We start from the raw sequence: 42,832 nt of genomic DNA, 5'->3' as shown, positions 1-42,832 counted from the left end.
ATGTGCAGGGAACGTACCGCTTAACTTTAGAGTTGATAAGTAGGGGATTTTTCTTGATAAAAACCGGAAGGATCATTGAAATGTTGATAACTACAATAGAAAAGCCCCGGGGTAAACCGGGGACTTTGTCTACAGTCTGAGCTGACGCATAATATGCGTCAGCTCTTTTCGTGTGTCCTGTCCCAGAAGTAATCGTCCAGGGCGTTCAGGTTTTCGTCCGAGTGCTCGATCTCCCTGGCATAGCGGCGGGACATGCGGATCAGCGCCTCTATGTCAGCAGTGGTTCCCTGGACATACCACTCCATCATCACAAGCTCCTGTATCCACCGGGTGGAAAAGAAGGCCAGGCATACCTTAGCGTGGACCGCGTCGTCGTACACAGCTCCGCAGAAGTAGGTGTAGACGAAGAACAGCGCCAGCTTCTCCAGCCTTCGGTCCCAGGCCTCTCTGCCCGGCCCGCTGCTTTCCAGGCTCTCCCGGAAGGAGGCCCGTATCTTCTCATACTTCTCTTCCCCCGCCTGGCGAAGGAACGCCTCCTCCTCTCTCAGCAGCGCCTCCCAGGCAGGCTCCAGTCTCTCCAGACCTTCCAGCACCCGCAGCTCCTCCAGCAGCCTGTCATAGCAGGACAGTCGGGCAGGATTCACCCACCTTTCCTCCTCCGGCAAGCCAGGTTCCTGCTTTCCCCCGGTCTGGATCCACTCCTCCATACCGGGATAGTCTCCCTCCTCCAGCAGGAGCTGCACACCGCCCGCAAAGGCCAGACAGGCCCTCTCCTTCTCTTCAAAGGGCAGATCCCTCCTCTGCAGAAGGGCATACAGGGCTTCCCTTGCGTCTACTAGATTGGTATAGAGAAGAAAGTCAAAGCCCTCCTCAAAGGTCTCCTCCTCCGGGGTGTCCTCTGTCACAAAGGACAGCTCCCTGTCCTCCTCCAGCATGATCCGGGCCGCCTCGGGGCAGGACAGGGAGAGGGAGTACTCCCGCACATTTTCAAACTCCTCCACATGTCTGGGATACCGGGTGCATGTCTCGCAGAGAGCCTCCTCCCCCTTCTCGATGTAGAGGTCACAGAGCCCCTCCCGGTTCAGCATGGCGCACCTTCCCTCATACTGGCGGAAGGTGCCGTCCTCCCAGGAGACGGACCTGGCCATCCTCCTCCCGAAATCCCCCTGGTAGCCTCTGTATTTTTCCAGGGATGCCTCGTCGATAACGATCTGCCATCCCTCACAGCAGGAGGAGGGGCACCTGTCTGCCAGACATCTGAACGTATCATAATAATCAGGTCTTATATACCGCATGTCACTCTCCTACAGGAAAATATATTTCAGGATGAACAGAACCGCCAGCACATACATGAGGGCACTCAGCTTTTTCTCCCTGAATTTGCCGCTCAGCAGGTTGAGGGCCACATAGGAGATCACTCCCATGGAAATGCCCTCAGATATGCTGTAGAAAAACGGCATGGCTCCGATGCAGATGTAGCAGGGAATGGCCTCGCTCATATCGTTGAAATCAATGTTGACCACGTTGGTCAACATATAGAAGCCCACGATCACCAGCGCCGGCGCGGTGGCAAAGGAGGGGATGGCGAGGAAGATGGGCGAGAAAAACAGCGCCGCGCCGAACAGGATCGCTGTCGTCAGGGCCGTGAGCCCGGTCCTTCCCCCCTCTGTCACGCCGGATGCGCTCTCCACAAATGTGGTGGTCGTGGATGTGCCCAGCACAGCTCCCGCGGCGGTGGCCACCGCGTCGGCCAGAAGCGCGCCCTTGATGTGGGGCAGCCGCCCATCCTCGTCCAGCATGCCGGCCTTGGAGGACACACCGATGAGTGTCCCGATGGTGTCAAACATGTCCACAAAGAGGAAGGCGAATATGACAACGAGGAAATTCAAAGAGAAGATCCCGCTGAACTCCATCTTGCAGAAGATGGGAGACAGGCTGGGAATGGACAGCCCGTTGCTGAAATCCGGCAGGAGCCCGTAAAATCCGGCCTCCGGGTTGGGCACATAGATGCCCGCCAGCTGACAGATGATCCCCAGCACCCAGGTGATCAGTATACCCCAGAGTATATTGCCCTTGACATTGCGCAGCACCAGCACTCCGGTGATGATCACGCCGGCCAGCGCCAGGATCACCGTGATCCCCACGTCGTTGAAGGTGGCCTCCACACCGTTTGCCGCATTGTACCCGTCCAGAGAGTAGAGCTCCAGCAAAGTGGAGCCTCCCACCACGATATTGGCGTTCTGCAATCCGATAAACGCGATGAAAAGGCCGATTCCCACGCTGACCGCCGCCTTCAGATTCTGTGGGATAGCGTTAAATATAGCCTCCCGTACGCTGGTCAGGGAGAGGATGATAAAAATAATACCCTCCACAAAAACCGCTGTCAGAGCCACCTGCCAGGTGTATCCCATGCTCAGCACCACCGTGTAGGCAAAGTAGGCGTTCAGCCCCATGCCCGGCGCCAGGGCAAAGGGATAGTTGGCAAAAACAGCCATCAAAAGCGTCCCGATCAGGGCGGCCAGCGCCGTGGCGGTAAAGACAGCCCCCTGGTCCATTCCCGTGGCCGACAGGATGCTGGGGTTCACCGCCAGGATGTAGGCCATGGTCATAAAGGTGGTGACGCCTGCCAGGATCTCGGTCCTGACGTCAGTACCGTTCTGCTTCAGTTTAAATAATTTTTCTAACATCTTCTCCTCCTTTGTACTCTCTTCCACTGCTGTACTTTCCTTTAACAGTTTTAAGTATAGCAAAACGGATCTGCCAATTCAAACAGATCCGTCTTTCCGTATTCGTCTGATATCCATCCTATATCCGTCTTACATCATCTGTTTCTCCGGAAATCAGCGTATCTCTCGGATCTTCTTCCTGAGGGGCAGCACCTTTCCGGGAGCCACAGAGAGCTCGTCAATGCCCATCTGTATGAAGGTCTCGGTCATGCTGGTGTCCGCCGCCAGATCGCCGCAGATGCTGATATGCTTTCCCTCCAGGTGGACGTTGTTGGCCACGATCCGGATCATCTTGATCAGGGCCGGGTGATAGACATTGTAGTAGCCTGTCAGCTTCCGGTTGGTCCGGTCCATAGCCAGGGTGTGCTGGGTCAGATCGTTTGTCCCAATGCTGAAAAAGTCCACCTCCCTGGCCAGCTCCCCGCTGATCATGACGGCCGCCGGCGTCTCGATCATGACACCCACCCTGATGTTCTCGTCAAAGGCTGTCTTCTCTTCCTTCAGCTCAGCCTTGGCCTTCTCCAGCACCTTCTTTGCGGCTGTCACCTCCTCGATGGAGGTGATCATGGGAAACATAACCTGCAGATTTCCAAAGGCGGACGCCCGCAGGATGGCCCGCAGCTGGGTCTTGAACATCTCCTCCTTGTCCAGGGAGATGCGAATTCCCCTGTAGCCCATCATGGGATTGCTCTCCCCGGAAAGATCCATGCTCTCCGGCAGCTTATCCCCGCCCAGATCAGCGGTGCGGATGACTACCTTCTTGGTCCCCATGGCCTCCGCCGCCAGCTTGTACACCTGGAACTGCTGATCCTCTGTGGGCAGCTTCCCGGGGGACTCCATGTAGAGAAACTCGCTGCGGAACAGGCCGATGCCGCCCGCATCATTGCGCAGCACTCTCTCGATATCCTCCCGGCTTCCTATGTTGGCGCACACATCGATCCTCTGGCCGCTCTGGGTGACATTTTCCTTTCCCTTCAGCCGCTCCAGAGTCTCCACCTTCTGGAGATTTTGCTGCTTTTTCTGCTTCATCTTCTCCATGGTCGTCTGATCCGGCTCAATGTACAGCTTGCCGTCAAAGCCGTCTATGATGACCATCTTGCCCTCGTAGTCCTTCTTGAGAGCCTCTCCGATGCCAATGACCGAGGGAATCCCCTTTGTCCTGGCCAGCACGGCGGTGTGGGAATTGATGGATCCGTACATGGTGACAAAGCCAAGCACCTTTGTCTTGTCCAGCTTGACAGCCTCGCTTGGATAGAGATCCCTGGCCGCCATGATAAACGGCTCGTCCATGAACATCCGGTCCTTCCGGCTCCTGGAGAGGATGCGCAGGATGCGGGACGCCACGTCCTGCACGTCCGCCTCATGTCCCCGCACATAGCTCTCCGGCCTGCCTGAGAAGACCTTCAGAAAGCGTTCCACCGACTCCTTCACCGCGTATTCCGCATTCAGCTTCTGCTCGGTAATGATGCGCACCACCTGGTTGACGAACTCCTCGTCCTCCAGGACAGTCTGCTGCATCTCAAAGATAGTAGCGTTGGCCTCCCCCAGCTCGCTGGCGGACTCATCGTACAGCTCCTGGAGCTCCGCCGCCGTCTTCTTTCTGGCCTTCTGAAATCTGATCAGCTCCTTCTCCGGATCCTCCACATAAATCTTGCGGATCTCCCGCTCTCCCCTGTTAAAAAACACAAGCCGGCCAATCACGATTCCTTCCGATACTTTTTTTCCTGTCAACGTTATCATATGATACTTCCCTGTCCTTTATTTGTTCTGTATGCCTTTTACTTTACACGCTGGCGCAGGTACAGTCAAGTGCGGGCTTGTCCGTCTTACTCCTCAAACAGGGGCGTGGAGAGATATCTCTCCCCTGTGTCCGGGAGCAAGGCAACAATAGTCTTTCCCGCAAATCTGTCCTCTTTTGCAAGCTTCAGCGCGGCGTGAAGAGCTGCGCCGGAGGTGATGCCTGCCAGCACGCCCTGTTTTCTTGCCAGCAGTCTGGCCGCCTCATAGGCATCCCGGGTCTCCATCCGGATGACCTCGTCGTACACCTCGGTGTCCAGGATCTCCGGTACAAACCCGGCTCCGATCCCCTGCAGTCCGTGCGGGCCCGGCTTTCCGCCGGATAGCACCGGGGAGTCGGCAGGCTCCACAGCCACCACATGGATAGCCGGATTTTTTTCCTTCAGAAATCTGCCGGTGCCCGTGATGGTTCCTCCTGTGCCCACGCCGGCCACAAACACATCCACCTTCCCTTCTGTGTCCTCCCAGATCTCCGGGCCGGTTGTCTCCATGTGGGCTCTGGGGTTGGCGGAATTGACAAACTGTCCAAGGACAATGGCTCCCTCTGTCTGCCGGGCCAGCTCATCGGCCTTTGCAATGGCTCCGGACATTCCCTTGGCTCCCTCTGTCAGCACAATCTGAGCCCCGTAGCTTGCAAGCAGCTTTCTCCTCTCCACGCTCATGGTCTCCGGCATGGTGAAGACGACCTTATAGCCCCGGGAGGCCCCTACAGAGGCCAGGCCAATGCCGGTATTTCCGCTTGTGGGCTCTATGATGGTGTCCCCCGGATGGAGGAGTCCTCTCTCCTCCGCGTCCAGGATCATAAAGAGGGCGGCCCTGTCCTTCACACTCCCGGCCGGGTTAAAAAGCTCCAGCTTCACAAGCACCCTGGCCTTCAGGCCCTCCTCCCTCTCAATCTTTTCCAGCTCCAGGAGGGGGGTCCCTCCGATCATTTCCTCAACCTTCTTATAAATATGTCCCATGATGTTCTCCTCTCGTCTTGTTGTTTTTGCTATGATGTTTTCTCAGATCGGAACTATTCTTTTCCGTTAAAGCAGTAGGTACATACCTTACACGGCTCTATGCCGATGGAGACCAACAGATCGTCCAGGCGGTGGTACCGCAGGGTGGTGAAGTTCTGCTCCTTCCGGATCGCCTCGATCATCTGCGCGTAGCGGCAGGAATCCGGATCGGTGTACTCCTCCAGTACCTCCTCCGGACAGTTCTCCCCCTCCTTCTCGCGGATGACTCTCCTGGTGATCAGCTCCAGCTCTGATTTGGTCCGGGAGAAATTCAGATATTTGCAGCCGTACACAAGGGGCGGGCAGGCGGGACGCACATGCACCTCCTTTGCGCCGCTCTTGTACAGGAATTCCGTTGTCTCCCGAAGCTGGGTCCCCCTGACGATGGAGTCATCTATAAGGAGCAGCTTCTTGTCCTCGATCAGCTCCCGCACCGGTATAAGCTTCATCCGTGCGATGAGATTTCTCTGGCTCTGGTTCTGAGGCATAAAGGACCGGGGCCATGTGGGCGTGTACTTGATAAAAGGACGGGCGTAGGGGATGCCGGACTCATTGGAGTAGCCGATGGCGTGGGCCACGCCGGAGTCGGGCACGCCGGCCACAATATCCGGCTGGACAGAGCCGTTGTCCCGCTTTGCCAGCATGCTTCCGCATCTGTATCTCATAGCCTCCACATTGACTCCCTCGTAGGAGGATGTGGGGTATCCATAGTATACCCACAAAAAGGAGCAGATTTTCATCTTATCCCCCGGAGGCAGGACTGTCTCCACTCCCTCCGGCGTGATGTAGGCGATCTCCCCGGGGCCCAGCTCCCTGCAGTCGGTGTATCCCAGGTTGATGTAGGCAAAGCTCTCAAAGGAGACGCAGTAGGCCCCCTCCTTCTGCCCGATCACAAGGGGCGTCCTCCCCATGATATCCCTCGCCGCGTAGATGCCCTCCTTTGTCATGACCAGCATGGTCAGAGAGCCGTCTATGGTCTCCTGAGCATAGCGGATCCCCTCCGTGAAGGATCCCTTTCTGCAGATCAGGGACGCCACCAGCTCCGTGGCGTTGATGAGGCCGCCGCTCATCTCCTGGAAATGGGAATGCCCCTCGTTGTAAGCCTTCTCCAGGATCGCGTCCAGGTTGTTGATCTTGCCCACCGTGGCGATGGCAAAGCTGCCCAGATGGGACTGTATGAGCAGAGGCTGCGGCTCGTAGTCCGAGATGCAGCCAATGCCCAGATTTCCCTTCATCTCCTCCACATCCCGCTCAAACTTTGTGCGAAACGGAGCGTTCTCTATATTGTGGATGGCCCGGCAGAAGCCGTCCTCCCCGTGGGCGGCCATGCCGCCTCTCCTTGTCCCCAGATGGGAGTGGTAATCCACCCCGTAAAAAAGTTCCAGCATACAGTCCTTCCTGGACGCCACACCGAAAAGTCCTCCCATGTACTTTTCCTCCTGTTCAACAATAGTTTATCCAATACAGTTACTTTAATAGATACTTTTCCATTATAAATGATTTGCCCTCTATATACAAGCTGAATTGTACAGCTGAATATCTATTTTATTAGAATTTTCTGTATATTTCTGTCATATCGATTGACTTTTTTCATGATTTATGCTACGCTGTCAGAGTAAATTTACAGACAATTCTGTAGATTTATGAAACTTTTATTTTTTATTTCATTTATATGGAGGTAGCATATGAACAAAGGTACTGTAAAGTGGTTCAACAATCAGAAGGGCTATGGCTTCATCTCTGACGAAGAGGGCAACGACATCTTCGTCCACTACTCCGGACTTCTGATGGATGGTTTCAAATCCCTCGAAGAAGGCCAGGCCGTAGAATTTGAGGTGACGGAAGGCACAAAAGGACCGCAGGCTGTCAATGTTGTCAAGCTGTAACAGAAAAAGCATTAATCGGAATAAGATGTACCTTTTATTTATATAAACGGCAATTTCATTTAGATATTTAAAAGCAATACATGCGAATGCGATTAGACACACTGCGCCAGGCGCAAAAGCAAAACGCTGCCCGGGCCGCCGGATTTCCTATCCGGCCTGCCCGGGCAGCGTTTTGCTGTCTGTCATCCTCTGCCTACTCGTCCGTGTCCTCCTCCTCGATCAGGCGGAGGCCCGCTGTGTCTGTCACCGGGAGGGAGAACACGATGGCCTTTGCCTTTGTCTCCATTCCCGCCTTCTCCATGACAGCCCGCATAATAGCATTTTTATTCTCCGTCTTTGTGACGATCAGCACCAGCTCCTTCTCAGAGACAATGGATACGCCCAGAAACTTTTCAGCCCTCTTCATGCCGGTTCCCTTTGCGTGAAGGACCGTGCCTCCCGCCGCCCCGGCGCTCCTGGCTGCGTCCATCACCATCTCATTGTAGCCCTGATTTGCGATCACAACTAAAAGTTCATGCGCTGTATCCTTCAATGTCGTCTCCTCACCTTTCTCAAAATTCTGGTTTTCCAGTAAAAACAGCAGCTCTCTCTTGCCTCCGATGCTGCTCACAGGCACGATAAAGGCGATGCCTGTCCCCGGCACATCGATCTGGAACTTCTGTCTGAGTCCTCTTTTCAGCGTTCTCCAGACTGTGTCCGTGACAACGCAAAGAGAAACCGTCTTCTCCGCGTCCTCAAGCCCCAGGTAGTCCAGCACCTCGCTGTTTGCCGTGCCTCTGCCCAGGGTAACGATCTGGGCGTCCGCGTTCTTCTCCTTATAGAACTCCAGAAAGGACGCGGCGTCTTTCCTGTCGGTGATGGTCACCATCATATATACTTCGCTCATACTTCCATCCTTCCCTATAATTCAATGATCGCGTCATCCGCATAGGCATCCAGGGATACGACCTGGCCGGCTGCCGCGGCGGCATCGGCGCGTTTTTCCTGCAGTTTGTAGATCAGCCCAATCACCTGTATGGTGATGAGGGGAGTCATGGCCACCATAGCCACCACGCCAAAGGCATCCGCCACAATGTCTCCCCCCACGGAGAGGCAGGCCCCGGTGGCAAAGGGCAGAAGGAAGGTGGCTGTCATAGGGCCGGAGGCCACTCCGCCCGAGTCAAAGGCAACCGCCGTAAAGATCTTCGGCACAAAGAAGGACAGAAGAATCGCCGCCACATAGCCGGGCACCAGCAAATAGAAAATTGAAATGCCCGTCAGCACCCGCAGCATGGCAAGTCCCACGGATACAGCCACACTGATGGAAAGTCCGGTCTTCATGACCTTTCCCTCGATAGCCCCGTCTGTCAGCTCCTCCACCTGCTTTGTCAGCACGTACACAGCGGGCTCTGCCATGACGATAAAGTAGCCGATCACCATGCCGATGGGAATGATGATCCACCGGTAGGGCAGCGCCGCGATCATCTGGCCCAGATAATTTCCCGCAGGCATAAATCCCACGTTCACGCCTGTCAAAAACAGCACCAGGCCAATGTACGTATAGAAAAGTCCCACTAAGATCTTGATCAGGGGACGCTTCTTCAGTTTCAGTGAAAAAAACTGGAATAATCCGAAAAATACAACGATCGGCAGAAGTGAAACCGCGATCTCTCCAAAATATTCCGGAAGCGCGTGTAAAAACAGCTGTCCCAGCTCTACAGAGTTCTCCACCTCCGTGATGGAAGACATGCTGTAGGCTCCGCCGTCTGTCTCAAAGATCAGCCCCAGGATGAGCACAGCCAGAATGGGCCCGATGGAACAGAGGGCTACCAGTCCAAAGCTGTCGTCCGCCGCGTGCCGGTCGCTTCGGATGGCGGCAATACCGATACCGAGAGCCATGATAAAGGGTACGGTCATAGGTCCTGTGGTCACTCCCCCCGAGTCAAAGGCAACGGCCAGAAAGGATTTCGGCGTCAGCGCGGCCAGCGCAAACACGATCACGTAGAAGAATACAAGCATGCGCGACAGCGGAATGCCAAACAGCATACGCAGAAGCGCTACAACGAGGAAGATCCCCACCCCGGTGGCAACAGCCAGGATGATCACCATGTTGGGGACCGCCGGAACCTGTTCCGCCAGAACCTGCAGATCCGGTTCCGACACGGTGATGATAAAGCCAAGGACAAAGCCAAGGATAACCATCACCCACAGCTTCCTGGAGCGGGTCATGCTGCTTCCCACCCGCTCTCCCATGGGAGTCATGGCCATCTCAGCTCCCAGGGTAAAAAACATCATTCCGATCACCAGCATCACGGCTCCGATGATATATTCCAGCATAATGCCAGGCGAGATGGGAACGATGGTAAAACACAGCGCCAGCACGATAATGATGATCGGGAGTACTGCGCTGACAGCCTCTTTCAGCTTTTCCTTCAGTCTTTCTTTCAATTCGATTTTATAGTGTCCTGTTTCTGTGTAAGATGTACTGCCTCTGCTCAAAAATCGTCTCCTTTCTTTTGCTGTGTCAAATTGCTAACTTTATTAGTAATTATACATGGAAAAGGCAGCCCTGTCAAATCCAACCGGGCTGCCCGCAGCGCTCCCGCGCCTTTTTACGCTGACTATACAGTATTTTCTATACTCTCTTTTGTCCGCTCAGGGTTTCCGCCGCCCGGACTACATGCTGGGCCAGCACGGAAGTGGTGACGCTCCCCACGCCCCTGGGCACGGGACTGGTAAAGGATGCCTTGGGCTCTACCGCCTCAAAGTCCACGTCCCCGCACAGGTTTCCCTCCGGGTCCATGTTGATGCCCACATCCACTACGACGGCGCCCTCCCCTGCCATGGAAGCGCCCACCATTTTCGCCTTTCCCGCAGCGGCCACCAGTATCTCCGCATCCCGGCACGTCGCGGCAAGGTCTGCTGTCCTGGTGTGACAGATGGTGACTGTGGCATGCCGACCAAGGAGCAGCATAGCCAGAGGCTTGCCCACCACCATGCTCCTTCCGATGACAGTCACCTTCTTCCCCTTCGGGTCAATGCCGTAATGGTCCAGCATCTCCATCACCGCCTCCGGCGTGCAGGGCGCATAGCCGCTGGCATCCCCGGAAAAGATCTTCGCTATGTTGACAGGGCTCATACAGTCCACGTCCTTGACCGGATCGATGATCCGCGTCAGAGGCTCCTCGTCCAGGTGTCTGGGAAGAGGCCGCAGCACAAGAATTCCGTGCACGGATGAGTCCCTGTTCAGCGACTTTAGCGACTCCTCCAGCTCTCTCTGGGAGACATCCTCCGGAAGCTCCACCACCTGGCAGCCGATGCCTGTCAGCTCCATTCTCTTTTTGGCTCCCCTCTCATAGGAGAGGTCGTCCGGCCTTGCCCCTACCCGCAGGATCGCCAGCTTCGGCTCTGTTCCTCTCTCCTTCAGCGCTTCTGTCCTCTGTATCAGGCGCTCCTTCATGGCCTTGGCCACTTCGGTTCCCAGCATCACTGTTCCCATCTTTTTGTCCCTCCTGTGTTGTAATCTGCATGTTGTATTACCGCTTTATTTTACACTCTGAAGCACCTGGCTGTAAATACGCTCTTTCTTCTCCCGCCCCTCTGCGATCATCCGGTCAGCCCGGGCGTTCAGCTCCTCCGCCTGGCTTCGGTCCTTCATAAGGCGGGTGTTGATAAAGACATTTAAGGAGGCACCCTCCAGGGCCGCCTGGGCGAAGAGGATGCCCACCCCCACGTCGCTTAGGGCCAGCCTGCTGCCCTTCTCCCCCAGCGTCTCCAGCAGATCCATGGAGGAGAGCACGGTCTCCATGATCTCCATGGGGACCACGCTGGCCTCATAGAGGGCAGACTCCATGATCTTCTCCCTGGCCGCCTTCTCCTCCTCTGTGTTTTTCGGGAGACCGTAGGCCCTGGACAGGGGCTCAAAGGCCTGGGCATCCCGGTCTGTCAGTGTGACCAGCCTGTCCCGCAGCCTCTCCAGCTCCTCCCGGGCCGCCAGGATCTCCTCCTCCACTGCCGCGTATTTCTTTTTCCCCACAGTCAGGTTTGCCACCATCATGCCAAGGGCAGCCCCGAAGGCTCCCACAGCCGCGGAGGCTCCCCCTCCCCCGGGCACGGGGGCTTTGGAAGACAGCTCCTCAAGAAACTTTGTAGTCTTCATCTCCAGCATCATCATTATCCTTCTCCTTCTCTTTTTGTCTCTGTCTATCTCTTCTTTCTGGGCATCACATGGATGGCTCCGCCCTCCAGCTCCTCCAGGGCCTCCGCCACACCCTCGTTGTAGGTGGGATGGGGACGCATGGCCCTGAGCACCTGGGAGGCAGTCAGATGGTTGGAGATGGCACTGACAAACTCACCGATCATGTCAGTGGCCCGGCCGCACATCATCTGAGCGCCCAGTATCTCCTCTGTCTCTTCGTGAACGACCACCTTGATAAATCCTCTCTCCTCCTTTGAGATGAGGGATTTCCCGTTGGCGCTCATGATAAATTTTCCTGTCCGCACAGGAATTCCCTGCGCTTTGGCGGTCTCCTCGTCCAGCCCCGCCGAGGCGATCTCCGGCTCCGTGTACACGCAGCCCGGCACAACGGACAGATCCACGGAGGGTTCCTGCCCCGCCAGCAGCTCCGCCAGAACCATGCCCTGGGCGCTGGCAGCGTGGGCCAGCTGGGCACCCGGGATCATATCCCCGATGGCGTAGACGCCGGGAATGCTTGTGGCAAACTTCTCGTCCACAAGGATACGGCCCCGCTCCATGTCCGGAACCGCGCCCTCCCCGAAAAGTCCCTCTGAGGCGGGCCGCCTCCCCACGGCGCAGAGCACATACTGTCCGGAGACAGTCTGCTCCTTTTCCTTCTCCTCAAACCGGCAGACAAGCCCCCCTGGCTCCTCCTCCACAGACCGGACCGCCGCCCCGGTGTGGATATCCACTCCTCTCTTCTTCAGGACCATTTTTAAATTCTGGGAGATTTCCTTATCCATGTTCGGCACCAGCCGGGGCATGGCCTCCAGGATCGTCACCTTACATCCAAGAGAGGAGTAGATGGTGGCGAACTCCACGCTGATGACCCCTCCCCCGATGATGACCAGGCTCTCCGGCACCTCCCGTAGCCGGAAGAGCTCGTCGCTTGTCAGAACGCCCGGCAGATCCATGCCCGGGATAGGCAGGATAACAGGCCTGGAGCCGGCCGCCAGCACCACATGCTCCGCCTGGTACACCTGCCTTTCCCCGTCCTTCTCCACTTCCACCTGTCTTCCCGGCAGGAGCTTTCCTCTGCCCTCCAGACAGGTCACTGCGTTGGCCTTAAAGAGCTGCTCCACTCCCTGCACCAGCTGATCTGTAGTCTCCTCCTTGTAGGCCAGTATCCTGTCAAAGTCATAGCTGGCTTCCTCTGCCTTTATCCCGAACCGCTCAGCCTGGCGGATCTCCCGGTAGAGCCCGGAGGCGTGGAGCATGGCCTTGGCGGGAATACAGCCCCGGTTCAGGCAGGTGCCGCCTGCCCGGCTCTCCTCCACGACAGCCGTCTTAAGTCCCAGCTTGGCGGCCTTGATGGCGCACACATAGCCCCCCGGGCCTGCGCCTATGATGATCAGATCAAATCTTTCTTCCATTTTCCTGTTCTCCTCTTGTTTTCCTATATATCCGCCGAAGCGATCCACTGGATGACATCCCGCAGCATCTCTGTCTCAGCCGGGTCAGCCGGATGGAACAGGCCCAGCTGCCGGCAGAGCTCCTCCCTGCTGTACCTGGCATGCTTCAGACAGGCGGGCAGAGCCAGGATAAAATCCGGCCTGAGTGCGTCGGAATAGACCGCCGCGTCTGTCACCTTCCCCTGGTCCACCTTGAGCTCCAGAGAAAGGCTCCCCCAGGAAAACCGGTGGGACAGCTCAAACTGGAACTCCAGACTGCGGCCGAATTTCCACTCCCAGGACGCAAAGCGCTCCTCGTCGGCCTTCAGCCTCTCCCCGTCCAGCTCCTCCTCTGTCAGGGGAGTGCTCCTCCGGCCGTACACCTCCTCAAAGGCCTGCCGCAGGGCCGCCTTCAGCCTTTCTATCGTCAGATCCGGGACAAATTCTCTCAGGTTCACCACCCTGGAGCGGACAGAGTCCACCCCCTTGGACTTCAGCTTCTCCCTGTTCACCGTGAGATAGTTCCCCAGCACCTCCTTGTCCACGTCCACCATCAGCGTGCCGTGATGATAACAGTGATCCCCCTGCTCGTAGTAGGCGTTCCCTGAGAACTTCCGCCCGTCTGCCAGAAGGTCGTTCCTCCCCGACCGGACGGCCGGGATGCCCAGGGCTCTGACTGCCCGCAGGATCACCTCGGTCTGCTTTTCCACACTGTAGTTTTTCTTTCTCACCAGAAAGGTAAAATTCAGGTTTCCCAGATCGTGGTAGACAGCGCCGCCTCCGGAGAGGCGGCGGGCCACATACCCGCCGTCCTCTTCGAGGCGGCTCACCTTACACTCTTTCCAGGCGTTCTGGTTCCTCCCGATGACGACAGTCCTCTGGTTCTGCCAGAGATACAGGATGCACTCCCTCTCCCCGCAGGTCTCCAGAAGATATTTTTCCACAGCCAGATTGTGGTAGGGCACAAACTGCCTGCTCTCTGTGTATCTGATTGTGTCGATCATGCTTCTCCCTCTGCTCCGAAATCATAGGTGAGGACCGGATGTCTAGCCGCCTCCACCTCGTCCAGCCTTGTGACCGGCGTGGTGACAGGCGCCGCGTGCAGCTTCTCCGGATCTGTCTTTGCCAGCTCATACAGACTGCGGAACACCTGGATGGCGTCGTCCAGCGTCTCCTTTGACTCCGTCTCCGTGGGCTCCACCATGAGAGCCTCCTCCACGATCAGCGGGAAGTACATGGTCGGCGGGTGGATGCCGTTGTCCAGAAGTCCCTTGGCAATGTCCATGGCCGAGATGCCGGTCTCCTTCTTCAGGTCCGCAAGGCTCATGACAAACTCGTGCATGCAGGTCTCGTCATAGGCCATGGTGTACAGATCCTTCAGGGCGCATCTCATGTAGTTGGCGTTCAGCACCGCATTCTGGCTGGCCTCCTTAATGCCCTCTCTCCCCAGAGTGAGGATGTAGGTGAGAGCCTTCACCACAACAAGGAAATTGCCGTAGAAGCTCTTCATCTCTCCTATGCTCCGGGACGGCTTTTCAAACCGGTAGGGGGCCTCCCCCGTCACGAGCACGGAGGGAAGGAAGTCTGCCAGCAGCTCCCTGCATCCCACCGGGCCGCTTCCCGGGCCGCCGCCGCCGTGGGGCGTGGAAAAGGTCTTATGAAGGTTCAGGTGAACCACGTCAAAGCCCATATCACCCGGCCGCACTGTGCCCATGACCGCGTTCAGGTTCGCCCCGTCATAATAGCACAGTCCGCCGCACTTGTGTACGATATCTGTGATCTCCAGGATATTTTTGTCAAACAGGCCCACTGTGTTGGGGTTGGTCAGCATCAGGCCCGCCACATCGTCCCCGGCTGCCTCCCGCAGCTTCTCAATGTCCACGCAGCCCTCTGCGTTGGACGGAATAGTCACCACCGAGTAGCCTGCCATGGCCGCGCTGGCCGGGTTGGTGCCGTGGGCAGAGTCGGGGACGAGGATCTTGGTCCTTTTGCTGTCCTTTCTGCTCTCGTGGTAGGCCTTGATGAGGAGAAGCCCGGTAAATTCACCGTGGGCCCCCGCCGCGGGCTGGAAGGTCATGCGGTCCATACCGGTGATCTCACACAGGTATTTCTCCGCCAGGTGCAGCACCTCCATGCATCCCTGCACCGTGTCCTCTCCCTGGAGAGGATGGATATCGGTAAATCCGGGAAGGGAGGCCACCGCCTCGTTGATCCTGGGATTGTATTTCATTGTACAGGAGCCCAGGGGATAAAAGCCGTCGTTGACCCCGTGGGTCTTCCTCGCAAGCTCCGTGTAGTGCCGGGATATCTCCACCTCGGACAGGGCGGGCAGATGGAGCTTCTTCTCCCGTCTGTCTCCCTCCGGCAGGCCCACTGTCTCCACATCGCAGGGAGGAAGCTCAAGGCATCCTCTGCCCGGTCTGCTCTTTTCAAATACTAACATGCCTTACACCTCCTTCAGGATGCGGACTGCCTCGTCCATCTCTTCTTTTGTGTTCATCTCCGTGCAGCACCAGAGGATCCGGTGATCGTCCAGGGCAAGTCCCCCCAGGATTCCATGCCCCTCCAGCGCCTGCAGCGCCCGGCCGGACTCCTTTTCTGACACGGTCACGAACTCGTGGAAAAACTCGCCCCTGTTCTCCAGCTCAAAGCCGGCCTCTCCCAGCCTTTTTGCAAAGTAGTGGGCCTTGGACATACAGGAGGAGGCGGCTCTTTCAAGCCCCTCGTTTCCCATGGCTGTCAGGTAAACGCCCACCGCCAGGGCGCAGAGAGCCTGATTGGAACAGATGTTGCTGGACGCCTTCTCCCTGCGGATGTGCTGCTCTCTGGCCTGGAGAGTCAGCACGTAGCCGGTCTTTCCGTTCCGGTCCTTCGTCTGTCCCACGATCCTGCCAGGCAGCTTGCGCATCATGGCTCTGGTGGCAGCCATAAAGCCCAGGTAGGGTCCTCCAAAGGCGAGAGGAAGCCCCAGGGGCTGTCCCTCTCCCACCGCTACGTCGGCCCCGTACTCGGCCGGTGTCTTCATAATTCCAAGGGAAATAGGGTTCACGCTCATAATGAATTTGCCCCCTACCTGGTGGACCGCCTCCCCGATCTCCTCTGCAGGCTCCAGGTTTCCGTAATAGTTAGGGTGCTGAATGAGAACGCAGGCGGTCTCCCCCGCCAGCCGTTCCTTCAGCCACTCCACATCCGTCACGCCGTCCTTTTCCGGTATCACCTCCAGCTCCATCCCGTTTCCAAAGCAGTAGGTCTTTACCGTCTCCAGCGTGTAGGGGAGAACGGCGGCAGATATGTAGGCTTTGCCTCGCTTCCTCTCCCTGCACATGGCCACTCCCTCTGCCGCGGCTGAGGCGCCGTCATAGACAGAGGCGTTGGACACGTCCATCCCGGTCAGGTCGCAGATCATGGTCTGATACTCAAAGATAGACTGGAGAATTCCCTGGCTGATCTCCGCCTGATAAGGGGTGTAGGCAGTCTGGAGATTTTCCTTGGATGTCACGCTGCCCACCACGGCCGGGATATAGTGGCGGTAGGCCCCCGCTCCCCGGAAAATGGTGGGGAACACTTTATTTTTTGCAGCAATGGACTGCATCTTTCTCTTTACTTCCAGCTCAGAAAGCCCTGCAGGTATGTTCAGTCCGCCCTTCAGCTTCACCTCCTCCGGGATATCCCGGAACAGGTCGTCCATGGACTCATAGCCGGCGGTCTCAAGCATTGCCTGCCGTTCCTCCTGGGTGTTCGGCACATAGCTTCCCATATATTTTCCTCCTTCTGTTTTTCTCCTTTGCCCGTATGCCCTTATGCGTCCTTCTCGCTCTCCACAAACGCCTCATACTCCGCCGCTGTCAGCAGCTCCTCCCGGTCAGAAATATCCTTGACTCTGACAAACCAGGCATCGTAGGGCGCCTCATTGATGGACTCCGGCGCGTCCAGAAGCTCCTCGTTCACAGCACTCACCACGCCGGTCACAGGGGAGTACACATCTGACACGGCCTTGACAGACTCCACATCCGCGAAGCTCTCCCCGGTAGTTACCTCGTCGCCCTCCTCCGGGAGATTGACGAACACAAGATCCCCCAGCTCAGACTGGGCGTAGTCTGTCAGTCCGATGAGGACCTCCTCGCCCTCCTCTTTTACCCACTCGTGTGATTTTGAATACAGCAGTCCCTCTCTTAATTCCATGATCTTTTCTCCTTTCACTCTCTATGCTCTGTTTGTTTCTCCTGTTGCTCTCTTTATATCTCTGTTATCCTACTTACTTCTCTTGTAAAACGGAAGGGGCACGATCTGGGCCTCAACCCGGCGTCCTCTCACGTCTGCCTCCACCTTTGTCCCCGGCTCCGTGCAGTCCGCGTCCACCAGAGCCATGGCCACCGGGCAGCCCAGATAGGGACAGTGGGTCCCGGATGTAGTGTGGCCGATAAGCCGGTCGCCCAGGTACACATCCTGGTGTTCTCTTATGATGCCCCGGCCGGTCACCGTCAGTCCAATGCGCTTTCTCGCCGGTTCTCCCTTCTCCTCAAGAGCCTTCTTCCCGATAAAGTCCTCCTTTGTCATCTTCACGGCAAATCCCAGGCCGGCCTCAAGTGGTGTCACCTGTTCGTCCATCTCGTGGCCGTAGAGGGGCATAGCCGCCTCCATCCGGAGAGTGTCTCTGGCTCCCAGTCCGCAGGGGATGAGTCCCTCCTCCTTCCCGGCCTCGAGAAGAGCGTCCCACATCTCCTGGGCCCTTGCGCTGTCCAGGTAGATCTCCACCCCGTCCTCGCCTGTGTAACCGGTCTTTGAGATGATACAGGGAATACCCGCGGCCTCCGTGTCAAACACAGCGTGATAGTATTTCTTCGGGATATTTTCCTCCGGGGCGAGCTTGCGCAGGATCTCCATGGCCTTCGGGCCCTGAAGAGCCAGCTGGGCGTACTGGTCTGATACATCCGTGAATGTCACTTCCCCGAACTGATGGTCCAGCATCCACTGATAATCCTTGTCCTTGTTGGCCGCATTGACTACAATGAAATAATCCTCCTCGCCCTTTTTGTATACGATCAGATCATCCACCGTGCCCCCCTGCTCATTGCACATGGGGCTGTATCTGGCCTGACCGTCCGTCAGGTTGTCAAAATTGTTGGTCAGCATCATCTGCAGGTTGGCCAGGGCGTCCTTCCCCTGACAGAGGATCTCTCCCATGTGGGACACGTCAAAGAGACCCGCCTGGGTGCGCACTGCCATGTGCTCCTTGATCACTCCTTCCTTGTACTGTACCGGGAGAAGGTATCCCCCAAAGGGCACGATCTTTCCGCCCGCCTTCACATGCGCCTCATAGAGCGGTGTTTTCAATTCCATTCCTACTTTTCCTCCTTTGCCGGACTTACATTTAAGAGACAGATAAAATAAAACAGGGAGAGACTGTCCCCTTCATATGAAATCAGTCTCTCCCTGTCTGTTCATCCAGAGCCTCGTCCGGACCCAATACCTTTGCCTGAGAGTTTCAAGTGTCCCCTTGCCCCTTCGGCGCTGCCTCTGATATATGTGACAGTCTCTCTTGGATCCTTCACCCGATCATTTGTCTCATTAAATCTGGCTCTATTATAACCGCCCGTGAATTTTCTGTCAACATTTGTTTTTTTATTTGACATTTCGTACAATTGTCTATTTTTTCACAACTCTGCAGTTTTTTACACGTTAGCCCGGTATGCCTCGTCTGCAGTATACACGTCAAAGCCGCTTCCCTTCAGGATATCGATCACTCTTCCCGGCTCATCGCTCTTGAGCACTGCCGCGGCGTCGCTTCCGTTGGCAAAGGCGTACATGTACTCAATGTTGACCTCGCCCTCCACAAGCTGGTGCATGGCTTTTGCCAGCGAGCCCGTGGCGTGAGGCACCCGCAGGGCCACCACGTCCGTGAGCATGGCCGTGATCCCCTCCTCCTTCAGGACCATCCGTCCCTTGTGGGGGTCCGATACGATCATCCGGAGCATACCATACTCGGAGGTGTCCGCCAGGCTGAGGGCCACGATATTCACGCCGCCCTTTGCCAGCGCTGCCAGCACCTCGTCCAGACGTCCCTCCCTGTTCTCCAGAAATACGGATAACTGCTGTACTGTATTACTAATTCCCATGATATTCCCCTCCTTCTTACATCTGCCTGTTGTCGATGACGCGCTTGGCCTTGCCTTCGCTTCTCTGGATGGTCTTCGGCTCTACCAGCTTCACGCGGACAGATACGCCGAGCGCCTGCTTCAGCACAGCCGCCACCTTGTTCTTCAGCTCGTCCAGCTTGCGGATCTCGTCGGAGAAATATCTCTCGTCCACTTCCACCATGACCGTGAGCACATCCATGTTGTTCTCTCTGTCCACGATCATCAGATAGTGAGGCGCTACGCCGCCGCCCATGGACAGCAGGGCTGTCTCCACCTGAGTCGGGAATACATTGACGCCGCGGATGACCTTCATATCATCGGTGCGCCCTGTGAACTTGTGGATCCTCGCAAGCGTTCTTCCGCACTTGCAGGTACCGTGGGTCATGCTTGTCAGGTCCTTTGTGCGGTACCGGATCAGGGGCATGCCCTCCTTGGAGAGGGTGGTAAATACCAGCTCTCCTGTCTCACCGTCCGCGCAGGGCTCATAGGTGGCAGGGTTGATCAGCTCCGGATAGAAGTGATCCTCGTATACGTGAAGTCCTTCGTGGTGGATGCAGTCCAGAGCAACGCCCGGCCCGGTCACCTCGCAGAGACCGTAAATGTCAAAGCAGTTGATGTGGAGAATATCCTCGATCTTCTTCCTCATCTCCTCCGTCCAGGGCTCCGCGCCGTGGATGCCGGCCTTCAGCTGCATGTGATCCACAAGGCCTGCCTCCTGGATGGACTCGGCCAGATAGAGGGCGTAGGACGGAGTGCAGGCAAATGCGGTGGCTCCCATATCCTCCATACACATCATCTGGCGCTTGGTATTTCCCGCAGACATGGGGATGGCCATCGCGCCCAGGGCCATGGCGCCGTAGTCAAGGCCCATTCCCCCTGTGAACAGCCCGTAGCCGTAGCAGACATGGATACGGTCCTCGTTTGTAAGGCCGGCCATTGTAAGACCTCTTGCCACACATTCTCCCCACACCTCTGTATCATATTTTGTGTAGGACGCGATGGTCAGCTTTCCTGTTGTCCCGGACGTCCCCTGCACGCGCACGATCTCGCTCTGTGGAACTGCCAGCAGTCCAAATGGGTAATTCTCCTTCAGGTCCTCCTTTGTGGTGAAGGGCAGCTTTCCGATGTCCTCTATCCCCTTGATGTCGCCGGGCTCCACGCCCTTCTGCTGCATCTTTTTCCGGTAAAAAGGCACGTTCTCATACACCCTCTTTACCTGCTTAACAAGCTTTTCACTCTGCAGGGCGCTCATCTCATCCCTGCTCATACACTCAATCTTCGGATCCCTGATCCTCTCCTGCCAATTCTCTAATGATACTCCTGCCATTTTCTTTTACTCCTATTCTTAATACTTTTGGCGCAGCCAGACCTACAGGTCTGACTCGTCTACCATCTTCACACCTGCATCCTTAAGAATGGAAGCTGCTTTCTCATAATCGTCGGTGCTGAAAACCAGAACCGGAGCGCGTCCTTCGCGGATTACAAATGAATAGATGTAGCGCACATTTATGCGGTTTTCTGCAAGTACTGCCAACATCTGATTGAGATTGCCTTTTCTGTCCTCCAGCTCTGCGCCGATGACATCGTTCACACGCACGACAAATCCCCTCTCAGTGAGATAACCCTTCGCCTCTGTTGGCTTATCGACTACGAGACGAAGGATCCCAAACTCCGGAGTATCAAAAGACGCGACGGCCCGGATGTTGATGTGCGCTTCTGTGAGCTTTGATGTGACCTCCATCAGGCTGCCCGGCTTATTCTCCACGAAAACTGATAGCTGCTTGATCATGTGACACCTCCTTTTTTCTGGTCCTTAAAATCTATATCATCTTGCAGTAAGGTGATATCCTGTGTCAAATGCCTTCCTGTTGATATCTATTGTCTTTGGCGGCACTGTATTTTCAATGACCCTGTACCAGTCCTCCTTGCTGAAATCCATGTGCTGCGCCGCCACGCCCAGCACGATCATGTTGAACACCTTTGGATTGCCCAGCCTCTTGGACTCCTCCGTGGCGTTGACCGCGTACACCTTGTGGGTCTTCCCCAGCTCCTCCAGGATGCCCTCCGGATAGCTGGCGCTGCCGATCACGACAGGCATGGGGTCTATCCTCCAGTCATTGACTACAAGGGCCCCGTCCTTTTTGAGGAAATGGGCGTACCGCATGGCCTCCAGTCTCTCGAAGGCGATGATCACGTCCGCCTGCCCTTCCTCCACGATGGGCTCCGCCACCTTGTCTCCGTAGCGCACAAAGGTGACAACGCTTCCGCCCCTCTGGGCCATACCGTGCACCTCGGACAGCTTCACGTCATAGCCCCCGGCGATGGCCAGCCCTCCCAGGACACGGCTGGTGAGCAGGGTCCCCTGGCCGCCCACGCCTACGATCATAATATTTTTTACTGCCATTATCTGTCACCTTCCTTTACCAGTTCGATCGCCCCGAATTTGCACAGCGACTGACACAGTCCGCATCCGGTGCACATCGTATCGTCAATATGGATGGTTCCGTCTTCGTTTCTCGTCATGGCCGGACATCCCGGTTTCATGCACATGCCGCACTTCTTGCATTTGTCCGCATGTACAGTGTAGAGAGGCTTCTTCGCCTTGGACAGGAGCACACAGGGGGTCTTTGTGATGATGACCGACACCTCGTCCCTTGCCACCTCTTCCCTGATGGCCTTCTCCAGAGTGTCAATGTCCAGAGCATTGATCTCCTGCACGTGCTTCACGCCCAGTGCCCGGCAAAGTCCCGGGATGTCGATGGCGTAGGTGGGGTCGCCCTGGAGCGTCTTGCCCGTGGCCGCGTGGTCCTGATGTCCTGTCATTCCGGTGGTGGAATTGTCCAGGATGATCACCGTTCCCGTGGCCTTGTTGTACATCATGTTCATGAGGGAATTGACACCTGTATGTAAAAATGTGGAGTCGCCGATGACGGCTACCCAGTTTTTAATATAGTCTTTGCCCTTCGCCTTTTCCATTCCGTGGAGAGTGGAAATGCTGGCACCCATACAGACGGTGGTGTCCACCACGCTCAGCGGCGCTACCGCTCCCAGCGTATAGCATCCGATATCGCCTGCCCCGTGTATCTTCAGCTTGTTCAGCACATAATAGACGCTGCGGTGGGGACATCCCGGGCAGAGGATAGGCGGGCGTCCCGGCACCTGGGCCGGCGCATCAAGCTGCAGGTCCTCATGGAGGATGGCTTCCCTGAGCATATTGGCGCTGTACTCGCCCTGCACGGTAAAGATCTCCTTGCCGATGGCTTTAATGCCCCAGGACTTCACCTGCTCCTCGATCACCGGATCCAGCTCCTCCACGATATAGAGCGTTTCCACCTTTGACGCAAAGTCCTCGATCAGCTTTCTCGGCAGAGGATTGACCATGCCAAGTTTCAGCACGGATGCCTCCGGCAGCACTTCTTTTACATACTGGTAGGGAATACCGCTTGTGATGACGCCGATCTTCGTATCGTTCATCTCCACCCTGTTGATGGAAAGTGTGTTGGCTGCCTCAGCCAGCTCCTCCATCCGCCTCTCGATGACCACATGGCGCCCCTTCGCGTTGCCTGGCATCATGACGTTCTTGGCCGGGTCTCTCTCGTAGGGCTTATCCGGCACTTCCTCTCTCTCACACAGCTCTACCAGCCCCTGGGAGTGGGCCAGCCGGGTAGTGGTCCGGTACACGAAGGGCCGGTCAAACTGCTCGCTCAGGTCAAAGGCCAGCTTCATGAACTCCTTTGCCTCCGCGCTGTCGGAGGGCTCCAGCACCGGCAGGTGGGCCGCCCTTGCCACCATCCTTGTGTCCTGCTCGTTCTGGGAGCTGTAAAGTCCCGGATCGTCGGCCACCACGATGACAAGGCCCCCGTTCACTCCCATGTAGGAGACGGTGTAGGCCGGGTCTGCCGCCACGTTAAAGCCCACGTGCTTCATACAGGACATAGCTCTCGTCCCCGCTATGGAGGCGCCGATAGCCACCTCTGTGGCCACCTTCTCGTTGGGAGACCACTCGCAGTACAGGTCGTCTCTGTACTGTACAAGATATTCGCTTATCTCCGTGCTCGGCGTGCCCGGGTAGGCGGCTGACACCTTCACTCCCGCCTCGTAGGCGCCTCTGGCAATGGCCTCATTGCCGAGCATGATCACTCTCTTTGACTCTGACATTTTACAGTCCATCCTTTCTCAAATCTGTCACTCTCTTTGCCTTTCCCTCAAACCGCTTCAGGGAGTAGGGAGCCACCAGCTTGATCTGGGTGGCAAGGCCCAGCTGGGACTTCAGTCCCTTCCTGATCTTCATCTCCAGCTCGCTGAGCTGCGCGTAGCTGTCAAGCAGCCTGTCGTCCACCAGCTCCACGGTGATGGTCATGACATCCAGCCGGTTCTTTCTCTCCACCAGTATCTCGTAGTGGGGTCCGATCTCCGGTATCTGGAGCAGCACCTCCTCGATCTGGGTCGGGAATACATTCACGCCTCTGATGACCAGCATGTCGTCCGCCCGGCCGGAGATGTTCTCCATGCGCACGGTCGTCCTTCCGCATCTGCAGGGCTCATACATGAGCCTTGTCATATCCCCTGTCCGGTAGCGCACAAGGGGCAGCGCCTCTTTCCCGAGACAGGTGACCACCAGCTCGCCTCTCTCTCCGGGAGGCAGCACCTCCTCTGTCTTTGGGTCGATGATCTCCGGGATAAACCAGTCCTCGTTGACATGCATGCCCACAAGCTCCTCGCACTCTCCGGCCACGCCCGGGCCGCACAGCTCGCTCATGCCGTAGTTCTGGGTGCACAGAAAGCGCTGGCCCCACACCTTGTGCATCTCATCCCGCATGGGCTCCGTCATGCCCTCGCCTCCGAAGAGACCGATGTGCACCTTCAGATCCTTCTCCGGGTCCAGGCCTCTCGCCCGTATCTCCTCCCCCAGGTGGAGCGCATAGGAGGGGGTGGCCACCAGAAGGGTCACGCCCATATCCTGCAGGAACATGATCTGCTTCTTCGTGTTTCCCGAAGACATGGGAATGACAGACGCGCCGATCTTCTCAAGACCTCCATGGAGTCCCAGGGCCCCTGTGAAGGTCCCGTATCCAAAGGAAATCTGGGCCACGTCATCGGCTGTGGCGCCGCCCATACAGGCGATGCGGGCCACGTTTTCCAGCCACATGTCCAGGTCATTCCTTGTGTATCCCACCACCGTGGGCTTTCCTGTGGTCCCTGAGCTGGCGTGGAACCTGACCAGCTCCTTCTTGTCCACGGCAAAAAGCCCCATGGGGTAGTTGTCTCTGAAATCCGCTTTGTATGTAAAGGGCAGCTTCGTCAGATCCGCCAGTGTCTTTATATCCTCCGGCTTCACCCCTGCCTCGTCCATTTTCCTGCGGTAGGGAGCAACCCTCTCATAAATATAGGGCACCGTCTCCTTCAGCTTCTTCAGCTGGATCGCTTCTATCTCGCCTCTTGGCAGGGTCTCTTCCTTCGACCAGATCATGACATTTCCTCCTTCAATTTTACGCTTCCGCGTCGTGCTTCCCTTAGTATAGCACAATACTTTCGCAAGTTAAAGCATTAATTTGCGAAAAATTTAAAATCCCCCGCCCGAAAGGCCCCTGCTGATTTCTCTTTTCGTTTTAAGAAAATAATACTCCAAAGAGTGTTGAAATACAACTGACTCTCCGGAGTATTATTTAAGCAAGCGTCTACAGACTCCCGGCGCTCTCCTCGAGCTGGCGCACAGCCTCCCGGATCTCCGCGAGCTGCTCCTCTGTCACCTTGTCCAGGCGGCACTTCATAGTCAGCTTGTTCAGTCTGTTCACGTCACCCTTCACCTGCTTTTTCGTCCCTCTGTCCAGGTCTTTTTTCTTCTCCTTCAGCTTCCGCTCTGTCTCCGCCATCAGCTTCCGGGCCTCTCCCAGGATCTCCACCGCGTCCTTTCTCGTCTGATCCTGCCCGGCGTAATCCCGGGCGTCCCGGATGGCCTGCTGGATCTCATCCTAGGACATGCTGTCGTTGGAGGTAATGGTGATGGACTGCTGCTTCCCTGTGTCCAGATCCCGGGCAGACACCTTCAGGATGCCGTTGGCGTCAATGTCAAAGGAGACCTCGATCTGGGGCACGCCGGCGGGAGCCGCCTTGATACCCTTCAGCCTGAATTTGCCGATGGTCTTGTTGTCCCTGGCCATGGGGCGCTCCCCCTGGAGCACATGGATATCCACGGAGCGCTGGTAGGGAACCGCTGTTGTGAACACCCTGGAATACCGGGTGGGAAGGGTCGTGTTCCTCTCTATCAGGCGGGTGGCCACGCCGCCCACAGTCTCAATGGACAGACTCAGAGGGGTCATGTCCAGAAGGAGCAGGCTCTTGCCTGTTCCTGCCGCCACCAGACTGTTCCCTTCCAGGGTGCTTCCCAGGATGGCCGCTCCTTTCGCCACGCACTCGTCCGGGTTGATGTTCCTGGAGGGCTCTTTTTCCGTCAGCAGCCGCTCCTTCTCCTGGACAGCCGGAATTCTCGTGGAGCCTCCCACCAAGAGGACTCTCCCAAGCTCCGCCGGGGCGATGCCCGCATCGCTGAGGGCGCCGCGCACCGGCCGGGCCGTGCGCTCAATGAGGTCTCCTATGAGCTCCTGGAGCTGTCCTCTTGTGAGGGTCAGATCCATGTGCAGCATCTCCCCTCTGTGCTGGGTCAGATATGGGAGCGTGATGTGGGCGCTCTCCGACGCGGACAGCTCCTTTTTGGCCTGCTCCGCCGCGTCCTTCACCCGCTGCATGGCCCCGAAGTCGCGGGACAGGTCTGCCCCTGTCTCCTCCTTAAAGCGCCTCACCAGCCACTGGCTGATCCTCTCATCAAAGTCATCGCCGCCCAGGTCATACACCATCACCTTCTGGGGCTCCCCGTGGTTCAGCCCGTAGGACATGGCCGCGCTTGTGGGCTCGTTGATGATGCGCTTTACGTTCAGGCCGGCGATCCGTCCCGCGTCCTTGGTGGCCTGCCTCTGGATATTGTTGAAGTAGACGGGCACTGTAATGACCGCCTCTGTCACCGGCTCCCCCAGAAATTTCTCCGCGTCCTCCTTCAGCTGCATCAGCACCATGGCGCTGATGGTCTGCGCCTTGTAGTCCGTCCCGTCAATGCGCACGCTCCACTCGGTTCCCATGTGGCGCTTCACAGAGCTGATGGTTTGCTTATGTGTGATAAAGAAGCAATAGAAGTGCAAAAAATTTTGCCGTTCCTATCCGACACTTGGCCATTGTGTCGGATAGGTCGGGCGGTTATTCGGGCAAGTCAATCTTGCCGACAAAGCTGTAATAAATCTCAATGTCCTGCCTGCGGGTGCCGTTCTCATCATAGCTGCACTCATGCACCACAATTTTCTCGATCATTTCCCGCAAGAGAGTGGGGGTCAGTTCTTCAAAGGCAAGGTGCTTGCGGACAATGCCCATAAATTTCTCGGCGTTGACGGTAGCTGCCTGTGACTTGTCCAGTTCGGCTTGCAGGGCGGCGGCTCTCTTTTTCAGCTCCGCTTGCTCGGCTTCGTAGTCAGCCGACAGTTCCATGAAACGCTCATCGCTGATTTTGCCGTTTACATTGTCCTCATACAGCCGCTTGATAATGCGGCTGATTTCAGAAATGCGTTCCTGCGCCTGTTCAAGCTGCTTGATGGCTGCGGCGGTCTTTCGCTTGCCGCCGATCTCGTTCTGCTGGACAAGTAGTTTCACAAACCGGCTCTCATGCTTGGCTGCGTATTCGGTCACTTGCCGGAGATTTGCCAGGACACCAGCGGTCAACAGATCGGTGCGGATAAAGTGCGCCGTACAGTTGCGGGTGCGCTTCTTGTAGCTGCCGCAGATGTAGCAGTCCTGTTTGCGGTCTTTGTTCTGATACCGCTGCTGATACAGCACATGGCCGCAGTCGGCGCAGAACAAAATCCCGGAGAACAGCCCCACTTCATCGTAGCGGTTCGGGCGTTTGCGCTGTTTGCGTAACTCCTGCACCCGTTCCCATGTTTCCTTGTCGATGATCGGCTCATGGTGGTTCTCGAAAATGGCCTGCTTCTCGACGGGGTTCTCTATGCTGTGCTTGACCTTATAAGAAGGCTTTTCCGTTTTGAAGTTCACCAGACATCCGGTGTACTCTCGGTTTTCGAGGATATGAACGACGGTGTTGGTCGCCCATTTGCACTCATAGCCTGGGTGATAACGGCGGGTGCTGCCTGTCCGCTGATATTCCAGCGTCCCCGGCGTGGGGATTTGCTGCTCCGTCAGCATACGGGCAATCTTGGTCGGGCCGTTCCCGGCAAGGCAAAGCTGGTAAATCTGCTGCACCACCGGGGCGGCTTCCTCGTCTATAATAAAATTCTCGTCCTCGTCCATCACATAGCCGTAAACCGGCTTGCTGGTAACAGGCTTGCCGCTCATGCCTTTTGACTTTTTCACTGCCTTGATTTTCTTGCTCGTATCTCTCACCAGCCATTCATTGAACAGATTTCGCAGCGGGGTAAAATCGTTGTCCATGCCCTCGCTGGCACTGTCCACATTATCGTTGACAGCGATAAAACGCACACCCTTTTGAGGGAACAGCATTTCCGTGTAAAACCCTACCTGCAAGTAGTTTCGCCCTAACCGGCTCATGTCCTTGACGATGACCGTACCCACTTTCCCGGCTTCAATGTCCGCAAGCATGGCTTGAAATCCGGGCCGCTGGAATAATGAGGTGTGATAGCGATAGCGGCAAAAAGCTAATAAAATCAATGGTTTTGCGGACAGCGGATAGACAGGGAATGTGTTAAAAACTGAATACGCACACAAGCGGCGTTACCTTAACCCCTTTTGGGGAGAAAGTAACGCCGTTTTTTTATGCCCGCAGGAAAGGAGGTACAGCCGGAATGTATTTCATAAAAGGCAAGCAGCGGGCATTTGAACTGCTCATGCAGCAGAAGCCGGGATTTGACCGCTATCAATCCGGTTGTGCCGGAGATGATGAAGATTGCGGCACTTGCCGTTTCTACCGCCCCGGGTGGAAATATGAGTTTTGCGTTTTCAAAGAGTGTCCCTATTGCCCCGGCAAAAGGACGCGGAAAACGCCCGCCAGCATGGACAAATAGACGGGCAAAAGCCCTTGTGTCATGCGGCTTTGCAGACGCGAAAACGGCAAAGGGCATATTGCAATACCAAAACAGCCGAAAACGGCTTTCTAATTGTCCACGCAGACCAAGAGAGGAAGTGAGGAAAAATGGCAGTTTTCAGAGTGGAGCGAAATACGGGATATACCGTTATGAGCAACCACCACTTGCGAAACAAGGAATTGTCCTTAAAAGCAAAAGGCTTGCTTTCGCAAATGCTGTCCTTGCCGGAGGATTGGGATTATACCCTTGCGGGCTTATCCCATATCAACCGGGAGAAGATCGACGCAATCCGCGAAGCGGTAAAGGAACTCGAAAAAGCCGGATATATCGTGCGCAGCCGGGAACGCGACGAAAAGGGACGCTTGCGGGGCGCGGATTACGTCATATACGAGCAGCCGCAGCCGCGAGAGCCGGAAGCAGCTACCAGCGTCGGACAGCCGCCTATATTGGATTTACCTGCGTTGGAAAATCCAACATTGGAAAATCCAACGTTGGAAAAACCTACGCAGGAAAAACCTACGTTGGAAAATCCAACGCAATTAAATAAAGATATATCAAGTAAAGAAAAATCAATTACTGATTTATCAAGTACCCATTCCTTTCCATTCCATTCCCTAAATCCCTTGCCCTTTGAGCAGGGCGAAGCGGCTTCGCCGCCGGAAAGGAAAAGAACGGAAGCGAAAAGCAATAGCGCAGTAGAGATTTACAGGGAGATTATCAAGGACAATATCGAGTATGACATTCTCATTCAAGACCCCAAAATGGACAAAGACCGCCTAAATGAGATTGTTGACCTCATGCTGGAAACCGTCTGCACAGCGCGAAAGACAATCCGTATTGCCGGGGACGACTACCCCGCCGAACTGGTGAAATCCAAATTTTTGAAGCTGAACAGCAGCCATATTGAGTTTGTTTTGGATTGCATGAGGGAGAACACAACCAAAGTGCGCAACATCAAGCAGTATCTAAAAGCGGTGCTGTTCAACGCGCCGAGTACCATTGACAGCTACTATACCGCCCTTGTCAATCACGACTTATACGGCGGCGAATGAGCATAGCCGCATTTTACCGGGAAAGGAGTTGATACCTTGCAGGAGGAAGTAACCCAAAAAACGATTGCCCTATACGTCAAAGTGGGAAAAGGCGCGGCGCGGCTTACCGAACAGGCGTTGCAGAAAGCAATCCAAAAGTTTTTGGAGCAGAAAAGCAAGCCCGCGCATGGGAAACAGACCATGCGGCAGCTTATGAAGCAGAACGCGGGTGTTTCCAACATCGAGATCACCGACAGCAATATTAAAGCCTTTGAGAGTACGGCGAAGAAATACAACATAGATTTTTCGCTGAAAAAGGTTAAGGGCGAGCAGACCCGCTACCTTGTGTTTTTCAAAGGCCGGGACGCAGACGTTATGACCGCAGCGTTTCAAGAGTTTTCCGCAAAGAAGCTGAACAGGGAGAAAAAGCCCTCTATCCGCAAAGCCCTTGCCGCTGCAAAGGACAAGGCAAAGCAGCTTAACGCCGCCCGCGACAAGGTAAAGAAAATGGACAGGGGGCGCGAGATATGAAGCAGATTAACTACAAAAAGCTAATACTTCCGAATATCCCCTATGTGTTCTTTGTCTATCTCTTTGATAAAGTCGGACAGGCGGTGCGGCTTGCCCCCGGCGCGGATATTTCCGCAAAGATACTGAATATCACGCAGGGATTTTCCGCAGCCTTTGAAAGTGCCTTGCCGAGCATTTACCCGCTGGATTTGCTTGTCGGCATTGTCGGCGCGGTGATTATCCGCTTGATTGTCTATGTCAAAGGGAAAAACGCGAAGAAATACCGCAAGGGCGCGGAGTACGGCTCTGCCCGATGGAGTGCATAATTTTAAGTGTAAAGGACACCTACATGGACGCACAGGAGGTTATGCACATGACTGATTATAGCAAAATTACCGCCCTTTACTCCCGCCTTTCCGTGGGCGACGAGGACAGGGACGGCGGTGAGAGCAACAGCATACAGAACCAAAAAATCTTTTTGGAGAACTATGCCAGAGGACAGCACTTAACCAATATCCGGCACTACATTGACGATGACGAAAGCGGCAGATTTTTTGACCGTTCTGCCTATTCCCGCATGATGGACGATGTAGAAAACGGAAAAATCGGTGTCTGCATTATGAAAGACCTGACGCGCTGGGGGCGCGACTATCTCCAAGTTGGCAACGCTATGGAGATATTCAGACGGAACAATGTGCGCTTTATCGCGGTCAACAACGGGATAGACAGCGAGAAGCCCGACACATTGGAGTTTGCGCCCTTTATCAACATCATGTCGGAGTGGTACGCAAAGGACATCAGCAAGAAAGTAAAGACCGGCATTAAAACGAAGGGCATGAGCGGAAAGCCGATTGCCACCGAAGCCCCCTACGGCTATATGAAAGACCCGGACAACAAGGATTTTTGGATAATCGACGAGGAAGCCGCCGAGGTTGTGCGCCTTATTTTCCGTCTGTTTATCGGCGGGAAGAACCGCAACCAAATCGCCGTATATCTGACGCAGGAGCAAATCCCTACCCCTACTTTCTACATGAAAGACCGGGGACGGGGAACGTGTAAAAACAAGGCGCTCAATGAGGATAACCGCTACAAGTGGAACAAAGTCACCTTGACCCATATCCTCACGCGGCAGGAGTATTGCGGCGATGTAGTCAACTTCAAGACTACAAAGCATTTCCGGGACAAGCGGAACCACTATGTAGACCGGAGCCAATGGCAGATAACCGAAAATGTGCATGAGCCGATTATTGACCGCGCCGACTTTGAAACCGCACAGCGGATTTTGGAAAACGCGCCCGTCAGACGCCCCAACGGGGACGGGGAAATCCACCCTTTGTCGGGCTTGCTTTTCTGTAAGGATTGCGGCGCAAAAATGCACATCCGCATAGATTACAGGAACGGCGGCAAGCGGCATGTTGCCTATTGCAGCGAGTATCACAAGGGGAAAGCCAAAAACCCCAAGTGCCATTCCCCACACATCATCGACGCGGACTTGCTCATGCAGACCGTCGCGGAAGTGCTGAAGAAAATCGAGGACTACTCTATCAGCAACCGGGCGGAGTTTGAAGCCTTAGTGAAAAAGAACCTTGCCATGCAGCAGACCGACCAGACCAAGAAGCAGCAGAAACGTATCCCGCAAATCACGACACGCCTTGAACAGATTGACAAGGTGCTGAATAAGCTCTATGAGGACAACGCCCTCGGCACTATCCCGCAAGACCGCTATGAGCAAATGTCGCAAAAATATTCGGAAGAATACTACACACTGAAAACGGAGCTTGCCACACTCCAAGAGCAGCTATCCGCTTATGAGAACGCGGGAGGGCGGGCGCAGAAGTTTTTGAAGCTGACGGAACGCTATGCCGCCTTTACTGACCTGACCCCCGCCATTCTCAACGAGTTTATCAGCCGGATTGAAGTGCATGAGCGCGACAAGAAAAGGGCAAAACAGGCTGTTCAGCACATCGGGATATATTTTAACTATATCGGCAGATTTGAGAACGAAGTGACGCAGCTTGCAGAGCCTACGGAGCAGGAAGTCCGGCAAATGCGGGAGGAAATCGAAGAAGCCCAAAAGGAAAAGAGCCGCGCCTACCACCGGCAGTATTCAAGGGAGTACCGGGCGCGAAACCTTGAAAAGCAACGGGAATATGACCGCATGAAAGCGCGGGAATACCGGGCAAGGAGAAAGGCGCAGGCCGCCGCCGCAGCACCCGCACAGTAAAACAGAATACCGACAACTAAGAGGGATTTTCCGGGCTACGGGAAATCCCTTTTTCGCGCCCGGAGAAAGGAGCCGCCTATGGCAGAACAGACCCCCGACAGTATCATCACGACACAGAAGAACGGACAGACCATCGTTGCGGAATTGTTTTTCAATCACAGCGGCACAGAAACATTCCGCGACAAGCTGCTCAAAGTGATACTTGCCGACAGCTTGCAGGACGGTCAAGAGCCGGAAAAATCGGAAATTTTGCGATAACAGCCGCCCCGACGATACATTCCCCGTCCGGGCGGTTTTTATCGTCAAAAACGCCGTTTTCTCCAAGTCAAGAGCCGGAGAAAACACCCGAAAAATGCCCCTATTGCGTAACAGGGGCGCAGAAAGGAGAGTTTATGCGAACAGGGCTTCCCAAGCAAAAAAAGACCACAGACATCTGGTTTGATGAGAAAGACCCGTTGATCCATATCCGTACCCACAATACCGACTTGAAGAAGCGGCTTGCCGCCTATGCCGAGCAGCACCCCGATGTGTGCCGCCAGACCGACGCAGACCCGGAAACGGGCTGCATGGAGTTTGACATTGAGAAAGGCCGCTTCTCTTTCCGTCTGACCGCCCCATACAGCGAGGAACGGCGGGAAGCGGCGCGGCGGTACGCCAGAGAGAGCAACGCCGCCGACAGGCTGAAATAGAGTGGAAATGTTCATAGTTTTGTGCTATACTTTTTCTAAAAGCAGAGTAATACTGCGGAATTGATTGGAGGACAACACAATGGTTACATTTATGAGATTAAGATAAAACCGCGAGTTATGTTGCGGTTATCCGTATTGCATAACTCGCTTATTGAAGCAGAGATGTAATTACGGAGGAAAAACAAATGAATAATAATTTATCACGCTTTGCAGACAGCAAGGTTTATTTTCAATGCCCAATTTGCACAAAATCAATGGATATACAAGGCAATAGCCTAATTTGTAGACATGGACATTGCTTTGATATTTCAAGATATGGGTATGTAAATTTGTTGTTAAAATCATCGCCCAAAACCAACTACAGCAAGCGGTCTTTTGACAACCGGCACCAAATTTTGGAGTATGGCATGTATGATGTTGTGTTGGAGAAAATCATACAGTTTATTTCTGATACGCCATCTATAAGAAACATTTTAGATGTTGGTTGCGGCGAGGGTTTCTATGCAAGGCAGATACAGCAAAGAACAGAACGAAACATCTTTGCCTTTGACTTGTCAAGGGAGGCAATACAGATTGCATCAAAAAAAGACAAGCGCAAAGCAGTGAAGTGGTTTGTTACTGACTTATCAAAAATCCCTTTGAAAGACGGAAGTATGGATTGTATTTTAGACATATTTTCGCCTGCACACTACAAAGAATTTCAGCGATTGCTATCTCCTAACGGATATGTTGTGAAAGTAATTCCTACGAAAAATCATTTGAGGGAAATCAGGACTAAAGTGCAAGCACACTTGAAAAATCCAGATTATTCAAATGAGTCTGTCGTTGAATATTTTGAGAAATATCTTAAAACCATTTCAAGAGAAACGGTTTCAGCCACCGTACAGTTGTCATCAGAACAAAGAATGTCGTTTATTGAAATGACGCCGCTTCTCTTTTGCGTTGAAAAAGATTGCGTTGATTGGCGTACTCTCACACATTTGACAATCGAAGCTGATGTTTTAATAGGAATGTATTAAAGGGCGTATTGATATTTAATATTCCCATTTATTGAGCAGAACGGAGTAAACCAAACACCCTAATCAAAAGGACAGCCGAGGAAATCGACTGTCCTTTTTCTATGCCGACAGGTAGAAAGGAGTGACCACCCATGACGAAACCGAGAGAAAAAAACCGCGAGGAATTGCAAGCCGAGATTGAGGACGGGAAGAAGAAAATCCGGCAGCTTGAAAACCGGGAAAAGGTGTTGCGGCAAAAGTTATCCCAAGAGGAACGCAGGACGCGCAGCCATCGGCTGATCGTCCGGGGTGCGGTCTTTGAGAGCATTGTGCCGGAAGCCAAGACCATGACCGACGAGGAAGCCGCCGCCTTTCTCCGGCTTGCCTTGACGAGCGAGGAAGCGCGGGCTTATCTGAAAAAACGCACCAAGGGCGGGAAAAGCGAATAATCCCTTTGGCACAAAGGGCGCACTTATACACCCTTACGGGTGCGTGCGCTCTGCCGAGGGCTTGTCGGCACAGAGAGAAAGCCGCTTGCTTCCCTCTCTGACCGACATTGGCGGCTTTGCCGCAACAAGGGGCTGCACCCCTTGCGCCGCTTACGCGGCTATCCCTGCACACCCACAAAAACAGTACACCCGCCGTTGGCGTCTGTACCATTTTTGCGGGTTTTATTATCCTATCCGGGAGGTGATACCCATAGCCATCTACCATTGTAATATCAGCATTGTCAGCCGGGGCAAGGGCAAATCAGCCGTTGCCGCAGCCGCCTACCGAAGCGGCGAAAAGTTGACAAATGAGTGGGACGGAATGACCCACGACTACACCCGCAAAGGCGGTGTTGTCCATACGGAAATCCTACTGCCGCCCAATGCCCCGCCCTCTTTCTCTGACCGTTCAACCTTGTGGAACAGCGTGGAGCTTTACGAGAAAGCCGGGAACGCCCAGCTTGCCAGAGAGATTGACGCGGCGCTTCCCATAGAGTTATCCAGAGAGGAACAGATCCGGCTTGTCCGGGAATACTGTTCCTCTCAATTTGTTTCCAGAGGAATGTGCGTTGATTACGCCATTCACGACACCGGCAAGGGCAATCCCCATTGTCACATCATGCTTACCATGCGCCCCCTTGACGAGCGCGGCGCATGGGCGGCGAAGTCCAAAAAGGAATATGACCTTGATGAAAACGGCGAGCGTATTCGCTTGCCAAGCGGCAAATACAAGGCCCGCAAAGTTGACCTGACCGGCTGGAACGACAAGGGCAACGCGCTTTTATGGCGCAAGGCATGGGCGGATATTTCAAACGCCTACCTTGAACGCGCCGGAAGCCCGGAGCGCATCGACCACCGCAGCAACGCCGAGCGCGGCATTGACGAGCTGCCCACCGTCCACATGGGCGTGGCGGCCTGTCAAATGGAGAAGAAAGGCATAGCCACCGAGAAAGGCGAGCTGAACCGGAATATCCAAAAAGCAAACCGCCTTATCCGGGAAATCCGGGCGCAGATTGGAAAGCTCAAAGAATGGATTGGCGAACTGTTCAAGGCGCGGGAAACCGCCCCGGAGCAGCCCCCGCAATCCCCCGGCCTTGCAAATCTGCTGATGAAGTATTTAAGCGTTCAGAGAGAAAAGAGCCGGAAGTATTCGCAGAGTTGGCAAAGGCAGCACACCGCCGACGAACTGAAAACCGTTGCAAAGGCGGTCAACTATCTTTCCGAGCATGGCATTTCCACCCTTGACGAGCTGGACGCTGCCCTTTCCTCTGTCAGCGACCAAGCCGACGCTATCCGGGAGGGCATGAAAACCGCCGAGAAGCGCATGAAAGAATTGCAAAAGCTGATTGAATACGGGAAGAACTACACCGAGTACAAGCCCATTCACGACGAGCTGAAAAAGCTGAAAAATGGCTGGACGAGCAAGCGCGACAAGTACGAGGAAGCCCACCGCGCCGAGCTTACGCTATGGAACGCAGCGAGCCGCTATCTCCATGCAAATCTGCCGAAAGGGACAAAGACCTTGCCTATCTCTGAATGGGAAAAAGAGTACGCCACTCTCAGCGGGCAGAGAACAGCGGAATATACCAAGCTGAAAGAAACCCGCGCCGAGGTTGCCGAGCTGCACAATATCCGCAAGTGTGTTGACATTGCGCTGAAAGCCGACCAGCCGGAGCAGACCCGCGCCAAGCGGCACGACTTAGAACGATGAAAGGAGTTGAGCTTTTTGTATTACACCCAAGAACAGATAGACCGGGCGAACCAAGCCGACCTTGTTTCTTTCCTGCAATCACAGGGCGAGCAGCTTACCCGCGCCGGGAATGAATACCGCTGGAAACGGCACGACAGCTTGACCGTCCGGGGAAACAAGTGGTACAGGCACAGCCAGAGCAAGGGCGGCGGCCCCGTTGATTTTGTTATGGAGTTTTTCGGCAAGAGCTTCACCGAAGCCGTAGAACTTCTCACAGGAGAAAAGGGAGCCGCACCGCCGCCGGACAGACCTTGCCCCGCGTCCCTATCCGACTTCCGGCTACCACCCCCAAACAGCGACAACCGAACAGCGAGGAACTACCTCACAACAGCCCGCCGCATTGATGAAGATGTGACGGGCTTTTTCTTTGCCCGCGGCGATATTTACGAGGACGCAGCCCACCACAACGCCGTATTTGTGGGGCGGGACGAGGACGGAATACCGCGCTACGCCCACAGCAAAGGAACGGCGGGAAACTTCCGGCTTGATGTGAAAGGCAGCGACAAAGCCTTTAACTTCTGTTACCGGGGCGAGGGCGAAAGATTGTTTGTCTTTGAAGCACCCATTGACCTGATCTCTTTCCTCTGCCTGTTCAAAAAGGAATGGCAGAAGCAAAGCTACCTGTCATTGGGCGGCGTGGGAGAAAAAGCCCTGCTCCGCTTTCTCTCTGACCGTCCGAACATCAAGACCGTTTACCTCTGCCTTGACAGCGATGAAGCCGGGAACGACGCTTGCAGCCGCCTTGTAAAGCTCATGCCGGAGGGCTATACCGTCCACCGGCTTATCCCTCTTTTCAAGGATTGGAACGAGGTATTGCAGCACCGGGCAGAAATCACAGACGGGAAGTATATCCGGGAAGCTGTTTACGGCTTGAAAGAGCCGCCGCAGGAAGAAACCGTCGAGATTATCCGCATGAGCGAGGTTGACACGCAGACCGTTGAATGGCTATGGGAGCCGTATATCCCGTTTGGGAAAGTAACCATTGTGCAAGGCAACCCCGGCGAGGGCAAGACCACCTTTGCCCTACGCCTTGCCGCCGCTTGTACCAACCGCAAGCCGTTCCCCCACATGGCAGCGCATGAGCCATTCAATGTGATTTACCAGACCGCCGAGGACGGTTTGGGCGACACCATCAAGCCCCGCCTTATGGAAGCCGAAGCAGACCTTGACCGTGTTCTTGTCATTGATGAGAGCAAGCAGGGGCTTTCCCTTTCCGACGAGCGCATAGAGAGAGCTATCCGGCAGACCGGGGCGCGGCTGATTATCCTTGACCCCATACAGGCGTACATGGGCGAAAAGACCGACATGAACAGGGCAAACGAGGTGCGCCCCATGTTCCGCCGCCTTGCCGATGTTGCCGAGCGTACCGGGTGCGCCGTTATCCTTATCGGACACTTGAATAAAGCCGCCGGAGGACAGAGCGCATACCGGGGCTTAGGTTCTATTGACTTCCGCGCCGCAGCAAGGAGCGTCCTGCTGATTGGGCGCGTGAAGCGGGAGCCAAATGTGCGCGTTATCGTCCATGACAAATCTTCCCTTGCGCCGGAGGGCAAGCCCGTTGCCTTTTGCCTTGACCCGGAAACGGGCTTTTCGTGGATAGGCGAGTATGACATTACCGCCGACGAGCTGCTATCCGGCGCGGGCGGCAACACGGCCACCAAGACCGAACAGGCGGAACGGCTGATACTTGACCTGCTTGCAGACGGGAAAGAGCTTGCCAGCGAGGAAATTGTAAAGGCCGCAGCCGAAGCCGGAATATCTGAAAGGACGGTGCAGAACGCCAAGCGCAACATGGGCGGTGTTTTGGATGCAAGGCGCGTCGGCGGTCAATGGTACAACTTCATCAAGAAGAAGCAGCCGCCCGAACCCGCAAGCTGAAAACGCAAAGTGCAGACCCTTTGCGCTTTGCACTTTCGCGCTTTCACTTTGATTGTGCGTCAATAACTCAAAATAGCACTTGACAAAACGCTTCATGGGGAAACGCCGAAGATATTAAGCCCTACATAGACCCGGAGTTTCAAAACAACATCATTTTGACACAGACGGAACGCCTTACCATGAACAGCCGCCCGAAGCAGCCGAAGTACGCAAGAAATAAGAACGTCGTCGTGATCGGCGGCAGCGGCAGCGGAAAAACAAGGTTTTTCGTCAAGCCGAATTTAATGCAGCTTCATTCCTCTTACGTCTTGACAGACCCGAAAGGTACGGTTTTGATTGAGTGCGGGAAGCTGCTGCAACGGGCGGGCTACCGCATTAAGGTACTGAATACGATTAACTTCAAAAAATCTATGCACTACAACCCCTTTGTGTATATCCGCAGCGAGAAAGATATTTTGAAGCTGGTAAACACGTTGATAGCGAATACCAAAGGCGAGGGAGAAAAAAGTGCGGAGGATTTTTGGGTAAAAGCGGAAAGGTTATTGTATTGCGCATTGGTTGGCTACATCTGGTATGAAGCCCCCGCCGAGGAAATGAACTTTATTACCCTGTTGGAACTTATCAACGCCAGCGAAGCCCGCGAGGACGACGAGGAATATCAAAGCCCCGTCGATCTGCTGTTTGCCGACTTGGAAGAACGCGACCCCGACCATTTCGCGGTGAAGCAGTACCGAAAATATAAATTGGCGGCGGGCAAAACAGCAAAATCAATCCTCATTTCTTGCGGTGCGAGGCTTGCGCCTTTTGATATTAAGGAATTGCGCGATCTCATGTCCTACGACGAATTAGAACTTGACACGTTAGGCGACAGAAAGAGCGCACTTTTCCTCATAATGAGCGATACGGACAGCACGTTTAATTTTGTTATCGCTATGCTGCAATCGCAGCTTTTCAATTTGCTTTGCGACAAAGCGGACGACGAATATAACGGCAAATTGCCTGTTCACGTCCGCTTTTTGCTTGACGAGTTTGCGAACATCGGACAGATACCCCGATTTGATAAACTGATTGCCACAATCCGCAGCCGGGAAATGTCCGCTTCTATCATTCTGCAATCGCAGAGCCAGCTAAAAGCCATTTACAAGGACGCGGCAGAAATCATACTTGATAATGCCGACAGCACCTTGTTTTTGGGAGGACGTGGGAAAAATGCAAAGGATATTTCGGATAACTTGGGACGGGAAACAATTGACAGTTTCAACACTTCCGAAAATCGCGGCACGCAGGTTTCTCATGGACTTACTTATCAAAAATTAGGAAAGGAGTTGATGACACAGGACGAAATAGCAGTTATGGACGGTGGGAAATGTATTTTGCAGCTACGCGGTGTACGTCCCTTTTTAAGCGACAAATACGATATAACGAAACACCCGAACTACAAATACCTTTCCGACTTCGACAAGAAAAACGCTTTTGATGTGGAACGGTATATGTCTACCCGCCCGGCAATAGTAAAGCCCGATGAAGCCTTTGACATATACGAAATAGATTTGTCCGACGAGGACGCAGCCGCCGAGGAATAACGGCGGCATTTTCATTTTCAACAACATTTTTTGAGCCGCAAAGCGGCAGAAAGCGAGGTTTATATGGATTTCTTTAACAGCGCAGTTGGTGTATTGCAGACTTTGGTTATCGCGCTTGGCGCAGGTCTTGGCATTTGGGGGGCTATCAACCTCATGGAGGGTTACGGCAACGACAATCCGGGCGCAAAGAGCCAGGGCATGAAGCAGCTTATGGCGGGCGGTGGCGTCGCGTTGATCGGCGGCACCCTTGTTCCGCTTCTTTCCAAACTTTTTGGATAATGCCTAAAACAAATACCACCCGCCGCGCCCTCTCGGAAACGGGAGGGCGCGGGAAAGGAGGGATTAACTTTTGATATGGCAGATGATTGAAGATTGGTTTCGCGGCATTTTGACAGACGGGATTTTATCGAACCTCTCCGGCTTGTTTGACAGCGTAAATACAGAGGTTGGAGAAATTGCAACGCAAGTCGGCACGACCCCCGCCGGGTGGAACGCGGGCATATTCAACATGATACGCAGCCTTTCGGAAAACGTCATTGTACCGATTGCGGGCGTTATCATTACCTTTGTCATGTGTTATGAACTAATCCAGCTTGTAATTGAAAAAAACAATCTGCACGATCTCGACACTTGGATTTTTTTCAAATGGATTTTCAAAACCTTTGTTGCGGTGCTGCTGGTAACAAATACTTGGAATATCGTCATGGGAGTTTTTGACGTTACGCAGAGCGTCGTCAATCAGAGCGCGGGGGTTATCATATCCGATACAAGCATAGACGTTACCACTGTCATTACCGACATTGAAGCAAAACTCGACGCTATGAGCGTGGGCGGTCTTTTGGGGTTATGGTTTCAATCCCTCTTTGTAGGGCTTACCATGAAAGCCCTGTCAATCTGCATTATGCTTGTGGTGTATGGGCGCATGATTGAAATATATCTTGTAACGAGCGTTGCCCCTATCCCGATGGCAACAATGGTAAATCACGAATGGGGCAGCATGGGACAGAATTACTTAAAATCTTTGCTTGCGCTTGGTTTTCAAGCGTTTTTGATTTTGGTGTGTGTCGGCATTTATGCGGTGTTGATACAGACAATCGCAGCGACCGACGACATATCCGGCGCGATCTGGGCTTGCATGGGCTATACCGTCCTCTTGTGCTTTACCCTTTTCAAAACAGGGAGCCTTGCAAAGAGCGTCTTTTCGGCACATTAAGGGGGTGAGTTATGATTTGAAAATCGGCTTAATCGACGTTGACAGCCATAATTTCCCCAACCTCTGCTTGATGAAGCTATCCGCGTATCATAAAGCAAAGGGGCATACGGTGGAATGGTGGAACACAAAGGAGCGGTACGACCTTGTATATAAAAGCCGCGTCTTTACGGACACCTATTCCAAAGACACGATAACCGTTACCAACGCGGAACAGGTCATTTTCGGCGGTACGGGCTACGACACGAAAAACCGCTTGCCGCCGGAAGTGGAACACAGTTACCCGGATTATTCAATCTACCCGCAGTTTTTCGGGATTGCTTACGGCTTTTTAAGCCGGGGTTGTCCGAGAAATTGCGGGTTTTGCATTGTCAGCGGTAAAGAGGGACGCAAAAGCGTTAAGGTTGCGGATTTGTCCGAGTTTTGGAAATGGCAGCCGGAAATAAAAATCATGGACGCTAATCTGCTTGCCTGTCCCGACCATGAAAATCTCATTGAGCAGCTTATACGAAGCCGCGCATGGGTGGATTTTTCGCAAGGGCTGGATATTCGCCTTGTGAACAGGGATAATGTCAGCCTGTTAAATCGGGTACGGATAAAAGCGGTACATTTTGCATGGGATAATCCCGACGAGGACTTGACCGGGTATTTCCAACGTTTTTTGGATTTGACAGCTATTAAGAGCAGCCGCCAGCGGCGCGTGTATGTTCTTACCAACTACGGCAGCACTCACGAACAGGATTTATACCGCGTGAACACCTTGCGGGCTATGGGCTTTGACCCGTATGTGATGATTTACGAGCGTCCAACCGCCCCGCCTGTTACCCGCCATTTGCAACGGTGGGTAAACAACAAGCGGCTTTTCTATGCTGTTCCCCGCTTTGAAGATTACATTCCGGGCAGAAAGGAGGTTTGAAATGGCGTATGTAACCGTCCCAAAGGACTTAACAAAAATCAAAAGCAAGGTAATGTTCAACCTTACCAAACGACAGCTAATTTGTTTCAGCGCGGCGGTAGCAATCGGACTGCCGCTGTTCTTTTTGGTAAAAGGCAGCGTTGGAACGAGCGCAGCGGCATTGTGCATGGTGCTTGCCATGCTGCCTATGTTTTTGCTTGCCATGTACGAGAAAAACGGGCAACCGCTGGAAGTGATTATTCGGCAATTTGTGGAAGTGAAGTTTCTTCGCCCCAAAGAGCGACCTTATCAGACCAACAATTTTTATGCCGCCCTTGCGCGGCAAGAGCAATTAGATAAGGAGGTACGGGCGATTGTCAAAGGAAAAGAAAAACACCCAAAACGAAAAGCGTAAACTTTCCCGACAGGAAAGAAAACAGATAGATACCCTTATCCGACAGGCAAAGGGCGACGGGAAGCCCCATACGGCGCAGGACAGCATACCGTTTGAGCGAATGTATAAGGACGGGATTTGCCGCCTTGCAAACGGGCGGTATTCCAAGTGCATTGAGTTTGAGGATATAAATTATCAGCTTGCGCAGCCGGACGACAAAACCGCCATTTTTGAAGCCCTTTGCGATATGTATAACTCGTTCGACGCTTCTATCAGCGTGCAGCTTTCCCTAATCAGCCGCCATGCGAACAAGGACGATTTTAAGAACAGTATCACGATTGCACCGCAGAATGACGACTTCGACAGTATCAGAGCAGAATACACCGAAATGCTTAGGACGCAGCTTGAACGCGGAAACAACGGGCTTATCAAAACCAAGTTTCTCACCTTTACCGTTGAAGCAAAGGACATTAGATCGGCGCGGGCGCGTCTTGCCCGCATTGAAACGGACACCCTCAACCATTTTAAGGTGATCGGCGCGGCGGCGCGGGTATTGGACGGGAAACAGCGTCTTGAAGTGCTGCATGGGATTTTTCACCCGGACGGGGAACGCTTTAACTTTGCGTGGGAATGGCTACCCGCAAGTGGGCTTTCCGTCAAGGACTTTATCGCCCCGTCCTCTTTCCGATTTGGCGACGGGCGAATGTTTCAAATGGGCGGCAAGTTTGGTGCGGTTTCCTTTTTGCAGATCGTCGCGCCGGAACTCTCCGACCGTATGCTTGCCGACTTCATGGACGCGGAAAACGGGATTATCGTTAATCTGCACATTCAGAGTATCGACCACAACGAAGCAATCAAGACGATTAAGCGCAAGATCACCGACCTTGACCGCATGAAGATTGAGGAACAAAAGAAAGCAATCCGCAG

The 42,832-nt window shown here is 54.5% G+C and carries 40 protein-coding genes, 2 pseudogenes and 1 riboswitch (1 of these 43 only partly in view); of the genes and pseudogenes, 18 read left to right on the top strand and 24 right to left on the bottom strand.

Going from position 1 to position 42,832, the window contains the following annotated elements:
- Positions 1–158: 158 nt before the first annotated feature.
- The 5 genes from fliB to H7U36_RS05000 form a co-directional block, all read right to left on the bottom strand.
- Positions 159–1,295, bottom strand: coding sequence for a flagellin lysine-N-methylase (gene fliB, locus H7U36_RS05020; protein ID WP_205155771.1), 1,137 nt, complete (start codon positions 1,293–1,295; stop codon positions 159–161).
- Positions 1,296–1,304: 9 nt separating this feature from the next.
- Positions 1,305–2,687, bottom strand: coding sequence for an NCS2 family permease (locus tag H7U36_RS05015; protein WP_205155770.1), 1,383 nt, complete (start codon positions 2,685–2,687; stop codon positions 1,305–1,307).
- 153 nt (positions 2,688–2,840) lie between these two features.
- Positions 2,841–4,466: a phosphoenolpyruvate--protein phosphotransferase gene (gene ptsP, locus H7U36_RS05010; RefSeq protein ID WP_033126943.1), complete on the bottom strand. Its 1,626-nt coding sequence runs from the start codon at positions 4,464–4,466 to the stop codon at positions 2,841–2,843.
- Positions 4,467–4,552: 86 nt separating this feature from the next.
- Positions 4,553–5,485 carry a cysteine synthase A gene (gene cysK, locus H7U36_RS05005; protein WP_191428536.1) on the bottom strand — a complete coding sequence of 311 codons (933 nt, stop codon included), beginning with the start codon at positions 5,483–5,485 and terminating at the stop codon, positions 4,553–4,555.
- A gap of 53 nt (positions 5,486–5,538) precedes the next feature.
- Positions 5,539–6,951 (bottom strand): amidophosphoribosyltransferase, encoded by a 1,413-nt coding sequence (locus H7U36_RS05000; protein WP_191428535.1) that lies wholly within the window; start codon positions 6,949–6,951, stop codon positions 5,539–5,541.
- Between the two features lie 258 nt (positions 6,952–7,209).
- On the opposite strand from H7U36_RS05000, the gene H7U36_RS04995 reads away from it, so the two are divergent.
- Positions 7,210–7,410 (top strand): cold-shock protein, encoded by a 201-nt coding sequence (locus H7U36_RS04995; protein WP_033126940.1) that lies wholly within the window; start codon positions 7,210–7,212, stop codon positions 7,408–7,410.
- A gap of 193 nt (positions 7,411–7,603) precedes the next feature.
- On the opposite strand, the gene H7U36_RS04990 is transcribed toward H7U36_RS04995, so the two are convergent.
- The 19 genes from H7U36_RS04990 to H7U36_RS04905 all read right to left on the bottom strand — a co-directional run bounded on the left by H7U36_RS04990 (position 7,604) and on the right by H7U36_RS04905 (position 27,896).
- The gene (locus tag H7U36_RS04990) at positions 7,604–8,296 is read right to left on the bottom strand and encodes a P-II family nitrogen regulator (RefSeq protein WP_033126939.1); all 693 of its coding nucleotides are present in this window, start codon (positions 8,294–8,296) and stop codon (positions 7,604–7,606) included.
- Positions 8,297–8,310: 14 nt separating this feature from the next.
- Entirely contained in the window at positions 8,311–9,837 is a 1,527-nt protein-coding gene (locus tag H7U36_RS04985; protein WP_243426695.1) for a DUF1538 domain-containing protein, read from the bottom strand.
- Between the two features lie 187 nt (positions 9,838–10,024).
- On the bottom strand, positions 10,025–10,888 hold the full coding sequence (locus H7U36_RS04980; protein ID WP_205155769.1) for a bifunctional 5,10-methylenetetrahydrofolate dehydrogenase/5,10-methenyltetrahydrofolate cyclohydrolase: 864 nt from the start codon (positions 10,886–10,888) through the stop codon (positions 10,025–10,027).
- Positions 10,889–10,933: 45 nt separating this feature from the next.
- A complete protein-coding gene (locus H7U36_RS04975) occupies positions 10,934–11,560 on the bottom strand; it encodes a cyclodeaminase/cyclohydrolase family protein (RefSeq protein ID WP_033126969.1) in 627 nt (208 codons plus the stop codon).
- A gap of 32 nt (positions 11,561–11,592) precedes the next feature.
- Entirely contained in the window at positions 11,593–12,999 is a 1,407-nt protein-coding gene (gene lpdA, locus H7U36_RS04970; protein ID WP_138304772.1) for a dihydrolipoyl dehydrogenase, read from the bottom strand.
- Between the two features lie 23 nt (positions 13,000–13,022).
- Positions 13,023–14,021 carry a lipoate--protein ligase gene (locus tag H7U36_RS04965; protein ID WP_205155768.1) on the bottom strand — a complete coding sequence of 333 codons (999 nt, stop codon included), beginning with the start codon at positions 14,019–14,021 and terminating at the stop codon, positions 13,023–13,025.
- Positions 14,018–15,460 carry an aminomethyl-transferring glycine dehydrogenase subunit GcvPB gene (gene gcvPB, locus H7U36_RS04960; protein ID WP_191428531.1) on the bottom strand — a complete coding sequence of 481 codons (1,443 nt, stop codon included), beginning with the start codon at positions 15,458–15,460 and terminating at the stop codon, positions 14,018–14,020. The genes H7U36_RS04965 and gcvPB overlap by 4 nt, the downstream gene beginning before the upstream one ends.
- A gap of 3 nt (positions 15,461–15,463) precedes the next feature.
- Positions 15,464–16,774 (bottom strand): aminomethyl-transferring glycine dehydrogenase subunit GcvPA, encoded by a 1,311-nt coding sequence (gene gcvPA / locus H7U36_RS04955; RefSeq protein WP_191428530.1) that lies wholly within the window; start codon positions 16,772–16,774, stop codon positions 15,464–15,466.
- Between the two features lie 41 nt (positions 16,775–16,815).
- Positions 16,816–17,199, bottom strand: coding sequence for a glycine cleavage system protein GcvH (gene gcvH / locus H7U36_RS04950; RefSeq protein WP_033126933.1), 384 nt, complete (start codon positions 17,197–17,199; stop codon positions 16,816–16,818).
- A 69-nt stretch (positions 17,200–17,268) separates the two neighbouring features.
- Entirely contained in the window at positions 17,269–18,357 is a 1,089-nt protein-coding gene (gcvT, locus tag H7U36_RS04945) for a glycine cleavage system aminomethyltransferase GcvT (RefSeq protein ID WP_205148668.1), read from the bottom strand.
- 114 nt (positions 18,358–18,471) lie between these two features.
- A riboswitch (glycine riboswitch) is annotated at positions 18,472–18,569 on the bottom strand.
- 120 nt (positions 18,570–18,689) lie between these two features.
- Complete coding sequence (locus H7U36_RS04940; RefSeq protein WP_087174092.1) at positions 18,690–19,133, bottom strand: ACT domain-containing protein; 444 nt, start codon at positions 19,131–19,133, stop codon at positions 18,690–18,692.
- Positions 19,134–19,149: 16 nt separating this feature from the next.
- Positions 19,150–20,481 (bottom strand): phenylacetate--CoA ligase family protein, encoded by a 1,332-nt coding sequence (locus H7U36_RS04935; RefSeq protein ID WP_138304760.1) that lies wholly within the window; start codon positions 20,479–20,481, stop codon positions 19,150–19,152.
- A gap of 42 nt (positions 20,482–20,523) precedes the next feature.
- Positions 20,524–20,943, bottom strand: a complete 420-nt coding sequence (locus H7U36_RS04930) for an ACT domain-containing protein (RefSeq protein ID WP_138304758.1) — start codon at positions 20,941–20,943, stop codon at positions 20,524–20,526.
- 36 nt (positions 20,944–20,979) lie between these two features.
- Positions 20,980–21,558 (bottom strand): indolepyruvate oxidoreductase subunit beta, encoded by a 579-nt coding sequence (locus H7U36_RS04925; protein ID WP_033126928.1) that lies wholly within the window; start codon positions 21,556–21,558, stop codon positions 20,980–20,982.
- Positions 21,558–23,312: an indolepyruvate ferredoxin oxidoreductase subunit alpha gene (gene iorA, locus H7U36_RS04920; RefSeq protein ID WP_033126927.1), complete on the bottom strand. Its 1,755-nt coding sequence runs from the start codon at positions 23,310–23,312 to the stop codon at positions 21,558–21,560. Before iorA ends, H7U36_RS04925 begins: the two co-directional genes overlap by 1 nt.
- A gap of 1 nt (position 23,313) precedes the next feature.
- Positions 23,314–24,624: a phenylacetate--CoA ligase family protein gene (locus H7U36_RS04915; RefSeq protein WP_033126926.1), complete on the bottom strand. Its 1,311-nt coding sequence runs from the start codon at positions 24,622–24,624 to the stop codon at positions 23,314–23,316.
- Between the two features lie 208 nt (positions 24,625–24,832).
- Entirely contained in the window at positions 24,833–25,057 is a 225-nt protein-coding gene (locus tag H7U36_RS15130) for a hypothetical protein (protein ID WP_052084180.1), read from the bottom strand.
- Between the two features lie 69 nt (positions 25,058–25,126).
- Entirely contained in the window at positions 25,127–26,287 is a 1,161-nt protein-coding gene (locus H7U36_RS04910) for an Hsp70 family protein (protein ID WP_243426694.1), read from the bottom strand.
- 115 nt (positions 26,288–26,402) lie between these two features.
- Complete coding sequence (locus H7U36_RS04905) at positions 26,403–27,896, bottom strand: IME_Rho_tet family element recombinase (RefSeq protein WP_441761930.1); 1,494 nt, start codon at positions 27,894–27,896, stop codon at positions 26,403–26,405.
- Between the two features lie 119 nt (positions 27,897–28,015).
- Here H7U36_RS04905 and H7U36_RS04900 point away from each other — a divergent pair, with 119 nt between their 5' ends.
- From H7U36_RS04900 to H7U36_RS04820, 17 genes and pseudogenes are all read left to right on the top strand, one after another.
- Positions 28,016–28,234 carry a hypothetical protein gene (locus H7U36_RS04900; protein ID WP_058118389.1) on the top strand — a complete coding sequence of 73 codons (219 nt, stop codon included), beginning with the start codon at positions 28,016–28,018 and terminating at the stop codon, positions 28,232–28,234.
- A gap of 128 nt (positions 28,235–28,362) precedes the next feature.
- Complete coding sequence (locus H7U36_RS04895) at positions 28,363–29,307, top strand: DUF6017 domain-containing protein (RefSeq protein WP_058118388.1); 945 nt, start codon at positions 28,363–28,365, stop codon at positions 29,305–29,307.
- A 36-nt stretch (positions 29,308–29,343) separates the two neighbouring features.
- Positions 29,344–29,817: a PcfB family protein gene (locus H7U36_RS04890; protein WP_002604484.1), complete on the top strand. Its 474-nt coding sequence runs from the start codon at positions 29,344–29,346 to the stop codon at positions 29,815–29,817.
- Positions 29,814–30,113: pseudogene (locus tag H7U36_RS15580) on the top strand (recombinase); the annotation flags it as partial. The gene H7U36_RS04890 and the pseudogene H7U36_RS15580, both read left to right, overlap by 4 nt.
- A gap of 56 nt (positions 30,114–30,169) precedes the next feature.
- A complete protein-coding gene (locus H7U36_RS04880) occupies positions 30,170–32,020 on the top strand; it encodes a recombinase family protein (protein ID WP_206197938.1) in 1,851 nt (616 codons plus the stop codon).
- A gap of 78 nt (positions 32,021–32,098) precedes the next feature.
- A complete protein-coding gene (locus tag H7U36_RS04875; protein ID WP_005930684.1) occupies positions 32,099–32,278 on the top strand; it encodes a transposon-encoded TnpW family protein in 180 nt (59 codons plus the stop codon).
- A 134-nt stretch (positions 32,279–32,412) separates the two neighbouring features.
- Positions 32,413–32,709 (top strand): P-loop NTPase family protein, encoded by a 297-nt coding sequence (locus tag H7U36_RS04870; protein WP_005930687.1) that lies wholly within the window; start codon positions 32,413–32,415, stop codon positions 32,707–32,709.
- 185 nt (positions 32,710–32,894) lie between these two features.
- Positions 32,895–33,728 carry a methyltransferase domain-containing protein gene (locus tag H7U36_RS04865; RefSeq protein ID WP_002584969.1) on the top strand — a complete coding sequence of 278 codons (834 nt, stop codon included), beginning with the start codon at positions 32,895–32,897 and terminating at the stop codon, positions 33,726–33,728.
- A gap of 131 nt (positions 33,729–33,859) precedes the next feature.
- Entirely contained in the window at positions 33,860–34,156 is a 297-nt protein-coding gene (locus tag H7U36_RS04860; protein ID WP_016147288.1) for a DUF3847 domain-containing protein, read from the top strand.
- Between the two features lie 241 nt (positions 34,157–34,397).
- Positions 34,398–35,906, top strand: a complete 1,509-nt coding sequence (gene mobQ / locus H7U36_RS04855) for a MobQ family relaxase (RefSeq protein WP_005930696.1) — start codon at positions 34,398–34,400, stop codon at positions 35,904–35,906.
- Positions 35,907–35,921: 15 nt separating this feature from the next.
- Positions 35,922–37,823, top strand: coding sequence for an AAA family ATPase (locus H7U36_RS04850; RefSeq protein WP_035393622.1), 1,902 nt, complete (start codon positions 35,922–35,924; stop codon positions 37,821–37,823).
- Between the two features lie 86 nt (positions 37,824–37,909).
- Positions 37,910–39,406, top strand: a pseudogene (locus H7U36_RS04845) (VirD4-like conjugal transfer protein, CD1115 family); the annotation flags it as partial.
- A gap of 63 nt (positions 39,407–39,469) precedes the next feature.
- Complete coding sequence (locus tag H7U36_RS04840; RefSeq protein WP_003508243.1) at positions 39,470–39,685, top strand: Maff2 family mobile element protein; 216 nt, start codon at positions 39,470–39,472, stop codon at positions 39,683–39,685.
- A gap of 82 nt (positions 39,686–39,767) precedes the next feature.
- The gene (locus H7U36_RS04835; protein ID WP_003431220.1) at positions 39,768–40,619 is read left to right on the top strand and encodes a VirB6/TrbL-like conjugal transfer protein, CD1112 family; all 852 of its coding nucleotides are present in this window, start codon (positions 39,768–39,770) and stop codon (positions 40,617–40,619) included.
- Between the two features lie 16 nt (positions 40,620–40,635).
- Positions 40,636–41,532 carry a radical SAM protein gene (locus tag H7U36_RS04830; RefSeq protein WP_171898515.1) on the top strand — a complete coding sequence of 299 codons (897 nt, stop codon included), beginning with the start codon at positions 40,636–40,638 and terminating at the stop codon, positions 41,530–41,532.
- Between the two features lies 1 nt (position 41,533).
- A complete protein-coding gene (locus tag H7U36_RS04825) occupies positions 41,534–41,926 on the top strand; it encodes a PrgI family protein (protein ID WP_006774460.1) in 393 nt (130 codons plus the stop codon).
- Positions 41,886–42,832, top strand: partial view of a VirB4-like conjugal transfer ATPase, CD1110 family gene (locus H7U36_RS04820; RefSeq protein ID WP_087221613.1) — the 5' end (the start) only. Its footprint extends 1,450 nt past the window's final position; only the first 947 of its 2,397 coding nucleotides appear in the window; its start codon is at positions 41,886–41,888; its stop codon lies off the right edge, out of view. Before H7U36_RS04825 ends, H7U36_RS04820 begins: the two co-directional genes overlap by 41 nt.

Source organism: Faecalicatena fissicatena (assembly GCF_016900595.1).
Lineage (GTDB): Bacteria > Bacillota > Clostridia > Lachnospirales > Lachnospiraceae > Claveliimonas > Claveliimonas intestinigallinarum.
Note: the sequence above shows the minus strand (reverse complement) of the source record. Positions and strands in the feature narration are given on the sequence as shown.

Bases quoted from the DNA above. Each gene is read 5' to 3' on its own strand.
- gcvH (WP_033126933.1), bottom strand. From the start codon at position 17,199: ATGGAATTAAGAGAGGGACTGCTGTATTCAAAATCACACGAGTGGGTA.
- H7U36_RS04840 (WP_003508243.1), top strand. From the start codon at position 39,470: ATGGATTTCTTTAACAGCGCAGTTGGTGTATTGCAGACTTTGGTTATC.
- H7U36_RS04880 (WP_206197938.1), top strand. From the start codon at position 30,170: ATGACTGATTATAGCAAAATTACCGCCCTTTACTCCCGCCTTTCCGTG.
- H7U36_RS04835 (WP_003431220.1), top strand. From the start codon at position 39,768: ATGATTGAAGATTGGTTTCGCGGCATTTTGACAGACGGGATTTTATCG.
- H7U36_RS04895 (WP_058118388.1), top strand. From the start codon at position 28,363: ATGGCAGTTTTCAGAGTGGAGCGAAATACGGGATATACCGTTATGAGC.
- H7U36_RS04975 (WP_033126969.1), bottom strand. From the start codon at position 11,560: ATGATGCTGGAGATGAAGACTACAAAGTTTCTTGAGGAGCTGTCTTCC.
- H7U36_RS05015 (WP_205155770.1), bottom strand. From the start codon at position 2,687: ATGTTAGAAAAATTATTTAAACTGAAGCAGAACGGTACTGACGTCAGG.
- H7U36_RS04875 (WP_005930684.1), top strand. From the start codon at position 32,099: ATGGCAGAACAGACCCCCGACAGTATCATCACGACACAGAAGAACGGA.
- ptsP (WP_033126943.1), bottom strand. From the start codon at position 4,466: ATGATAACGTTGACAGGAAAAAAAGTATCGGAAGGAATCGTGATTGGC.
- iorA (WP_033126927.1), bottom strand. From the start codon at position 23,312: ATGTCAGAGTCAAAGAGAGTGATCATGCTCGGCAATGAGGCCATTGCC.
- cysK (WP_191428536.1), bottom strand. From the start codon at position 5,485: ATGGGACATATTTATAAGAAGGTTGAGGAAATGATCGGAGGGACCCCC.
- H7U36_RS04990 (WP_033126939.1), bottom strand. From the start codon at position 8,296: ATGAGCGAAGTATATATGATGGTGACCATCACCGACAGGAAAGACGCC.
- H7U36_RS04965 (WP_205155768.1), bottom strand. From the start codon at position 14,021: ATGATCGACACAATCAGATACACAGAGAGCAGGCAGTTTGTGCCCTAC.
- H7U36_RS05000 (WP_191428535.1), bottom strand. From the start codon at position 6,951: ATGGGAGGACTTTTCGGTGTGGCGTCCAGGAAGGACTGTATGCTGGAA.
- H7U36_RS04925 (WP_033126928.1), bottom strand. From the start codon at position 21,558: ATGGCAGTAAAAAATATTATGATCGTAGGCGTGGGCGGCCAGGGGACC.
- fliB (WP_205155771.1), bottom strand. From the start codon at position 1,295: ATGCGGTATATAAGACCTGATTATTATGATACGTTCAGATGTCTGGCA.
- H7U36_RS04995 (WP_033126940.1), top strand. From the start codon at position 7,210: ATGAACAAAGGTACTGTAAAGTGGTTCAACAATCAGAAGGGCTATGGC.
- H7U36_RS04870 (WP_005930687.1), top strand. From the start codon at position 32,413: ATGCGAACAGGGCTTCCCAAGCAAAAAAAGACCACAGACATCTGGTTT.
- H7U36_RS04980 (WP_205155769.1), bottom strand. From the start codon at position 10,888: ATGGGAACAGTGATGCTGGGAACCGAAGTGGCCAAGGCCATGAAGGAG.
- H7U36_RS04900 (WP_058118389.1), top strand. From the start codon at position 28,016: ATGTATTTCATAAAAGGCAAGCAGCGGGCATTTGAACTGCTCATGCAG.
- H7U36_RS04910 (WP_243426694.1), bottom strand. From the start codon at position 26,287: ATGGGAACCGAGTGGAGCGTGCGCATTGACGGGACGGACTACAAGGCG.
- H7U36_RS04915 (WP_033126926.1), bottom strand. From the start codon at position 24,624: ATGATCTGGTCGAAGGAAGAGACCCTGCCAAGAGGCGAGATAGAAGCG.
- H7U36_RS04825 (WP_006774460.1), top strand. From the start codon at position 41,534: ATGGCGTATGTAACCGTCCCAAAGGACTTAACAAAAATCAAAAGCAAG.
- gcvPA (WP_191428530.1), bottom strand. From the start codon at position 16,774: ATGGGAAGCTATGTGCCGAACACCCAGGAGGAACGGCAGGCAATGCTT.
- H7U36_RS04940 (WP_087174092.1), bottom strand. From the start codon at position 19,133: ATGGGAATTAGTAATACAGTACAGCAGTTATCCGTATTTCTGGAGAAC.
- H7U36_RS04930 (WP_138304758.1), bottom strand. From the start codon at position 20,943: ATGATCAAGCAGCTATCAGTTTTCGTGGAGAATAAGCCGGGCAGCCTG.
- gcvPB (WP_191428531.1), bottom strand. From the start codon at position 15,460: ATGTTAGTATTTGAAAAGAGCAGACCGGGCAGAGGATGCCTTGAGCTT.
- H7U36_RS04860 (WP_016147288.1), top strand. From the start codon at position 33,860: ATGACGAAACCGAGAGAAAAAAACCGCGAGGAATTGCAAGCCGAGATT.
- gcvT (WP_205148668.1), bottom strand. From the start codon at position 18,357: ATGGAATTGAAAACACCGCTCTATGAGGCGCATGTGAAGGCGGGCGGA.
- H7U36_RS04865 (WP_002584969.1), top strand. From the start codon at position 32,895: ATGAATAATAATTTATCACGCTTTGCAGACAGCAAGGTTTATTTTCAA.
- lpdA (WP_138304772.1), bottom strand. From the start codon at position 12,999: ATGGAAGAAAGATTTGATCTGATCATCATAGGCGCAGGCCCGGGGGGC.
- H7U36_RS04935 (WP_138304760.1), bottom strand. From the start codon at position 20,481: ATGGCAGGAGTATCATTAGAGAATTGGCAGGAGAGGATCAGGGATCCG.